The sequence below is a fragment of the Streptomyces sp. NPDC059247 genome, assembly GCF_042754005.1.
GTDB lineage: Bacteria > Actinomycetota > Actinomycetes > Streptomycetales > Streptomycetaceae > Streptomyces.
The window spans coordinates 1-44,067 of sequence record NZ_JBHYZW010000028.1; the positions used below are offsets into that span (position 1 = coordinate 1).

The 44,067-nt window shown below is 73.5% G+C and carries 39 protein-coding genes and 1 pseudogene; 30 read left to right on the forward strand and 10 right to left on the reverse strand.

The genetic code is table 11. The annotated features are described in order from the left end of the window. Window positions 1-166 precede the first annotated feature (166 nt). Window positions 167-1,969 carry a glycoside hydrolase family 15 protein gene (locus ACFXGN_RS30075; RefSeq protein WP_384865159.1) on the reverse strand — a complete coding sequence of 601 codons (1,803 nt, stop codon included), beginning with the start codon at window positions 1,967-1,969 and terminating at the stop codon, window positions 167-169. A gap of 489 nt (window positions 1,970-2,458) precedes the next feature. Between ACFXGN_RS30075 and ACFXGN_RS30080 the strand changes: the two genes are divergently transcribed. The 14 genes and pseudogenes from ACFXGN_RS30080 (at window position 2,459) to ACFXGN_RS30145 (ending at window position 18,189) form a co-directional block, all read left to right on the forward strand. Then, complete coding sequence (locus tag ACFXGN_RS30080) at window positions 2,459-4,117, forward strand: CTP synthase (protein ID WP_384865161.1); 1,659 nt, start codon at window positions 2,459-2,461, stop codon at window positions 4,115-4,117. A gap of 89 nt (window positions 4,118-4,206) precedes the next feature. Beyond that, window positions 4,207-4,833 carry an NUDIX domain-containing protein gene (locus ACFXGN_RS30085; protein ID WP_384865162.1) on the forward strand — a complete coding sequence of 209 codons (627 nt, stop codon included), beginning with the start codon at window positions 4,207-4,209 and terminating at the stop codon, window positions 4,831-4,833. Between the two features lie 577 nt (window positions 4,834-5,410). Further along, a complete protein-coding gene (locus ACFXGN_RS30090) occupies window positions 5,411-7,396 on the forward strand; it encodes a tetratricopeptide repeat protein (protein ID WP_384865164.1) in 1,986 nt (661 codons plus the stop codon). A 146-nt stretch (window positions 7,397-7,542) separates the two neighbouring features. Next, entirely contained in the window at window positions 7,543-8,658 is a 1,116-nt protein-coding gene (gene ald, locus ACFXGN_RS30095) for an alanine dehydrogenase (protein ID WP_384865166.1), read from the forward strand. 449 nt (window positions 8,659-9,107) lie between these two features. Continuing rightward, window positions 9,108-10,133, forward strand: coding sequence for a ParA family protein (locus ACFXGN_RS30100; RefSeq protein WP_351789048.1), 1,026 nt, complete (start codon window positions 9,108-9,110; stop codon window positions 10,131-10,133). Beyond that, window positions 10,118-10,618: a hypothetical protein gene (locus ACFXGN_RS30105; RefSeq protein WP_384865168.1), complete on the forward strand. Its 501-nt coding sequence runs from the start codon at window positions 10,118-10,120 to the stop codon at window positions 10,616-10,618. The genes ACFXGN_RS30100 and ACFXGN_RS30105 overlap by 16 nt, the downstream gene beginning before the upstream one ends. A gap of 14 nt (window positions 10,619-10,632) precedes the next feature. Beyond that, window positions 10,633-11,637 carry a segregation and condensation protein A gene (locus ACFXGN_RS30110; RefSeq protein WP_384865238.1) on the forward strand — a complete coding sequence of 335 codons (1,005 nt, stop codon included), beginning with the start codon at window positions 10,633-10,635 and terminating at the stop codon, window positions 11,635-11,637. Continuing rightward, window positions 11,634-12,236 carry an SMC-Scp complex subunit ScpB gene (gene scpB, locus ACFXGN_RS30115; RefSeq protein WP_384865170.1) on the forward strand — a complete coding sequence of 201 codons (603 nt, stop codon included), beginning with the start codon at window positions 11,634-11,636 and terminating at the stop codon, window positions 12,234-12,236. Before ACFXGN_RS30110 ends, scpB begins: the two co-directional genes overlap by 4 nt. Further along, window positions 12,236-13,645: a pseudouridine synthase gene (locus ACFXGN_RS30120; protein WP_384865172.1), complete on the forward strand. Its 1,410-nt coding sequence runs from the start codon at window positions 12,236-12,238 to the stop codon at window positions 13,643-13,645. Before scpB ends, ACFXGN_RS30120 begins: the two co-directional genes overlap by 1 nt. A gap of 122 nt (window positions 13,646-13,767) precedes the next feature. Beyond that, a complete protein-coding gene (locus tag ACFXGN_RS30125) occupies window positions 13,768-13,977 on the forward strand; it encodes a hypothetical protein (protein ID WP_384865173.1) in 210 nt (69 codons plus the stop codon). 838 nt (window positions 13,978-14,815) lie between these two features. Beyond that, entirely contained in the window at window positions 14,816-15,862 is a 1,047-nt protein-coding gene (locus tag ACFXGN_RS30130) for an AAA family ATPase (RefSeq protein ID WP_384865175.1), read from the forward strand. Then, the gene (locus ACFXGN_RS30135; RefSeq protein WP_384865177.1) at window positions 15,859-16,596 is read left to right on the forward strand and encodes an NUDIX domain-containing protein; all 738 of its coding nucleotides are present in this window, start codon (window positions 15,859-15,861) and stop codon (window positions 16,594-16,596) included. Before ACFXGN_RS30130 ends, ACFXGN_RS30135 begins: the two co-directional genes overlap by 4 nt. Further along, a complete protein-coding gene (locus tag ACFXGN_RS30140) occupies window positions 16,593-17,624 on the forward strand; it encodes an ADP-ribosylglycohydrolase family protein (RefSeq protein ID WP_384865179.1) in 1,032 nt (343 codons plus the stop codon). Before ACFXGN_RS30135 ends, ACFXGN_RS30140 begins: the two co-directional genes overlap by 4 nt. 3 nt (window positions 17,625-17,627) lie before the next feature. Further along, a pseudogene (locus ACFXGN_RS30145) lies at window positions 17,628-18,189 on the forward strand (DNA polymerase beta superfamily protein). Between the two features lie 27 nt (window positions 18,190-18,216). On the opposite strand, the gene ACFXGN_RS30150 reads toward ACFXGN_RS30145, so the two are convergent. From ACFXGN_RS30150 to ACFXGN_RS30160, 3 genes are all read right to left on the reverse strand, one after another. Continuing rightward, on the reverse strand, window positions 18,217-18,894 hold the full coding sequence (locus ACFXGN_RS30150) for a DNA polymerase beta superfamily protein (RefSeq protein ID WP_384865181.1): 678 nt from the start codon (window positions 18,892-18,894) through the stop codon (window positions 18,217-18,219). Between the two features lie 10 nt (window positions 18,895-18,904). Then, window positions 18,905-19,345 carry a Rieske (2Fe-2S) protein gene (locus ACFXGN_RS30155; protein WP_384865183.1) on the reverse strand — a complete coding sequence of 147 codons (441 nt, stop codon included), beginning with the start codon at window positions 19,343-19,345 and terminating at the stop codon, window positions 18,905-18,907. 174 nt (window positions 19,346-19,519) lie between these two features. Beyond that, entirely contained in the window at window positions 19,520-19,855 is a 336-nt protein-coding gene (locus ACFXGN_RS30160) for a DUF952 domain-containing protein (RefSeq protein WP_384865185.1), read from the reverse strand. Window positions 19,856-20,660: 805 nt separating this feature from the next. Between ACFXGN_RS30160 and ACFXGN_RS30165 the strand changes: the two genes are divergently transcribed. From ACFXGN_RS30165 to der, 5 genes are all read left to right on the forward strand, one after another. Then, window positions 20,661-21,056, forward strand: coding sequence for a chorismate mutase (locus ACFXGN_RS30165; protein WP_384865187.1), 396 nt, complete (start codon window positions 20,661-20,663; stop codon window positions 21,054-21,056). Further along, on the forward strand, window positions 21,053-22,141 hold the full coding sequence (locus ACFXGN_RS30170; RefSeq protein WP_384865188.1) for a prephenate dehydrogenase: 1,089 nt from the start codon (window positions 21,053-21,055) through the stop codon (window positions 22,139-22,141). Before ACFXGN_RS30165 ends, ACFXGN_RS30170 begins: the two co-directional genes overlap by 4 nt. 190 nt (window positions 22,142-22,331) lie before the next feature. Further along, window positions 22,332-23,015, forward strand: coding sequence for a (d)CMP kinase (gene cmk, locus ACFXGN_RS30175; RefSeq protein ID WP_384865240.1), 684 nt, complete (start codon window positions 22,332-22,334; stop codon window positions 23,013-23,015). Then, entirely contained in the window at window positions 22,952-23,656 is a 705-nt protein-coding gene (locus tag ACFXGN_RS30180; RefSeq protein WP_384865190.1) for a lysophospholipid acyltransferase family protein, read from the forward strand. The genes cmk and ACFXGN_RS30180 overlap by 64 nt, the downstream gene beginning before the upstream one ends. A 70-nt stretch (window positions 23,657-23,726) precedes the next feature. Then, window positions 23,727-25,175: a ribosome biogenesis GTPase Der gene (der, locus tag ACFXGN_RS30185; protein WP_351788969.1), complete on the forward strand. Its 1,449-nt coding sequence runs from the start codon at window positions 23,727-23,729 to the stop codon at window positions 25,173-25,175. A gap of 75 nt (window positions 25,176-25,250) precedes the next feature. Here the strand turns inward: der and ACFXGN_RS30190 are convergent, their stop codons facing one another. Together ACFXGN_RS30190 and ACFXGN_RS30195 are read right to left on the reverse strand one after the other, a co-directional pair. Then, window positions 25,251-25,520 carry a hypothetical protein gene (locus ACFXGN_RS30190; RefSeq protein WP_384865192.1) on the reverse strand — a complete coding sequence of 90 codons (270 nt, stop codon included), beginning with the start codon at window positions 25,518-25,520 and terminating at the stop codon, window positions 25,251-25,253. 269 nt (window positions 25,521-25,789) lie between these two features. After that, the gene (locus tag ACFXGN_RS30195) at window positions 25,790-26,572 is read right to left on the reverse strand and encodes a hypothetical protein (protein ID WP_384865194.1); all 783 of its coding nucleotides are present in this window, start codon (window positions 26,570-26,572) and stop codon (window positions 25,790-25,792) included. Window positions 26,573-26,787: 215 nt separating this feature from the next. On the opposite strand from ACFXGN_RS30195, the gene ACFXGN_RS30200 reads away from it, so the two are divergent. The 4 genes from ACFXGN_RS30200 to ACFXGN_RS30215 all read left to right on the forward strand — a co-directional run bounded on the left by ACFXGN_RS30200 (window position 26,788) and on the right by ACFXGN_RS30215 (window position 30,521). Continuing rightward, entirely contained in the window at window positions 26,788-27,366 is a 579-nt protein-coding gene (locus ACFXGN_RS30200; RefSeq protein ID WP_384865196.1) for a transglycosylase family protein, read from the forward strand. A gap of 134 nt (window positions 27,367-27,500) precedes the next feature. Beyond that, window positions 27,501-28,775, forward strand: coding sequence for a glycosyltransferase (locus tag ACFXGN_RS30205; RefSeq protein ID WP_384865198.1), 1,275 nt, complete (start codon window positions 27,501-27,503; stop codon window positions 28,773-28,775). 230 nt (window positions 28,776-29,005) lie between these two features. Further along, on the forward strand, window positions 29,006-30,013 hold the full coding sequence (locus ACFXGN_RS30210; protein WP_384865199.1) for a helix-turn-helix transcriptional regulator: 1,008 nt from the start codon (window positions 29,006-29,008) through the stop codon (window positions 30,011-30,013). A 292-nt stretch (window positions 30,014-30,305) separates the two neighbouring features. Next, window positions 30,306-30,521 (forward strand): I78 family peptidase inhibitor, encoded by a 216-nt coding sequence (locus tag ACFXGN_RS30215; protein ID WP_384865201.1) that lies wholly within the window; start codon window positions 30,306-30,308, stop codon window positions 30,519-30,521. A gap of 64 nt (window positions 30,522-30,585) precedes the next feature. Here the strand turns inward: ACFXGN_RS30215 and ACFXGN_RS30220 are convergent, their stop codons facing one another. Beyond that, complete coding sequence (locus ACFXGN_RS30220; protein ID WP_384865203.1) at window positions 30,586-31,458, reverse strand: phosphatase PAP2 family protein; 873 nt, start codon at window positions 31,456-31,458, stop codon at window positions 30,586-30,588. A gap of 404 nt (window positions 31,459-31,862) precedes the next feature. Here ACFXGN_RS30220 and ACFXGN_RS30225 point away from each other — a divergent pair, with 404 nt between their 5' ends. Next, entirely contained in the window at window positions 31,863-33,644 is a 1,782-nt protein-coding gene (locus tag ACFXGN_RS30225; protein ID WP_384865205.1) for an MFS transporter, read from the forward strand. A gap of 36 nt (window positions 33,645-33,680) precedes the next feature. Here the strand turns inward: ACFXGN_RS30225 and ACFXGN_RS30230 are convergent, their stop codons facing one another. Beyond that, window positions 33,681-34,115, reverse strand: coding sequence for a cell division protein SepF (locus ACFXGN_RS30230; protein ID WP_384865207.1), 435 nt, complete (start codon window positions 34,113-34,115; stop codon window positions 33,681-33,683). Between the two features lie 323 nt (window positions 34,116-34,438). Here ACFXGN_RS30230 and ACFXGN_RS30235 point away from each other — a divergent pair, with 323 nt between their 5' ends. Beyond that, entirely contained in the window at window positions 34,439-35,764 is a 1,326-nt protein-coding gene (locus tag ACFXGN_RS30235) for a DUF5685 family protein (RefSeq protein ID WP_384865209.1), read from the forward strand. A gap of 235 nt (window positions 35,765-35,999) precedes the next feature. Here the strand turns inward: ACFXGN_RS30235 and ACFXGN_RS30240 are convergent, their stop codons facing one another. Together ACFXGN_RS30240 and ACFXGN_RS30245 are read right to left on the reverse strand one after the other, a co-directional pair. Further along, window positions 36,000-36,977: an ABC transporter substrate-binding protein gene (locus ACFXGN_RS30240; RefSeq protein WP_384865211.1), complete on the reverse strand. Its 978-nt coding sequence runs from the start codon at window positions 36,975-36,977 to the stop codon at window positions 36,000-36,002. After that, the gene (locus ACFXGN_RS30245) at window positions 36,974-37,471 is read right to left on the reverse strand and encodes a GNAT family N-acetyltransferase (RefSeq protein ID WP_384865213.1); all 498 of its coding nucleotides are present in this window, start codon (window positions 37,469-37,471) and stop codon (window positions 36,974-36,976) included. The genes ACFXGN_RS30240 and ACFXGN_RS30245 overlap by 4 nt, the downstream gene beginning before the upstream one ends. A 497-nt stretch (window positions 37,472-37,968) precedes the next feature. Between ACFXGN_RS30245 and ACFXGN_RS30250 the strand changes: the two genes are divergently transcribed. The 5 genes from ACFXGN_RS30250 (at window position 37,969) to ACFXGN_RS30270 (ending at window position 43,457) form a co-directional block, all read left to right on the forward strand. After that, entirely contained in the window at window positions 37,969-38,835 is an 867-nt protein-coding gene (locus ACFXGN_RS30250; protein ID WP_384865214.1) for an amino acid ABC transporter permease, read from the forward strand. Continuing rightward, window positions 38,832-40,637 carry an FAD/NAD(P)-binding protein gene (locus ACFXGN_RS30255; RefSeq protein ID WP_384865216.1) on the forward strand — a complete coding sequence of 602 codons (1,806 nt, stop codon included), beginning with the start codon at window positions 38,832-38,834 and terminating at the stop codon, window positions 40,635-40,637. Before ACFXGN_RS30250 ends, ACFXGN_RS30255 begins: the two co-directional genes overlap by 4 nt. Before the next feature lie 39 nt (window positions 40,638-40,676). Next, window positions 40,677-41,579, forward strand: a complete 903-nt coding sequence (locus ACFXGN_RS30260) for an amino acid ABC transporter permease (RefSeq protein ID WP_384865217.1) — start codon at window positions 40,677-40,679, stop codon at window positions 41,577-41,579. Beyond that, window positions 41,576-42,415, forward strand: a complete 840-nt coding sequence (locus tag ACFXGN_RS30265) for an amino acid ABC transporter ATP-binding protein (protein ID WP_384865219.1) — start codon at window positions 41,576-41,578, stop codon at window positions 42,413-42,415. The genes ACFXGN_RS30260 and ACFXGN_RS30265 overlap by 4 nt, the downstream gene beginning before the upstream one ends. 67 nt (window positions 42,416-42,482) lie before the next feature. After that, window positions 42,483-43,457 (forward strand): ABC transporter substrate-binding protein, encoded by a 975-nt coding sequence (locus ACFXGN_RS30270; protein WP_384865221.1) that lies wholly within the window; start codon window positions 42,483-42,485, stop codon window positions 43,455-43,457. Window positions 43,458-44,067 lie beyond the last annotated feature (610 nt).

Consider the following 44,067-nt stretch of genomic DNA (forward strand, 5'->3'; position numbering starts at 1 on the left):
CACCTGCGGTACGGACGGTTCGGCGCCGCCAGCTAACACGACCGCAGGGTGCGGGCTCAACGGAATTAGCGGGCATCGAGGTTTCCGGCGCGGCGGATCGCGGATCGCGGATCGCGGACCCGTTCCCGGTCCGCGATCCGGCGCGGCGAACGCGATCCCCCCGGGGTCAGCCGCCGTACGCGCCGCTCGCCGTGAGCCGCAGGGCCGTGTCGATCAGCGGCACATGGCTGAAGGCCTGCGGGAAGTTGCCCACCTGCCGCTGGAGCACGGGGTCCCACTCCTCGGCGAGCAGTCCCAGGTCGTTGCGGAGCGCGAGGAGCCTCTCGAAGAGCGCGCGGGCCTCGTCGACCCGGCCGATCATCGCCAGATCGTCCGCCAGCCAGAACGAGCAGGCCAGGAACGCGCCCTCGTCGCCCTCCAGACCGTCGACCCCCGCCTCCTCGCCGGACGTCGGGTAGCGCAGCACGAAGCCGTCCTCGGTGGACAGCTCCCGCTGGATCGCCTCGATCGTGCCGATGACCCGCTTGTCGTCCGGCGGCAGGAAGCCCATCTGCGGGATCAGCAGCAGCGAGGCGTCCAGCTCCTTGGAGCCGTACGACTGGGTGAAGGTGTTCCGCTCCCGGTCGTAGCCCTTCTCGCAGACGTCCCGGTGGATCTCGTCGCGCAGCTCGCGCCAGCGCTCCAGCGGGCCGTCCGCGTCCCCGGACTCGATGAGCTTGATCGTGCGGTCGACGGCCACCCAGGCCATCACCTTGGAGTGGACGAAGTGGCGGCGCGGGCCGCGCACCTCCCAGATGCCCTCGTCGGGCTGGTTCCAGTGCTTCTCCAGATAGTTGATCAGCCTGATCTGGAGGAGCGAGGCGTAGTCGTTGCGGGAGAGGCCCGTCATGTGCGCGAGGTGGAGGGCCTCGGTGACCTCGCCGTACACGTCGAGCTGGAGCTGGTTCGCGGCGCCGTTGCCGACCCGGACCGGGCCGGAGTTCTCGTACCCCGGCAGCCAGTCCAGCTCCGCCTCGCCGAGCTCCCGCTCGCCCGCGATGCCGTACATGATCTGGAGGTTCTCCGGGTCGCCCGCGACCGCCCGCAGCAGCCAGTCCCGCCAGGCGCGGGCCTCCTCGCGGTAGCCGGTGCGGAGCATGGAGGAGAGGGTGATCGCCGCGTCCCGCAGCCAGGTGTAGCGGTAGTCCCAGTTGCGGACGCCGCCGATCTCCTCGGGCAGCGAGGTCGTCGGCGCCGCCACGATCCCGCCGGTCGGCGCGTACGTCAGCGCCTTCAGGGTGATCAGGGAGCGGACCACCGCCTCCCGGTAGGGGCCGTGGTACGTGCAGTGCTCGACCCAGTCGCGCCAGAAGTCGGCGGTCGCCGTGAGGGCGCCCTCGGGGTCGGGCAGGGCGGGCGGCTCCCGGTGGGAGGGCTGCCAGGACAGCGTGAACGCGATCCGCTCGCCGGGGCCCACGGTGAAGTCGGAGTACGTCGTGAGGTCCTTGCCGTGGGTCTCGGCCTCGGTGTCGAGCCACACCGAGTCCGGCCCGGCGACGGCGACGGTGCGGTCACCGACCTTGTGGACCCAGGGCACGATCCGGCCGTAGCTGAACCGCATCCGCAGCGCGGACCGCATCCGGACCCGGCCCGAGACGCCCTCCACGATCCGGATGAGCTGCGGGGCCCCTTCGCGCGGGGGCATGAAGTCGGTCACCCTGACCGTGCCGCGCGGGGTGTCCCACTCGGACTCCAGGACCAGCGAGTCGCCCACGTAGCGGCGCCGGTCGGCCGGGGCGGGGTCGGCGTCGGGGGACCCGGCGGGTCCCACCCGCCAGAACCCGTGTTCCTCGGTGCCGAGCAGGCCCGCGAAGACCGCGTGCGAGTCGAAGCGGGGGAGGCAGAGCCAGTCGACGCTGCCGTCCCGGCAGACCAGCGCGGCCGTCTGCATGTCTCCGATGAGTGCGTAATCCTCGATGCGCCCGGCCACGTGCTTCACTCCAGTCGAACGGCCATGTCCGCCCCGCGGGGCGCTTGCTTGGAATCGCGCCGGGGGATGTCGGCCGGCGCCGTTTGTCAGCGGTCAAGGGGTCTTCGACGAGCTCTTGGTCCGGGTGACGGGCGGGGTGGTGCCGCTGGCCGGTCGGCTCGGTGGGGAACGTCCGAGCAGAATACGTCGCACCCTAGTGACCTGGTGATCACACCGGTAACGCCGTTGCTCCGTTCGGGTGAACGAATGCGATCCTCCCCTCCGGAGTGGGTCCCGAGCCGCTATCCGTGTCGCCGTCTGTGTGCACCCGACTGCCCCGTGTGGCCGGAAGCGGTCTCCCGATGTCGCTGATACCCTGGTACCCCGTGGACCGGTGGGAAACGGCGAGAGCCGAGGACACCGAAACCGCAGCGACGGCACCCCCCGATTCTTCCGGAGGGCACGCCGGTACGCACCTCCAAACGCGACCACGGGAGCCCCCTCTTGGCGATGCCGCCCAAAACCACGACGACCAAGCACATCTTCGTCACCGGGGGTGTCGCCTCCTCCCTCGGCAAGGGCCTGACCGCCTCCAGCCTGGGTGCGCTCCTCAAGGCCCGCGGCCTGCGGGTCACGATGCAGAAGCTCGACCCGTACCTGAACGTCGACCCCGGCACGATGAACCCCTTCCAGCACGGCGAGGTGTTCGTCACCAACGACGGCGCCGAGACCGACCTGGACATCGGCCACTACGAGCGCTTCCTCGACGTCGACCTCGACGGCTCGGCCAACGTCACCACCGGCCAGGTCTACTCGCAGGTCATCGCCAAGGAGCGGCGCGGCGAGTACCTCGGCGACACCGTGCAGGTCATCCCGCACATCACCAACGAGATCAAGTCCCGCATCCGCCGGATGGCCGCCGACGACGTCGACGTCGTCATCACCGAGGTCGGCGGCACGGTCGGCGACATCGAGTCGCTGCCGTTCCTGGAGACCGTCCGCCAGGTCCGCCACGAGGTCGGCCGGGACAACGTCTTCGTCGTGCACATCTCGCTGCTGCCCTACATCGGCCCCTCCGGCGAGCTGAAGACCAAGCCGACCCAGCACTCCGTCGCCGCGCTGCGCAACATCGGCATCCAGCCCGACGCGATCGTGCTGCGCGCCGACCGCGAGGTCCCGACCGCCATCAAGCGCAAGATCTCGCTGATGTGCGACGTCGACGAAGCCGCGGTGGTCGCCGCGATCGACGCCAAGTCGATCTACGACATTCCGAAGGTGCTGCACTCCGAGGGCCTGGACGCCTATGTCGTCCGCAAGCTCGACCTGCCCTTCCGCGACGTGGACTGGACCGTCTGGGAGGACCTCCTGGACCGCGTCCACAACCCCGACCACGAGGTCACCGTCGCGCTCGTCGGCAAGTACATCGACCTGCCCGACGCCTACCTCTCGGTCACCGAGGCCATGCGGGCCGGCGGCTTCGCCAACAAGGCGCGCGTCAAGGTCAAGTGGGTCACCTCCGACGACTGCAAGACCCTGGCCGACGCCGAGAAGCAGCTCGGCGACGTCGACGCGATCCTCATCCCCGGCGGCTTCGGCGACCGCGGTGTGAGCGGCAAGGTCGGCGCGATCCAGTACGCCCGTGAGAACAAGGTGCCGCTGCTCGGCATCTGCCTGGGCCTCCAGTGCATCGTCATCGAGGCGGCCCGGAACCTGGCGGGCATCCCCGAGGCCAACTCCACCGAGTTCGACCCGGCCACCGCGCACCCCGTCGTCTCGACGATGGAGGAGCAGCTGGCGTACGTCGAGGGCGCGGGCGACCTGGGCGGCACCATGCGCCTCGGTCTGTACCCGGCGAAGCTCGCCGAGGGCTCGATCGTCCGCGAGGTCTACGGCGACCAGCCGTACGTGGACGAGCGCCACCGGCACCGCTACGAGGTGAACAACTCCTACCGCGCGGAGCTGGAGAAGAAGGCCGGTCTGGTCTTCTCCGGCACCTCCCCGGACAACAAGCTCGTCGAGTACGTCGAGTACCCGCGCGAGATCCACCCCTACCTGGTCGCCACCCAGGCGCACCCGGAGCTCCGCTCCCGCCCGACCCGCCCGCACCCGCTCTTCGCGGGCCTGGTCAAGGCGGCCGTCGAGCGCAAGACGGGTCGGCCGGTGAAGTAACCGACCTGTCGGTTCCTGGCGTTACCGTTGCCGGGGTACGGGCCCTTCGAGGGCCCGTACCCCGGTTTTCGTATGTGGGAGGACAGCTCATGCAGGTGAAGGACACCCCGGAGGAGTGGCGGGTCACGGCCACCACGACCCCCTTCACGGGCAAGAAGACCAGTGTCCGCACGGACGACGTCGAGATGCCCGGCGGCACGGTCGCGCGCCGCGACTACCAGGTCCACCCCGGCTCGGTGGCCGTGCTCGCCCTCGACGAGCGGGACCGGGTGCTGGTGCTCCGGCAGTACCGCCACCCCGTGCGGCACAAGCTCTGGGAGATCCCGGCCGGACTCCTCGACGTGCCCGGGGAGAACCCGCTGCGCGCGGCGGAGCGCGAGCTGTACGAGGAGGCGTACGTCAAGGCCGAGGACTGGCGGGTGCTGGCCGACGTCTACACCACGCCGGGCGGCTCCGACGAGGCCGTACGGATCTTCCTCGCCCGGGGCGTCTCGGAGGCGGAGGGGGAGCGCTTCGAGGTCTCCGACGAGGAGGCCGACATGGAACTGGCCCGGGTGCCGCTCACGGACCTCGTCCGGGGCGTCCTCGCCGGTGAGCTGCACAACAACTGCCTGGTCGTGGGCGTCTTGTCCCTGGTCGCCGCCCGGGCGGGCGAGGGCCTGGACGCCCTCCGCCCGGCCGACGCGCCGTGGCCCGCCCGCCCCTTCGAGGCGTAGCGCCCCGGTGGGGCGGGGGCCGGGGGCGGCGGTGTGCGGAACCCGGCGGTGAGCGGCTGACGTCCGGCAGCTGGCACCCTGCGCCCGGCACCTGGCGGTGGGCGAGCCGCGTCGTGGCCTCCGGGACCCGGTGGCCGCCCGGCGCCCGTACCTGATGGTGGGCGGTCGTGCCCCAGCCCCCATTCCCCGGAGCCCGGGGAGCGGGCGGCGATGTGGGTGCCCGCGCCGAAGCCGCCCCGCGCGGGGCGGTCGTGCCCCCGTCCCCGGCGCCCGGTGTCCGACCGTGGACGGCCGGACACCGGCACTCGGCACCTGGCGGTGGACGGCCGCGTCCCGGCGCCAGGTCTCCGGTGCACGGCGGCGGGCGGTAGCCCCCACGCGTGCCCCCCACGCAGGCCCCCCGTGGGTCCCCGGCTCCGGCGAACGGCGGTGTGGTGTGACCATCCGCTGATCCGATCGGGCGATGTGCCCGCCCTGCTCCGCCGGGTCGGTGCCACGCCCTGAACTACGCTCGGAATCGCCCGTGCGGAGTCCCCCGCGGGATCGGCTCGTGCGCAGGTGGACGGGAGCGTGGCCCGTGACGGATCAGGCTGTGGCAGCGGCCGGCAGCCGGCAGTTCTTCGGCCGGCAGCGGGAGTTGAAGGCCCTGCGCGCCGACATCGGGCGGACCGGCCTCGACACCCTCACCGGCCGCAAGGCGCCCCGGGCCCGCGTCCTGCTCATCGCGGGCCGCCCCGGCTCCGGACGCACCGCGCTCGCCGAGGAACTGGTCGCCGGACTCGCGGACCGCTACCCGGACGGGATCTTCCGGGCCCGGCTCACCGAACCCGGCGGCGATCCCGTCCCCACCGCCCGGGTCGCCCGGGAGCTGCTGGCCGCCCTCGCGGTCGCCGAGCCCCCGGGAGCCGCCGAGGACGAACTGACCGAACTCGTCCGCGGCGCCCTCGCCGGACGCCGGGCCGTCCTGGTCCTCGACGACGCCGTCGACGCCGAGCAGGCCGACCCGCTGATCCCCGACAACCCCGACAGCCTGGTGATCGGCGTCGCCCGGGGCCCGCTCACCGGCATCCCCGACGTACGGCCCTGCACCCTCGGCGGGCTCGACCCCAAGTCGGCCATCGAACTGCTCACCGCCTACACCGGCTCCGTACGGGTCACCGTCGATCCGCAGGCCGCGGAGACCCTCGTGGAGGAGTGCGGCGGACTGCCGGCCGCCGTCGTGCTGGCCGGGGGCTGGCTCGCCACCCACCCCAAGATCTCCGTCGCCGACCTCGCCAAGAGGCTCCGGGCCCGCACCGGCGACCCGCTCACCCGGGCCTTCCTCCTCGCCCACGAGGCACTGCCCGGGACCGCCGCCCGGATACTGCGATTCCTGGTCCTCGCCCCGCTCGGCCGCGCCGACGCCCACACCGCCTCCGCCCTGGCCGGCTGCTCGGTCTCGGCCGCCGCGACCACCCTCGCCGACTTCGCGGCCCTGGGCGTGGTCCGGGACGTCGGCGACGGCCAGTACGAGGTGCCGGGCCACCTCGTCCCCCTGCTCCGTGCCCAGCTGGAGGAGCACGACCGGCCCGCCGAGGTGCAGCTCGCGCGGGCCCGGATGCTGGAGCGGACCGTACGGCTCCTCCAGTCGTGCCGTGCGGTCACCGAGCCCGAGGACTCGCCCGCCCGCCGGAAGCTGGCCGGTCTGCCCCGCGCCCTGCGCTTCCCGAACACGACCGAGGCGGCCGTCTGGCTGCGCACCCGGCAGTCCTTCCTGCTCGCCTGCGCCCGGCTCGCCGTCGCCGACGGGGAGCTGGACACCCTGGCGCGCCGACTGGTCGCCTCCCTGGTCAGGGCCCTCGCCGCGCACCGGGGCGCCGAGGCCGCCGCACCCGAGCTGTACGGGCTCCACCGGCTGGTCCTGGACGTGGCCGAGCGGCGCGGACTGCACCGCGAGCGGGCCGCCGCCCTGCTGAACCTGGCCGATCTCGACGCCCGCACCGGCCGCACCCGGGACGCCCTGGCCCGCTACCGGACCGCGCTGGACGCCGGGCGGGCCGCGAACGACCCGTACGCCACCGGCCGCGCGATGGAATCCGTAGGCGGCTCCTACCAGGAGCTGGGCGACTGGCACCGGGCCGCCGACTGGTACGGGCGGGCGCTCGCCCAGCGGCTCGCCCGGGAGGAGCGCGCCGACCAGGCCCGGCTGTACGGGCGCCTCGGCGCCGTGCAGACGTACGCGGGCCGGTACGGCGAGGCCCTGCGCAACTGGCGGGCCGCCGCGGCGGGACACCGGCGGCTCGACGATCTCCCGGGCTACGCGCGGGCGTTGAGCGAGGCGGCCCGGGTCCAGGAGTACGCGGGACGCCCCGAGGAGTCGCTGCGGACCTGCGAGGAGGCGGTGGAGTGGGCGCGGCGCGCGCAGGACGTCCGGCTCCAGGCCGCGCTCCGGCTGAGGCTGGCCGACACCCTCGACCGGCTCGGCGACCCGGCGGCGGCCCGGCTGCACCGGGCCGCGGCGGACAGACTGCTGGAAACGGAATCGTCTGCCTACGAAATCCGTAGTGGGTCCATGAAAGATTAGTACTTTGAAAGGCTAGACAGCGGGAAGTCCTTCATTAGACTGGGTCCGCCGCGTGTGAACGTGGTCTGCCCCGGTGTGCCGTGACGCCTCCGGGTATGTATCGCCATGCCCCAGTTATCCCCCTGATTCAAGGACCGTGATCGACGATGAAGGTCGGCATCCCCCGCGAGGTCAAGAACAACGAGTTCCGCGTGGCCATCACCCCCGCCGGTGTCCACGAGCTCGTCCGCCACGGCCACCAGGTGCTCGTCGAGCAGAACGCCGGAGTCGGCTCCTCGATCACGGACGCGGAGTACGTCGCCGCGGGCGCCGAGATCCTCCCCACCGCCGACGAGGTCTGGGCCGCCGCCGACCTGCTGCTCAAGGTCAAGGAGCCCATCGCCGAGGAGTACCACCGCCTCCGCAAGGACCAGACGCTCTTCACCTATCTGCACCTCGCCGCCTCCCGCGAGTGCACGGACGCGCTCCTCGCCTCCGGCACCACCGCCATCGCGTACGAGACCGTCGAGACCGCCAACCGCGCGCTCCCGCTGCTGGCCCCGATGTCCGAGGTCGCGGGCCGGCTGGCCCCGCAGGTCGGCGCCTACCACCTGATGCGCTCGGCCGGCGGCCGAGGCGTCCTCCCCGGCGGCGTGCCCGGCACCCACGCGGGCAGGGCCGTGGTCATCGGCGGCGGCGTCTCCGGCTGGAACGCCACCCAGATCGCCGTCGGCATGGGCTTCCACGTGACCCTGCTCGACAAGGACATCAACAAGCTCCGCGAGGCCGACAAGATCTTCGGCACCAAGGTGCAGACGATCGTCTCCAACGCCTACGAGCTGGAGAAGGCCGTCGTCGAGGCCGACCTCGTCATCGGCGCCGTCCTCATCCCGGGCGCCAAGGCCCCGAAGCTGGTCACCAACGAGCTCGTCGCCAAGATGAAGCCCGGAAGTGTCCTTGTCGACATCGCGATCGACCAGGGCGGCTGCTTCGAGGACTCGCACCCGACCACCCACGCCGAGCCGACCTTCCAGGTCCACAACTCGGTCTTCTACTGCGTCGCCAACATGCCGGGCGCGGTCCCGAACACCTCCACCTACGCCCTCACCAACGCCACGATGCCCTACATCGTGTCGCTGGCGAACAACGGCTGGGCCGAGGCGCTGCGCCGCGACCCCGCCCTCGGTCTGGGCCTCAACACCCATGACGGCAAGGTGGTTTACAAGGAGGTCGCCGAGGCGCACGGCCTCGACCACGTCGAGCTGAGCAGCCTCCTGGGCTGACCCCGGCGACGCCGCCGTCAACGCGTGCCGTCAATGCCACGCACCCGGCCGGACCTTGTTCGACAAGGTCCGGCCGGTCGTGTCTGCGGACCTGCCGGAACGTTCGGCCGACTCGCCTCGAACGTGACCCTTTAACCGATTCGCGCATCCCCGAAACGTGTGGATGCGTGGCTGCGCACCCTTGACAGAGACGTGTTCGGTTGCCGACACATCGGGCCGGGTCCGGCGGATTGTGTTGCTGCGGAGCGGTGACACGCCATAGAGTCGCCAACCGTCGGCATGGTGCCACGCTGACCTATCGATAAATGTTCCTGGTGACATCCAAGGAGGTAAGACGACTTGTGAATGAGTCGACAATTACTCCCGGGAGCGGTGCGCCAGGTGCTCCGATCGGCTCCGTCGCGGTGCGGACCTTCGCGACGCACCAGCCCATGACGACAGCCCACACGATGAAGACGATGGACGGCCTACACGTGAACGCCACGGCCGGCAACGAGATGGGCCGAGAGTCCACCCACTTCGCCGCCTACGACGAGGTGCCCGAGGGGCACTTCTACGACCCCGACGCCGAGTACGAGCCCGACCCGGAGTACGCGGCCACCCTCGCACCCGACGCTGCCCGCCAGCGCCGCGAGCGGATCGGCCCGACCGGACGGCCCCTGCCGTACTTCCCGATCCCCGGTCCCCTGACCGACCACGGCCCCGCGAAGATCATCGCGATGTGCAACCAGAAGGGCGGCGTCGGCAAGACCACGTCGACCATCAACCTGGGTGCCGCGCTCGCGGAGTACGGCCGCCGGGTGCTGCTCGTCGACTTCGACCCGCAGGGAGCCCTGTCGGTCGGCCTCGGCGTGAACCCGATGGAGCTCGACCTCACCGTCTACAACCTGCTCATGGAGCGGGGCATGTCGGCCGACGAGGTCCTCCTCAAGACCGCCGTGCCCAACATGGACCTGCTGCCGAGCAACATCGACCTCTCGGCCGCCGAAGTCCAACTGGTCAGCGAGGTCGCGCGCGAGTCGACGCTCCAGCGGGCCCTGAAGCCGCTGATGAACGACTACGACTACATCGTGATCGACTGTCAGCCCTCGCTCGGCCTGCTGACCGTGAACGCCCTGACGGCGGCTCACAAGGTCATCGTGCCGCTGGAGTGCGAGTTCTTCGCCCTGCGCGGAGTGGCGCTGCTGACCGAGACCATCGAGAAGGTCCAGGAGCGGCTCAACCCCGAACTGGAGCTGGACGGCATCCTCGCCACGATGTACGACTCCCGCACGGTGCACAGCCGCGAGGTCCTCGCGCGCGTCGTCGAAGCCTTCGACGAGCACGTCTACCACACGGTCATCGGGCGGACCGTGCGCTTCCCCGAGACCACCGTCGCGGGCGAGCCCATCACCACCTACGCCTCCAACTCCGTGGGTGCCGCCGCCTACCGCCAGCTCGCCAGGGAGGTGCTCGCCCGGTGTCACGCCGAGTGAGTCTGCCCGGGGCCGACGAACTCTTCCGTACGACCGGGGGAACGGCGCTCCAGGCGTCCGCACCCCGCCGGACCGTCCCGGCTCCCTCGGGCCCGGGCGACCCGGCGGCGGCCGAGGGCTCCTCGGAGCACACGGCCGCGGACTCCGAGTCCGGCGAGCCGCGCGCCCGGACGGCGGAGCCGGAGGCCACCGGCCCCAGGACCGCGCCCACCGCCCCGGTGCCCGCACCGGCGGCGCGGCGGCGCGGCGGCCGGGCCCCGAACCGGCGGCCCAGCGGCCGTGAGCGCCATGACGAGAAGATCACGGTCTACGTCTCCGCCGAGGAGCTGATGGACCTGGAGCACGCCCGGCTGGTGCTCCGCGGTGAGCACGGTCTCGCCGTGGACCGGGGCCGGATCGTCCGGGAGGCCGTCGCGGTCGTCCTGGCGGACCTGGAGTCCCGGGGCGACGCGAGCATCCTGGTGCGCCGCCTGCGCGGTCGCTGACGGTAGCCTGCGGGCTGCCGCGCTCCCCGCTCCCCTGGACCTCCATGCACCGCGCCCCTGACGAAACGTCCCGCCCACCGGGCCGCCCCCCGGTGGGGCCGGGAGAGACCGTTCCACCGCCTCCCGGCAACCCCGCGCGGCCGGTGGCCCCCACCGCCGTCCCCGCCCCGGCGGGGCCCGCCGGGGCGCAGAGGGCCGCCGGGACCGGGGAGGACGACGCCGGGCGGTTCACCGTCCGGCTCACCAACTTCGAGGGGCCCTTCGACCTGCTCCTCCAGCTCATCGCCCGGCACAAGCTCGACGTCACCGAGATCGCCCTCTCCCGGGTCACCGACGACTTCATGGCCCATCTGCGGGCCCTCGGACCGGACGGCGACCTCGACCGGACCACCGAGTTCCTGGTCGTCGCCGCCACCCTCCTCGACCTCAAGGCCGCCCGGCTGCTGCCCGCCGCCGAGGTGGAGGACGAGGCCGACCTCGCCCTCCTGGAAGCCCGCGACCTGCTCTTCGCCCGGCTCCTCCAGTACCGCGCGTACAAGCAGGTCGCGGCGATCCTGGCGGACCGCTGGGAGACCGAGGGCCGCCGCCACCCCCGTACCGCAGGACTCGAACCGCACCACGCGGCGCTGCTCCCCGAGGTCGTCCTCTCCCTCGGCGCGGAAGGGCTCGCCCGCCTCGCCGCCGAGGCCATGCGCCCACGGCCCGAGCCCCGGGTGGACATCGGCCACGTCCACGCCCCGCTGGTCAGCGTCCGCGAGCAGGCCGCCGTGGTGGTCGCCCTGCTGCGGGAGCGCGGTGCCGCGCTCTTCCGGGAGCTGATCGAGGACGTCGGCGACGACACCCTGACCGTCGTGGCCCGCTTCCTCGCCCTCCTGGAGCTCTACCGGGACAAGGCCGTGGCCCTCGACCAGGAGACCGCCCTGGGGGACCTCACGGTCTCCTGGACCGGCGGCGACGCCGAGGCCCGCGTCACGGACGAATTCGACCACCCGACCCCCGTCCCGGAGGAACCGGCATGAGCGACCTCAAGCCCGCCCTCGAAGCCGTCCTCATGGTCGTCGACGAGCCCGTCGCCGAGGAGCACCTCGCCAAGGTCCTGGAGCGGGCCCCCGACGAGGTGGCGGACGCCCTGTGCGAGCTGGCCGACGAGTACACCGCGCAGGGCCGGGGCTTCGAGCTGCGGCGGGTGGCGGGCGGCTGGCGCTTCTACACCCGCCCCGAGCACGCGGCGGCGGTCGAGGCCTTCGTCCTGGAGGGGCGGCAGGCCCGGCTCACCCGCCCGGCCCTGGAGACGCTCGCGGTCGTCGCGTACCGCCAGCCGGTCGGCCGTTCCCGGGTCTCCGCGGTGCGCGGGGTCAACTGCGACGGCGTGATGCGCACCCTCCTCCAGCGGGGTCTGGTGGAGGAGGCGGGCGCGGAACCCGAAACAGGTGCGATCCTGTACAGGACGACGAACTACTTCCTGGAGCGGATGGGCCTGCGCGGCCTGGACGAGCTCCCCGAGCTGGCGCCCTTCCTCCCCGACGCGGAGGCGGTGGAGCCGGACTCGCTGGAAGGGGTCCCGTCGTTCGATCCGGACCTGCCGGATCGTGAGGACGACGACAAGACGGAAGTTTGATGCGAAGCAGCAGCGGCAGGAACAGCAGCGGAAACAACGGCGGGAGCCGTGGTGGCAACAGCGGCGGCCGCGGCGGCAGCAGCGGCGGCTCCGGCCGGGGCGGCTCCGGCGGGGGCGGCGGCTACCGGGGCTCCGGCGGCGGCGGTGGTGGCGGCGGCCGGGGCGGTTCCGGCTCCGGCGGCGGTGGCTACCAGGGCGGCTCCGGCGGGGGCTCCGGCTCCCGTGGCGGCTACCAGGGCGGCTCCGGTGGCGGCGGTGGCTCCCGTGGGGGCTCCGGCGGCGGCTCCGGTTCTCGTGGCGGTTACCAGGGTGGTTCCGGCGGGGGCTCCGGCTCCCGTGGCGGCTACCAGGGCGGCTCCGGCTCCGGCGGTGGCTACCAGGGCGGCGGCCGGGACGACCAGAAGCGCCCGAGCAACCCGCGCCGACCCCGCCCCGAGGAGCGCTCCTACGAGGTGAGCGCCCCCTCCGAGCCCCCGAAGAAGGGCCGGGGCACGGCGGCCCGCGGCGGCGCCAAGGGCGGCCCCAAGGCACCCCAGGGCGGCACCCCGCCCCGTCGTGGCCCGCACGGGCAGCGGCAGGCCCCGGCGCGCTCGCGCGAGCTGGAGGCCAAGATCGAGCAGCGCAACCGGGAACGGTACGAGGGGCGCCCCGAGGTCCGTACCCCGAAGACCTTCCCCGGCGCCGAGCAGGAGGGCGAGCGCCTGCAGAAGATCCTCGCCCGCGCCGGCATGGGCTCGCGACGCGCCTGCGAGGAGCTGATCGAGCAGGCCCGTGTCGAGGTCAACGGCGAGATCGTCCTGGAGCAGGGCAAGCGCGTCGACCCGGCGAAGGACGAGATCAAGGTGGACGGCCTGACCGTCGCCACCCAGTCGCACCTGTTCTTCGCCCTGAACAAGCCCGCCGGTGTCGTCTCCACCATGGAGGACCCGGACGGCCGTCAGTCCCTCGGCGACTACGTCAACAACCGTGAGACCCGGCTCTTCCACGTCGGCCGTCTCGACACGGAGACCGAGGGCATCATCCTGCTCACCAACCACGGCGAGCTGGCCCACCGCCTCACGCACCCGAAGTACGGCGTGAAGAAGACCTACCTGGCCGCCATCACCGGCCCGCTGCCCCGCGAGGTCGGCAAGCGGCTCAAGGACGGCATCCAGCTGGAGGACGGCTACGCGCGCGCCGACCACTTCCGCGTGGTCGAGCAGACCGGCAAGAACTACCTGGTCGAGGTCACGCTGCACGAGGGCCGCAAGCACATCGTGCGCCGGATGCTGGCCGAGGCCGGTTTCCCGGTCGAGAAGCTGGTCCGTACGGCCTTCGGCCCGATCTCCCTGGGCGACCAGAAGTCGGGCTGGCTGCGCCGCCTCACCAACACGGAGGTCGGCATGTTGATGAAGGAAGTCGGTATGTAGCACCCGTTCCCGTCGTACGGACGATCCGTACGACGGGAACGACGGGGAAGCCCGTGACCGCCTGGCGGTCACGGGCTTCCCCCGTGTACGGGCCCGTGCCCCCCCGCCTTCCGCGCGGGGCCGTGGCTCGGTGGTCGCGGCGGTACGCGACGACGGCGGCGAACGCCTCCTTCGACTCCCGCGGCGGCCCCGGGGCGGGTGACGCCCGCGCGGTCCTCGGGGGCCTTGACGATGCCGTGGTCGGCGAACACGAAGGCGTCCTCGCCGTCGAGGGCCTCCGGGAGCCGACGGACGCGGGCCGTCCGCCCCGCCCCGCCTCGTCGCGGGCGTGAGCCCCGTTCAACCGCACAGCCACAGCCACAGCCACCGTTACCGCGGACAGTCACCGCCTCGCCGAGGGACGCGTTCGCCCGTTCACTGAGCCCGGCGATCCGGTCCACCACCCCCGTCGGGCCGCAGCACCTCCGCCACCCGCTCGCTCGCCCCGCTCGTCCCCGGTGCCACCGGGCAGGAACCCCTCGCTCATGAGGCTCGTCCCGGCTCCGGTGACGAGGGCGACCCCGCCGCCCCGCCGGAGCCGTTCGGTCCGCCCCGCGCAGCCCTCGGACAGCGTCGGCGGCTTCCCGGCGTCGGCTGATCCGGGGGACATGTGTGTCCGGTCTTGTGGCCGCGCTCCGTCCGCCTTTATAGTCAGCATGACTCTTAAGGAGGGGGTGTGGGGCTCGTGAGCACGACGGAATCCCGGACCCCGTTCCTCCACCGGACCGGGTCCCGCGTCGGCACCCGCCCCCGGACCGTCTTCACCGCCCCCGCCCCGCGCGGCCGGTGGACCTGGACCCACGGGGGTGGACCAGGCTCCGACCCCCTTCCGGGGCGCCGCACCACGCGCCTCGGAAGGGCACGGCCGTGCGCGGCGGGGCCGGTGAGGACACCGGGAGCCGCCCGCGCGCTCGAAGACGTACGGACCCCGGGAGGCGTACGGGCCTCCGGAGACGCGAGGGCCTTCGGAGGCCCGGGGGCTTCCGGAGTCGTACGCGCGCTCGAAGGCCCCCGCGCCTCCGGAGCCGTACGCGCCCCCGGCCCCCGGCGGACCGGGTCCGCCCCCGTCCCGCCGTCCGGCCGGGCCGCCGCCCGCCCCCGCCGCCCGGCCGTCCCCGCGAGGGCCGACGCGTGAAGCGTTACGGGCACGGGCTGGTCGTCGGCAGGTTCCATCCGCCGCACGCCGGTCACCACCACCTCGTCGCCACCGCGCGCGAGCGCTGCGAACGGCTCACCGTCCTCGTCCGCTCCTCCGCCGCCGACTCCCTGCCCCTCGACGAGCGCGTCGCCTGGATGCGCGAGACGCACCCCGACGCCCTCGTCGTCGGCACCCCCGTCGACGGCGCCGACACCCCGGCCGCCCGCACGGCCGTCCTCCGGGCCGCCGTGCCCGAACGCGTCGACGCCGTCTTCACCTCCGCGACCCACCCGGAGGAGCCGGGCCGGGGTCTCGGCGCCGCCACCGTCCGCGTCGACTCCGGACACCTCGGCGTCCCGGCCTCCGCAGCCGTCCGCGCCGACCCCGCGGGCTGCTGGGACCACCTCGCGCCGCCCGTGCGCGCCGCCCTCACCCGGCGGATCGTCGTCCTGGGCGCCGAGTCCACCGGCGCCACCACCATGACCCTCGCCCTCACCGGCCACTACCGGCGGCGCGGCGGGGTCTGGGCCCGCACCCGGTACGTGGCCGGGCACGAGCACGACACCCCCGGACCCCCCGGCGCCCGCCACCACGACCGCCCCCCGCGCTCCGTCGACTTCCCCGTCCTCGCCCAGTGCCGGGCCGAGCGGGAGGAGGAGGCCGCCCGCGACGGCGCGCCCGTCCTCTTCTGCGACACCGACACCGACGCCTTCGCCACCACCATCTGGCACGAGCGCCACACGGGCACCACCAGCCCCGCCGTCGGCGAGATCGCCGCCCGGGGCCGCCAGCACCTCTGGCTGCTCACCGACCACCGGGGCGTCCCGTACGAGCCCACCGGGGACACGGCCCGCCGGGACGGCGACCGGCTGCGGCCCTGGATGACCGCCCGCTTCCTCACCCAGCTCACCCGCACCGGCCGCCGTACGGCCGTCCTCACCGGCCCCCACGAGGAGCGGCTCGCGGCGGCCGTCGCCGCCGTCGACGCCCTCCTCGCCGAGGGCTGGGGCCTCACCGAACCGCCGGAGGAACCCCGATGAACGGCCACCGGACACCCCAGGGGTACGACCCCCGCGCCTTCGAGCCCTTCGCCGTCACCGTGGACCTCGCCGTCCTCACCGTCCGCGAGGAACGCCTCCACGTCCTCCTCGTCGAGCGCGGCCGACAGCCGTACGCCGGAGCCTGGGCGCTGCCCGGCGGCTTCGTCCTGCCCCGCGAGTCCGCCGAGCTGGCCGCCCGCCGCGAACTCGCCGAGGAGACCGGGCTCTCCGACACCACCGTCGCCGGACTCCACCTCGAACAGCTCCGCACCTATAGCGCACCGGAGCGAGACCCGAGGATGCGGGTCGTCTCCGTCGCCTTCACCGCACTCGTCCCCGACCCGCCCGAACCGCGCGGCGGGGGCGACGCGGCCCAGGCGCGCTGGATGCCGTACGACACGGTCCGGGGGCTGGCCTTCGACCACGACCGCATCCTCGCCGACGCCCACGAGCGGGTCGGCGCCCGACTGGAGTACACCTGTCTCGCGACCGCCTTCTGCCCGCCCGAGTTCACCCTCGGCGAGCTGCGGCAGATCTACGAGACGGTCTGGGGCGTCCCGCTCGACCGCCCCAACTTCCGGCGCAAGGTCCTTGCCACGCCCGGTTTCGTCCGGGCCGTCGAAGGACCTCCGCGCCTCACCGGCGGACGGGGGAAACCGGCCGCTCTCTACCGGGCGGGCGGGGCCACCGCCCTCCACCCGCCACTGCTGCGACCGGAAGGACCGACCCCATGAACCCCACCCACCCCGCGACCAAACGCGCCGCCACCGGCGCCCTGATCGGCCTCGCGCTGGGCGACGCGCTCGGCTTCCCGACCGAGTTCGACGACGTGCCCGCGATCCTCGCCAAGACCGGACCCTGGCGGGAGATGGCCCTGCCCGTCAGCAACGGCACGGCGTACATCACCGACGACACCCAGATGACCCTCGCCCTCGCGAAGGCCGTCCGCACCGCCATGGACCTCGGCGTACTGGCCCCGGCGAGCCTGACCCGGCCCCTGCGGGAGGAGTTCGTCGCCTGGTACCACTCGCCGGAGAACAACCGCGCCCCCGGCGCCACCTGCCTCCGGGGCTGTGAACTCCTCGACGGCGACCGGCCCTGGCAGGACGCCAGCCAGATCGGCTCCAAGGGCTGCGGCGCCAACATGCGGGTCGCGCCCGTCGGGCTCGTCCCCGGGCTCAGCGACGAGCAGCGGGCCGGGGCCGCGCAGCTCCAGTCGGCACTGACCCACGGTCACCCCACCGCGCTCGCCGCCTCCGACCTCACCGCCCGCGCCGTCCACCTCCTCGCCCGGGGAGCCGACCCGGCGGGACTGGTCGGACAGCTCCGCTCGTACGCGTACGAGAACCGCTCCCGCTACCACGAGCACTGGCTCGGCGACCTGTGGACCCGCTCCCACGACGCCTCCGCCGAGTCCTTCGTCCGGCGCGGCTGGGACGAGTGCCTGGCCGTCCTGGAACGCCTGGACGCCGTCCAGCGCACGGCGGACCCGGAGCTCGACCCCTGTACGTACACCGGTGACGGCTGGATCGCCGAGGAGGCCCTCGCCACCGGCCTCCTCTGCTTCCTCCTCTTCCCCGGCGAACCCCTCACCGCCCTCCGCCGGGCCGCCTGCACCCGGGGCGACTCCGACTCGATCGCCGCCCTCGCGGGGGCCTTCGCCGGGGCCCACCTCGGTGGCGACGCCTGGCCGAAGGAGTGGGAGGAGCACATCGAGCACCGGAGCGACCTGCTGAGCTTCGGAGCGCTCTGGGACGCCTGATCCATGACGCTCACCCTGGACACCGCGGGCGCCGCGGGCACGGCCCTCGACACCGACCTCGCCGCCGTCGTGGCCGAACAGCCCGATCCGCTGCTCTTCGCGACCGTCTCCGGCGCCCATCTGTACGGCTTCCCGTCCCACGACTCGGACGTGGACCTGCGGGGCGTCCACCTGCTCCCGGTGGACGCCCTCGTCGGGCTCCGCGAACCCGAGGAGACCCGGGGCCGGATGTGGGACAGGGACGGCGTCGAGATGGACCTGGTCACCCACGACCTGCGGAAGTTCGTCCGGCTGATGCTCCGCCGCAACGGCTACGTCCTGGAGCAGCTCACCTCATCTGCCGACCCTCTTCGAGGAGGTCCCCGAGGCGCCCGCCCGGCTGCCCGGTCTCGTCGCCGCGAAGGCGGCGGCGGAACACGGGCCCGCCGAGGTGGACGTCGAGGAGGTCAGGGCCGAGACGGAGACCCTGCACGCCGTCCTCGACGCGGCCAGGGACGCGTCCGCCCTGGGCGAGGCACCGGACGCCCACGACCTCGTCGTACGGGCCCGCTTCGAGGCCTCCTGAGGCGCGCCCGCAGCGGCTCCGGGCCCCTCAGACCGAGGCGCGGCGGGCGCGGACCAGGAAGTCCTCGACCCTCGCGCGGTCCGGGGCGGCCGGGAGCGGGGTGGTGTCACGGGCGCGGTCGGCCTCCTCGCCGAGCCGGTTCATCCGGGCCTCGACCTCGGGCCAGGGCACCTCGCCGCGCTTGACCGCGAGCAGCGCCTCGCGGTCCTCGCCGACGTCGATCCGCAGCTCGCCGGTCCGCAGCAGGTCCCGGCAGCTCGCCAGGAGCCGCAGCAGGTGCATGGCGTGCTTCCAGCGCGGACGGCCGTACTGGCGCACGTCCGCCTCCAGCTTGCGGCGCTGGCCCCGCGCGTACCGGACGAAGGTGGTGTGGGCCTCCCGGGAGAGGAAGGCGCCGCGCAGCGAGAGCAGCTCCCGCCCGAGGGCGTCGGCGTGCTCGACGACGGGGGAGTGGAGGCACTCCAGGACGTTCGGGTTGTTGCGCAGGGCCAGCTCGCAGAACCGTTCCAGCTCCCAGCTGAACTGCTCCTCGGCGGGCCCCTCCACATGCGCCGGGGGCTTGTCGAAGCGCCAGAACAGCGGTGCCGGGGCGAGGTAGACGCCCCGGCGGTCCGTGTCGCTGTCCTCGGTCGCGAGACCGAACGCGCGGGAACCCATGACACAGGAGTAGATCGTGTGGTCGCGCACCAGTTCGTCCGGGGTCATGCGGCTCAGGCTACGCGAGCGTGATCTCCTCCCCGGAGACGGTGATCCGCTCCGCCGGGAGCGGCCGGGGCGCAGGCCCTCCCGCCACCGAACCGTCCGCGATCCGGTACCGGGAACCGTGGCAGGGGCAGTCGATCGTGCCGTCGGCGACCTTGTTCACGAGGCAGCCCTGATGGGTGCAGACCGCGGAGAACGCCTTGAACTCCCCGGCCTTCGGCTGGGTGACGACCACCTTCCGGTCGGCGAAGACCATGCCGCCGCCGACCGGGATCTCGGCGGTCCTGGCCAGGACGGCGCCCCCGGGAGCCTCCGACGCGCCGCCCGTCGCGGCCGGGGCGCTCGCCTCCGGGGTCCCGGTGTCCGTACCGCCCCCGCCGTTCGCACCGCAGCCCGTCGTCAGCGCGGCGGCGGTGAGCAGGACGGTACGGCGGCCGGTGGCGTGTGAAGTCATACGGCCAGCTTGGCGCCGGACCGGCGGCGGACCGGGCGACACGCCCCGGGGCGCGCCCGGAAGACCCCGCCCGGTCCCGTGTCCGGCCTTGTGTCCGGCCCTGTGCCCGTGTCCGGCCCTGTGCCCGTGCCCCGTCGGCTCGTGCTCGGCCCGGCTCAGTCCAGAGGGGACGGCCTACGCCCGGGGGACCAGCTCCCGGGCGCGGCCGTCCGCGTCCCGTCGTACCTCCAGGACCGAGGTGACCGCCGTCCGCTCCACTGGCCCGTACACGTGCGGGAACAGCGTCCCGCCCGATCCCTCCCGGCGGACCTCGGCGGTCAGCAGTTCCTCGTCGATCACCAGGACGAGCAGCGGCCCCGGCACTTCCCGGTAGTGGGCGTCCACGACCGCGAGGGCCGCCGGTCCGTCCTCCGAGCAGTGGACGAAGCCCTCGGCGGCGAGGGACGCGGGGGCGTAGGGGCCCTCGGGGGCGGCCGACCAGTCGGCCAGGGGTACGACGTGCAGGAGCATGTCGACAGTTCTACCGCGCGGTAGAGCCGCCGGGCGCACCGCCATCCGGTGGCGGAGCGCGCCTGTCCGGACGACATTGGGCGTGTTCCGCGCCAAGCGCGCGTATCGGATGTCCGCGCCGATGGAGCCGACAGAGCCGATGAAAAATTATGAATGCTGACGAATGCCGATGAAAGGGCATGGTCATGGCGGGTGACGGCCTCGGCGGTCTCCCTGGGAGCGTTCTCGGCGGCTCCGGGAGCGACGGCGGGCAGAGCGGTGGAGCGGGTGCCGTGCTCGGCTCCCTGACCGGCGCCCCCACCGGAGCCGGTGGTACGGGAACGGGCGCCGAGGCGGGCAAGGGCGCCGCCCGCCCCCCTGGGTGGCCCGCTCGGCGCCCCGCCCAAGCCCCCTCAGCTGCCCCGGCCCCTCGGAGCCCCGCTCGCTCCCTTCGGTGGGTCCCGACCCGCTCCGCCCGCTCCGGACCCACCGACCCGGACCGGCCCGCTCCCGGGCCAGCAGCGGTGAGGCGGCCCGTCAGCGGCGCCCGGATCGCCGAGGCGCGCCCGACGACACCCTGCGCCAGGTCCACCCGGGACGCCGGGGTCGGCTCGGAGGAGGCAGAGGGCCGGAGCGCGGGCTCGCCGCAGGCCGTCGGGCCCTCACCGGCTCGCTGCCCGAGGGCTCCCCGGGGGGTGCCGTCCGGCGGCAGCGGCGGGTTCCGGTCCGCCCGTCCGCCACGTCTCGCGGGGCGGGCGCCGCGCGACCCCGGACCGGGCCCTGACTAGGCTGAACGGAGCACTGACGCAGACGAGGGAGTCACGACGTGGCGGTACGAGCGGTCCGAGGAACCGTCCGGCGGGACCGGGACGGTGCCGTACACCCGTGTGAGCAGGGCGGGGAGCCGCTCGTCGGCCTCCACGGACACGACACGCCCGTCACCGGCGGCCCCCTCGGCGCCCGGTCCACCGCCGTTCCCGGAGGCCCCGGCGGCGGTCCAGCCGCCGCACGGACGGCAGCGGCACGGACGACCGCCGCCCGTACGGCAGGCGCGCGGACCTCGGACACCCCCCTGGTCCACGCCTCCGCCCTCCACGCCGAACGCCCGGCGCCCCCGCCCGCCCGCCCCCTCGCCCGCGTCGGGGCCGACCTCCCGAAGCCCCGGACCGCGCCCGCCCGCCCCGGCGCCGCGCCCGCCCTGCGCAAGGACATCACCCCGTGAGAACAGCGCTCGTCATCGGCACCGGACTGATCGGCACCTCCGCCGCCCTCGCCCTCGCGGGCCGGGGCGTCACCGTCCACCTCCGCGACCACGACCCGTCCCGTGCCCGTACGGCCGCCGCCCTCGGCGCGGGCACCGACGCGCCCCCCGAGGGCCCGGTGGACCTCGTCGTCGTCGCCGTGCCCCCCGCGCACGTCGCCGCCACCCTCGCCGAGGCCATGACCGCCGGGCTCGCCCGCGGCTACCTCGACGTCGCCAGCGTCAAGGGCGGCCCCCAGCGGGAGCTCGCGGCCCGGGGCCTCGACCTCACCTCGTACATCGGCACCCACCCCATGGCGGGCAAGGAGCGCTCCGGGCCCCTCGCGGGCACCGCCGACCTCTTCGAGGGCCGCCCCTGGGTCCTCACCCCCACCCGGGACACCGACACCGAGGTCCTCAACCTGGCCCTGGAACTCGTCGCCCTCTGCAGGGCCGTCCCCGTCGTCATGGACGCCGACGCCCACGACCGGGCGGTCGCCCTCGTCTCGCACACCCCGCAGCTGGTCTCCTCGATGGTCGCCGCGCGCCTGGAGGAGGCCGAGGAGTCGGCCGTACGGCTCTGCGGACAGGGCATCAGGGACGTCACCCGGATCGCCGCCTCCGACCCGCGCATGTGGATCGACGTCCTCTCCGCCAACCCGGGCCCGGTCGCCGACGTCCTCTCCGGCGTCGCCGCCGACCTCGACGAGACCGTCCGCGCCCTGCGCTCCCTCCAGTCCGGCGACGAGGACCGGCGCAGGGAAGGCGCCTCGGGCGTCGAGGACGTCCTGCGCCGGGGCAACGCCGGACGCGCCCGCGTCCCCGGCAAGCACGGCGCCGCCCCCACCGTCTACGAGACCGTCGTCGTCCTCATCAGCGACCAGCCGGGCGAGCTGGCCCGGATCTTCGCCGACGCGGGGCGCGCCGGGGTCAACGTCGAGGACGTCCGCATCGAGCACGCGACCGGGCAGCAGGCGGGCCTCGTCCAGCTCATGGTGGAGCCCTCGGAGGCCCCGGTCCTCGGCAAGGCGCTCCAGGAGCGCGGCTGGGCCCTGCGGACGGGCTGAGAGCACGGTCCGGCGGGGCCAGGACCCACCGGCCCCGCCGTCGGGACGGCGGGGCCGTCGGAGGGCCTCGGCCCGGCCGGACACGGCCTGGGCCGAACGGGTGCGTGGGACTCGGTAACCTTGTGGAGGCCCCCGCGACTCCGCCGGGCCCCGCCGCTCACCCCAGGAAGGTGTTCCCACCGTGGAATCCGTGATCGTCGCCATCGACGGGCCCTCCGGCACGGGCAAGTCCAGCACCTCGAAGGCGGTCGCCGTCGAGCTGGGGCTGAGCTACCTCGACACCGGCGCCCAGTACCGGGCGATCACCTGGTGGATGATCAGCAACGGTGTGGACGTCCACGACGCCGACGCCGTGGCCAACGCCGCCGCCAAGCCCGTCATCGTCTCCGGTACGGACCCGGCCCGGCCCACCATCACCGTGGACGGTGCCGACGCCGCCGGTCCCATCCGGACCGAGGAGGTCACCTCCAAGGTCAGCGCCGTGAGCGCTGTCCCCGAGGTGCGGACCCTCATCACCGAGCTGCAGCGCTCCATCGCGAAGAGCGCCGCGCACGGCATCGTCGTCGAGGGCCGGGACATCGGCACCACCGTCCTGCCCGACGCCGACCTGAAGATCTTCCTCACCGCCTCGCCCGAGGCCCGCGCCGCCCGCCGCTCCGGCGAGCTGAAGGGCGCCGACGTCAGCGCCACCAGGGAAGCCCTGGTCAAGCGGGACGCGGCCGACTCCAGCCGGAAGACCTCCCCGCTCGCCAAGGCCGACGACGCCGTCGAGGTCGACACCACCGAGCTCACCCTCGACCAGGTCATCGAGTGCGTCGTCACCCTGGTGGAGGAGCGGCGCGCGGGCGTGCGGAACGGGGCGACCGCCCGGTGACCCCGCCCTCGGAGAAGGGCGCCGTCGTCGGCCGTCGCATCGGCATCGGGCTGATGTACGGCTTCTGGAGACCGCGCGTCCTCGGCGCCTGGCGGGTACCGGCCTCCGGCCCCGTCATCCTCGCCGTCAACCACGCGCACAACATCGACGGCCCCATGCTCATGGGCACCTCGCCCCGGCCCGTGCACTTCCTCATCAAGAAGGAGGCGTTCGTCGGCCCGCTCGGCGGCTTCCTGAAGGGCATCGGGCAGGTCGAGGTGGACCGCGGAAGCACCGACCGCACCGCGATAGCGGGCGCCCTGGGCGTCCTGGAGCAGGGCGGCGTCCTCGGAATCTTCCCCGAGGGCACCCGGGGCGAGGGCGACTTCGCCTCGCTCCGCTCGGGACTGGCGTACTTCGCCGTCCGTGGCGGGGCGCCGATCGTCCCGGTCGCGGTGCTCGGCAGCACCGACCGCAGAGGACGGCTGGTCAAGGGCCTGCCTCCGCTGCGCGGCCGTGTCGACGTCGTCTTCGGCGACGCCTTCGAAGCGGGCGACGGCTCCGGCCGCCGCACCCGCAAGGCGCTGGACGAGGCCACCGTACGCATCCAGGGGAAGCTCACCGGCCACCTGGAAAACGCCAGGCGCCTCACCGGGCGCTGAGCGAGACTCTCAGTAGTGGGCCCCGCGGCCCGGGGACCCACCGACCACGAATGATCAAGGAACGGACTTCATGAACGACCAGCACGACCACGGGGCACTTGGCGACGCCGAGTACGCGGAGTTCATGGAGCTCGCCTCCGAAGAGGGCTTCGACATCGACGAGGTCGAGGGCGCGATCGAGGAGGCCGGTCACGGCCCGCTCCCCGTCCTCGCCGTCGTCGGCCGGCCGAACGTCGGCAAGTCGACCCTGGTGAACCGCATCATCGGCCGCCGCGAGGCCGTCGTCGAGGACAAGCCGGGCGTCACCCGCGACCGCGTCACCTACGAGGCCGAATGGGCCGGACGCCGCTTCAAGATCGTCGACACCGGCGGCTGGGAGCAGGACGTCCTCGGCATCGACGCCTCCGTCGCCGCCCAGGCGGAGTACGCCATCGAGGCCGCCGACGCCTGTCTCTTCGTCGTGGACGCCACCGTCGGCGCCACCGACACCGACGAGGCCGTCGTCAGGCTGCTCCGCCGCGCCGGGAAGCCGGTCGTCCTCGCCGCCAACAAGGTCGACGGACAGTCCGGCGAGGCCGATGCCACCATGCTGTGGTCCCTGGGCCTCGGCGAGCCGTTCCCCGTCTCCTCGCTGCACGGCCGCGGCACCGGCGACCTCCTCGACGAGGTCCTCAAGAAGCTGCCCGAGGCCCCCGAGCAGCGCTTCGGCGACGCGGTCGGCGGCCCCCGCCGCATCGCTCTCATCGGCCGCCCCAACGTCGGCAAGTCCTCGCTCCTCAACAAGGTGGCGAACGAGGACCGGGTCGTCGTCAACGAGCTGGCGGGCACCACCCGCGACCCGGTCGACGAGCTGATCGAGCTCGGCGGCGTGACGTGGAAGTTCGTCGACACCGCGGGCATCCGCAAGAAGGTCCACCTCCAGGAGGGCGCGGACTACTACGCCTCCCTGCGTACGGCCGCCGCCATCGAGAAGGCGGAGGTGGCCGTCATCCTCATCGACACCACCGACAACATCTCGGTGCAGGACCAGCGCATCATCACGACGGCGGTCGAGTCGGGCCGTGCCATCGTCATCGCCTACAACAAGTGGGACGAGCTGGACGAGGAGCGCCGCTACTACCTCGAGCGCGAGATCGAGACCGAGATGCAGCAGGTCTCCTGGGCCCCCCGGGTCAACGTCTCCGCCAAGACCGGCCGTCACATGGAGAAGCTGGTCCCGGCCATCGAGACCGCGCTGGCGGGCTGGGAGACCCGTGTCCCCACCGGTCGGCTCAACGCCTTCCTCGGTGAGATCGTCGCGGCCCACCCGCACCCGGTCCGCGGGGGCAAGCAGCCCCGCATCCTCTTCGGTACGCAGGCGGGCACCAAGCCGCCCCGCTTCGTGCTCTTCGCCTCCGGCTTCCTGGAGGCGGGCTACCGCCGCTTCATCGAGCGCCGTCTCCGCGAGGAGTTCGGTTTCGAGGGCACCCCGATCCACATCTCGGTGCGGGTGCGCGAGAAGCGCAGCCGCAAGAAGTAGCCGCCGGGGAACCGGACACGGCAGAGGGCCGGGGCGTACGACACGCCCCGGCCCTCTGCCGTCCCCCCGGTGCCCTCAGTAACCCCGGCGGGGCCCCGGTGGCAGCGCCGCCTGCGCGGGGGGCTGCGCGGACCACGCCGGAGGATGCGCCGTGTACCGGTGGTACGGCTGCCCGGTCCCGTACAGGCCCGTGCTCACCTGCGTACCGAAGGCCCGGAATCTCAGCTCCTCCTCGTTGCTGCGATCACCCGGCAGGGTGCGGAACGACCTGCGGTACTCCGCGTACAGGGCGTCGTAGATCGGCGTGGGCGAGCCGCCGGGGGAGTCGTCCCGCGCGGGGCGCATCGCGGGGATCGGATTCGGGTACGGGGGGCGGAACGGGTCGTATGAGTGCACGTAGGTGCCAACGACCCCGCCGCCCGTCGGATGCGGGCGGCTCTCCGAAAGGGGCGCACGCCGGGGGCGCGGAACGGCCGGGGTCCCGCCCCCCACCGGGCCTCCCCGTCGCCCGCCCGCCGCGCCGCCCGCGCCTTCGCCCGCCGGTCCCGAGGGCCCGGGACCGAAGGGCGGCCCGGAACCTCCCGTCCGTCCTATGGCGGGGCGGCCGTCCTCCATCAGGTACCGGCCAGCGGCATCGCGGCGGCGACCAGCCGCCCGTTCGCCGCCGCCTTCTCCAGGGCGTCGCGCAGCAGGTCCTCGCGCGGCTGCTGGCCGATCGAACCGACCGGGGCGGCGAAGACGAGCACCGTGTGCGACTTGTTGGCCGCCGCGCGCCAGCCCTCGGTGACCTGGAGGGGCTGGTGCGCCTGCCACCAGGCGGCCTGCCCCGCGCCGCCGGGACCGGGCTGGAGCACGGAGTGCAACTGGCCCATGGCGACCAGGACGGACCAGCCGGGCAGCACCCCGGGCTTCTCGTTGAGGTCCCCGACGGGATGGAAGCCCTGCTCGGCCAGGAGCGGGAGGAACTCGTCGGTCAGACCGTCCGTACCGGGACGGGCGACCGGCGCGGTCGGCTCCACGACCAGCGCCGGGTGCAGCTCGCCCTCGATCAGGACGAGACCGCTGGTCACCCCGAGCACCGCCTGCTCGGGGTGGGCGGCGGACAGCGCGTCGGCGGTGTCCGCCGCCGTGATGGAGGCCACGGCGCCCTGGAGCTGCTCCTCGGCGACCCGGACGACCTGCGACGGGATGCAGCTGGCGTGGGCGAAGGCGAGGACCGCGGTCTCGTCGCCGACGAACAGCACCGTGCTGGTGCGCTCCTGGTCGGAGTCGCCCGGCGTGCGGCAGGAGGTGCAGTCGTAGCTGCCCGGGGTGTTGTCACCGGCGAGCAGCCGGTCCGCTTCTTCGTCGCCGATCTCGGCGCGTACGTCCTCGCTGACGTCGAGCATGCGCGGCACGGGGGACTCCCTGGACTAGACACGGGAGACGCCGGGCCGATCCCGGGCGTCTCATGCCGAGTTCAACGGGTCAGGCTCGGCGGGGGTCACGCGCGGAAGCCGGGGAACTTGCCCGGGGCGCGTGCGCCGGGGCGGGTGACTCCGACCGGGTGGGGTGCGCGCGGTGTTCCGCGCGGCACGGACCGGAGCCGCCCGGGGCTGCCTAGCCTGCCCCGATGTCGAAGATCCGATGGTGTACAGCCGGTTCCCTCGTGGTGTCGTCCGTGGCCGCGCTGCTGACCCTGGCCCCCGCTCCGGCCCGCGCCGGGGCCCCCTCCGCCGCGCCTCGGCACGTCTTCGACGGGCCCCGCGCCGCCGCCGCGCCCTCCTACCCCTGCGCCGCCGACCAATGGCCCTGGGGGTGCGTCGCCGAGTGCGAGTCCAACGGAGACTGGGACGCCAACACCGGCAACGGCTTCTACGGCGGACTCCAGTTCTGGCACCCGACGTGGGTCGAGCACGGCGGCCAGACGTACGCCCGGCGCGCCGACCTGGCGACCCGCCCGCAGCAGATCGCCGTCGCGGAGGAGGTGCTCCGCACCCAGGGCTGGGGCGCGTGGCCCGCCTGCGCGAAGCGGTACGGCCTGAGCGGGCGGGTCCACACCGTGCAGAGCGGCGACACCCTCAGCTCGATCGCCCGCCGCTTCGGCGTCGAGGGCGGCTGGCAGGCCCTCTACACGGCGAACCGGGAGCTGATCGGCGCCGATCCGGACCGGCTCGTCATCGGCACCATGCTGCGGATCGCACCCCTCTGAGACGGCGCCGGACCGTCTCCGGCACCCGCCCGGGCCCGCGCGGAGCGGCTCCGGCCACCGCCCCGGGCGGCCGTCCGCCACCGGCAAGTACAGTCGGGCGACCGATCAACTGACCGGGGGGAACCGGCAGCGCGATGCGAATCTCCTTTCTGCTCCACAACGGCTACCACTACGGCGGCACCATCCGGACGACCTTCACCCTCGCCGAGCAACTGGCGGGGCGTCACGAGGTCGAGATCGTCTCGGTGTTCCGCCACCGCGACCGTCCGCTCCTCGGGCTCCCCGCGGGGGTGACCCTGCGTCACCTCGTCGACGTCCGCAAGGACAGCCCGGGGTACGACGGCGACCACCCCGACTTCCACCGTCCCGCCGAGGTCTTCCCGCGCGGCGACGGACGCTGGAAGCAGTACAGCGCGCTCACCGACGCCCGGATCGGGGAGCACCTGCGCGGGGTCGAGGCCGACGTCCTCGTCGCCACCCGCCCCGGGCTCAACGTCCACCTCACCCGGCAGGCCCGGCGCGGTCCCGTCCTCGTCGGCCAGGAACACCTGATCCTCGACGGGCACAGCCACCGGCTGCGCCGGGACATCCGCCACGAGTACCGGCTCCTCGACGCCGTCACGACCGTCACCGAGGCGGACGCCCGCGCGTACCGGCGGCTCGGGCTGCCCGGCGTACGGATCGAGTCCGTGCCCAACAGCGTGCCCGCGCCCTCGGCGGGGCCCGCCGACCCGGCGTCGAGGACCGTCGTCGCCGCCGGACGGCTGACCCGCGTCAAGCGGTACGACCTGCTGATCGACGCCTTCGCCGAAGTGGCCGCCGACCACCCCGACTGGAAGCTGCGGATCTACGGTTCCGGGGACGCCGTGCAGGACCTGAAGGGGCCGCTGACCCGGCAGATCGAGAGCCGGGGCCTCGGCGGGCAGGTCTTCCTCATGGGTTCGGTGACCCCGCTCGAACCGGAGCTGGCCAAGGGCTCGATCGCCGCGGTGACCTCGCAGCGCGAGTCCTTCGGCATGACCATCGTCGAGGCGATGCGCTGCGGACTGCCGGTGGTCTCCACGGACTGCCCGCACGGGCCGCGCGAGATCGTGGAGGACGGGGTGGACGGCTTCCTGGTGCCGGTGGACGACACGGCCGCCTTCGCGCGGGCGCTGCGCGGGCTCGTCGAGGACGGGGAGCTGCGCGCCAGGACCGCGCGCGCGGCACTCGCCGCGTCCGAGCGGTTCGACCCGGCCAGGATCGCCGCCCGGCACGAGGCCCTGTGGACGGAACTGGTCGAGCGGGGCGCGAGGGCCCGCACCCACACACCGGCGAGGGCGGCGGCCCACCGGCTGACCGGCCGGGCCGTCGACGCCGTCTACACCCTGAAGGCGAAGGCCGGCCGCCAGGTCCGCCGCTTCCGCTGACCGGACAGGGCCCCGGTCGGCGTGCGCCGGGACCACCGGCCGGATCGGAGCCGGGCACGTCCCGTCCGTACCCCGGGCGCGCGTGCGCCGGGGGCGCCCCAGGCAGGGCGCGGACGGTGCCCGCCCGGCGGGACCTCGCCGCCCGGCCGCCCGCCGCCCCGGCGGCATCGCGGCATCCCCGGGTTCCTCGCGGACCGGACCTGTCCGCGAGGGCTGGGAGACTCGGTGCCATGTTGGAGACCTCGGCACGCCTCTTGCGTCTGCTCTCGCTGCTCCAGGCCCACCGGGAGTGGTCCGGGGCCGCGCTGTCCGAACGGCTCGGGGTCACGCCCCGGACCGTCCGGCGGGACGTCGACCGGCTGCGCGCCCTCGGATACCCGGTCAACGCCAGCCCCGGCACCGGTGGCGGCTACCAGCTCGGCGCCGGGGCCGAACTGCCGCCGCTGCTCCTCGACGACGAGGAGGCGGTGGCCGTGGCGGTGGGTCTGCGCGCCGCCGCGGGGCAGGGCGTCGAGGGCATCGGCGAGAGCTCCGTACGGGCCCTGGCCAAGCTGGAGCAGGTTCTGCCGGGGCGGCTGCGGCGCCGGGTGAGCGCCCTCAACGCCTTCACCGTGCCCATGCTGCGCACCCCGCGCGAGCGGATCGACCCGGCGGTGCTCACCGGACTCGCCCACGCCTGCCGGGACGCGGAGCTGCTGCGCTTCGAGTACCGCGACCACGGCGGGACGGTCACCCGCCGGACCGCCGAGCCGCACCGCCTGGTGTGCAGCGAACGCCGCTGGTACCTGGTGGCCTGGGACGTGGACAGGGAGGGCTGGCGGACCTTCCGGGCCGACCGGATCGTGCCCACCCCGCCGCACGGTCCCCGTTTCCCGCCGCGCGAGCCGCCCGCCGATGACCTGGCCGCCTATGTGGCGAAGGGCGTGTCCACCGGCGTGTACCCGACCACGGCGACCGTCCGGCTGCGCGTGCCGCTCGCGGTGGCCGCCGAGGCGGTCGGCGCGGCCGACGGGGTCCTCACGGCGGAGGGCGAGGACAGCTGTCTGCTGCGGACCGGCGCCCACAGCCTGGACGTGATGGTGATCCACGTGTCGATGATCGGCTTCGACTTCGAGGTGATCGATCCGCCGGAACTGGCCGACCGGGTACGGGCGCTCAGGGATCTGCTGTCCCGCGCCCTCGACCGGTCCGGCGGTGCCTTCGACCGGTCCGGCGAAGGGCCCGCGGGGGACGCGTGAGCCGCCTTCGTCCGCGCGCGGTGAACTCCCGTCCTTCGTAAGCATTCTGTAAGGGAAGCGTGAGCGGCTCGCGGGGGACGTCGTCGGGCAATTCCGCGGGGAGCTCGGCGGGGACGGGGAATTGCGCGCGTTCCGGCCCGCTTTCCGTGATCTTCGTACGCACCGGCGGACCGTGCGCGGAATTGCCGGAGAAGCGGCCGAAAACCGCCCTTCCCGGTGACCGGCGGTGAACCAAACATATGTCGAGAACTTGTGACACAAGCGTGACCGCTGAAGGACTAACGTGAGGGTCATGGCACCCACACCGCACACTCCCCGTCCGTCCGGCGACGCCCCCGAGTCCTATGTGGGCCTCGGTGCCGACCGAGCCGAGCGGCTCGCCAGGTCCCGGGGGTGGACCACGGTCAGGTCCCTGCCCCCCGGCTCGATCGTCACCATGGAGTACCTCAAGGGACGCCTCAACTTCGAGGTCGAGGGCGGCACCGTCACCCGCTGCTGGGCGGGCTGACCGGCGGGCACGGAGAAGGGCCCCGGCCGATGACGGCCGGGGCCCTTCCTGGTACGGGGGCGGATCAGCCCCGGGTCGCCGGGGTGCGGCGCCCGCCGGCCACTCCCACCGGCTCCTCCGCGCCCTGCTGACGCGGCGGGAAGAACCCCGGACGCGGGCCGCCGGAGGCCACCGGCAGCGAGGGGACGAGACGGCGGCGGTCCCGCAGCCGCTCCCCGATCCGGTCGCGCACGGCCAGGATCCGCGACTCCGCCACCGCGATGACCGGCTCGCACCAGGGCAGTGCGAGGAGGACGAGGAGCCCGGCGGCCCAGCCGAGCAGGACGTCGCTCAGCCAGTGGGTGCCCAGGTAGACGGTGGTCAGGCCGACGCCGAGCGCGACCACGGCGGAGAGCGCCGACAGATAGCGCCTGGCCCGGGGCGTGGTGGCCAGATAGGCGAGGATGCCCCAGGTCACGACCGCGTTGGCGGTGTGACCCGAGGGGAATATGTCGCCGCCGGCGAAGAGTTCGGCCGAGCCGATCTGCGTCGCGTAGTGGGGGCCGAGACGGCCGAGTCCGAGTTTGACCGCGCCCACCGAGACGTTGAGCAGCAGCAGGGCGGCGCCGAGGCAGAGCAGCGGGCGCAGCCTGTGCTGGCGCCAGGAGCGCCAGCCGAGCCAGGCGGCCACCATGACGGCCGTGGGGCCGCGCTGGCCGAGGACGACGAAGTAGTCGAGGAAGCCGTGCAGCTCGGGCCACTGCTGGTAGGGCCGGAAGAGCATGATCTTCCAGTCCAGGGTCACCAGCCAGGTCGACAGCAGGACTGCCACGACGATGGCGAGATAGAACGCCGACGTCCCGCCGAAGAGGGCGAGACGCGTGCGGGTCATCCCCGGGACCTCTATCTTCGGCGGTTCCGGCTCCCGGTCCAGCCGGGCAAAGATGTCGGTACGCACCCAATCGACGTTACAGGGAGTGAGAAGCAGACCCGGTCGATCCGCTCCCTTCGTGATGTTGATGTGATGTGGAACAGGTCTCATCGGGCGGCCTATTCCAGGCGTCCGTCAGGAAATCGGATGACCTTCCGCCCTAATTCCGGAGGGGTGAATCCGGAAGGGTGTTTGAGCGTACGGAATTCGTTTCAAACGTCTGTCCGTACGGAATTCCATGCGACGCGCGGACGGCCCGAGTGGCGTACGCCACACCACGAGCTCCGCCGGGGTGAGAGCTGCGCCACGCGCTCGAGGCTTGAACTCGCGTACGCTGACGGCTCGCTCGCCCGTCGATGCCGGACCGCCCCGGGGCCATACGCCCTGGTCAGGACCCGCCGAGCGCGAGAGTTCCACTGGGAGGTACGTACATGTCGCGGACGCACACGGCCCCAGCACGACCGCGTGCCGCCGACGGCGGTGCCAACCGCTGGGTCGTCCTCGTCGTCCTCTGCGTCAGCCTCCTCCTGGTCGCCCTCGACGCGACCATCCTCCATGTCGCCGTCCCCTCGCTCACCGAGGACCTGCGGCCCAGCTCCACCGCGCTGCTCTGGATCGTCGACGCCTACCCCCTGATCTGCGCCTCCCTCCTCATCCTCTTCGGCACCCTCGGGGACCGGGTCGGACGGCGCAGGGTCCTCCTGCTCGGCTACGGGCTGTTCGGCATCGCCTCGGCGGTCGCCGCGCTCGCGACCACCCCCGAGGTGCTGATCGCGGCCCGCGCGCTGCTCGGCGTCGGCGGCGCCATGATCATGCCCGCCACGCTCTCGATCCTCCGCGCGGTCTTCCCCGACCGCCGGGAGCGCGCCACCGCCATCGGCGTCTGGACCGCCGTCGCCGCCATAGGGGCCGCCGCCGGGCCCGTCCTCGGCGGCTTCCTCGTCGAGCACTACTGGTGGGGCTCCGTCTTCCTCATCAACATCCCGCTGATGGCCCTCATCCTGCCGCTCGGCCGCCGCCTCCTGCCCGAGTCCCGGGGCTCCGCCGACGGCCCCTGGGACGTCCTCGGTGCCCTCATGGCCGCCGCGGGCGTCCTCGGCTGCGTCCTCGGGGTGAAGCGCGCGGGCGCGGGCGACCCCGTCCTGGCCCTGCCGACCGCCGGTCCGCTGCTGATCGGCGCCGCCCTCCTGATCCTCTTCGCCCGGCGGCAGAAGCGGCGCCCGCACCCGCTCATCGACATGCGGCTCTTCTCCCGGACGGCCTTCACCACCTCGGTCGGCTGCATCGTGCTCGCCATGCTGGCCCTGGTCGGCCTGGAACTCATCGCCGTCCAGTACCTCCAGCTGGTCCTCGGCCTCAGCCCCCTGGAGACCGGGCTGCGGCTGCTCCCGCTGACCTTCGCCGCCATGGCCGCCGGTGCCACCGGCTCGTACACCCTGCGCAGGATCGGGCCCCGGCGGATGGTCGGCTGGGGCTTCGTCCTGACCGCCGTCGCCGTGCTGCTGCTCACCCTGATGGGACAGCACGACCGGCCGCTGCTGCTCACCACCGGTTTCGTGCTGCTCGGCTTCGGCCTGCAGACCACGCTCTTCTCGGCGTACGAGTCGATGCTCAGCGAGGCGCCGCAGCGGAGCGCGGGCGGGGCGGCGGCGATCGGCGAGACCTCGTACCAGCTCGGCGCGGGCATGGGCATCGCGCTGCTCGGCAGTGTGATGAACGCGGCGTACGCCCCCGGGCTCGCCACGGTCCCCGGGGTCCCGGCGGAGGCGAGCAGGGCGGCGGCGAACTCGCTCGGCGAGGCCTACCAGGTCGCCGGACAGCTCGGCGGCGCGGCGGGCGGGGCCCTGCACCAGGCGGCCCGGCACGCCTTCGTGAACGGGCTGCACGTCACGCTCTTCGTGAGCGCGGGGCTGCTGCTCCTGGGCGCGCTGATGGCCCTGCGGCTGCCCCTGGCGATGGAGTGTCCGGCCGATCCCGATCCCGATCCCGCCGGGGCGGAGCCGACGCGGGCGCCGGACTCCGGGACGGACGCGACGGCCGGAGCCGACGCGAAGGACGGGAAGACCGTGCCGGACGGGAAGACCGTGCCGGACGGGAAGACCGTGCCGGGTGGGACGGCCGTGACGGGCGCGGTGGACGGTGTCGCCGGGCCGCGGGTGCCCGCGACCCGGGAAGCGATCGAGCCCGCCGGCTCGGGGCGTCCGGGGCACTGACCCCGGAGGGGTGCCCGGCCGGTCCGGCGGACCCGTTCAGCTCTGGTTGAAGAAGCCGTCCTCGCGGCGGCGGCCCGCGTCACCGGTGATGATCCGGGTGTCGGCCGGGGTCAGCAGGAAGACCCGCGTCGCCACCCGCTCGATCGAACCGCGCAGGCCGAAGGCGAGACCGGCGGCGAAGTCGACCACGCGCTTGGCGTCGTTGCCCTCCATCGCGGTCAGGTTCACGATCACCGGGACACCGTCCCGGAAGAGCTCGCCGATGCCCCGGGCGTCCCGGAAGCCGTCCGGGGAGACGGTGGCGATCCGGCGGCCCCGGTCCTCGGCGGTGTCCGTGGCCACCCGGACCCGGGGGTCCGTCACCCAGGCCTCGCCGCTCTCGGCACCGTCGGCGTACTCGTCGTCGTAGTAACGCTCGTCGTTGTCCTCGACGAGTCCCAGCCAGGCACTCGCCTTGCGCACCGATCCCATGGAGGCCTCCTTTCAGCGCGGTCACTTGTGGTTCCGCAATCCCTATCGTCGACCATGATGCGGATCGCGCGCCAAGTGGATAGTCGGCGCGCAGGGGATTCGTGACGGTACTGGTGCAGAACGTGAGCGACATTTGCTGGCGAATCGTCAGGAAACATAAGGTATACGGCCGCTGAGGGAGGGCCATGCAGATGAAAATATGAAAGTCGGTCCGGAAGGGTGACGATGGGCGCGTACGGGTGAACGCGCCGCTCGCCCACGATGCCGCGAGGCCGCTCACCGGCCACTCGGAATCGGCCAGACCATGACTCACGGGGGAGTCCTTGTTCGGAATCGTCAGACCCTGCACGCACCGTCTCACCGACGGCCTCAAGACGGAGTGGATGGCCCACCTCTGCGGCCTCTGCCTCGCCCTGCGCGCCGATCACGGGCAGTTCGCCCGGATCGTCACCAACTACGACGGGCTCATCGTCTCGGTCCTGACGGAGGCTCAGACCGGTGCGACGGCCACCGGACGCCGCACCGCCGGGCCCTGTCCGCTGCGCGGGATGCGCACCGCGCCCGTCGCCCGGGGCGAGGGCGCCCGGCTCGCCGCCGCCGTCTCCCTCGTCCTCGCCTCCGCGAAGGTGCGGGACCACGTCGCCGACCGCGACGGCCTGTTGGCCCGCCGCCCGGTCGCCGCCGCCGCACGCCGGGTCGCCCGCTCCTGGGACCGGGCGGGCGCGCGGACCGGCCGGACCCTCGGCTTCGACACCGCCGTCCTCGTCGACGCCGTCGACCGGCAGACCGGCATCGAGACCCTCGCCGGACCCGGCACCCCGCTCCTCGCCGTCACCGAACCCACCGAGACCGCCACCGCCGCCGCCTTCGCGCACACCGCCGTCCTCGCCGGACGGCCGGGGAACGCCGGACCGCTCGCCGAGGCGGGACGGCTCTTCGGCCGCCTCGCCCACCTCCTGGACGCCGTCGAGGACCAGAGCGCCGACGCGGCGCGCGGCGCCTGGAACCCGCTCACCGCGACCGGCACCTCCCGGGCGGAGGCCCGCAGGCTCGCCGACGACGCCCTGCACGGCGTCCGGCTCGCCCTGAGGGACGCCGAGTTCACCGACGGCAAGCTGGTCCACGTCCTGCTCGCCCATGAACTGCGCACCTCCGTCGACCGCGCCTTCGGCACCACGAGCTGCTCCCACACCGCCCAGGGAGCGGGCCGGGGGCACGCGTACGGCCAGGGGTCCGGTCACGACGCCCGGGAACCGGTCGCGGGCGGCCCGTACGCCTCCCCGGGGGCGGGCGGCCCCGTCCCGGGCAACCCGTACGCGCCCCAGGGCCCCGGCGGCCCCGGCGGGCCCTGGGTGCCCGGTCCCGGCGGACCCGGTGGCCCCGGCGGACCGCTGCCGCCCGGACCGCCGGACCGGCGCGGGCTCATGGCCGGGTGCGCCCTCTGGATCGGTATGGCCTGCACCTGCCAGATGTGCTGCGGGACCTTCGAGGACCCCTGGAGCAGACAGCGGCGCGAGGGGCTCTGCGAGCAGTACGCCCCCAGCGACTGCTGCGATTGCTGTGACTGCTGCGGCAACTGCTCCTCGTGCTGCGAGGGCGACGGCTGCTGCGGTGACTGCGGCGGCTGCGACTGCGGCTGCAACTGCTGACGGGCGCCGGTACCGGGCGGGTCCCGGACCGGGCTGGGCCCCGAGCAGGGCGGGTCCCGGGCCGGACGGGCCCCGGACCGCGTGGGTCCCGAGCAGGGCAGGCCCCGGACCGCATGGGTCCCGGGCCGGACGGGCGCAGGACGGGCTGGGTCCCCGGGCCGGGCGGGCGCAGGACGGTCGGGATCCCGGGCCGGGCGGGTCCACCGCCGGGCGGTCCCCGGGCCGGGCGCTCCGGCTACTTCGTCGGCGCCGGGATCTCCGGCGGGGAGATCCGCGAGGTCTCGATGCCCGACCCCGTCACCCCCCACTTCCTCAGGATCCGGTCGTACGTGCCGTCCGCCTTCAGGCCGTTGACCGCGGCCTGGAAGGCGGGCGCGAGCGCCGTGCCCTTCTTGAAGGCGAAACCGACGTCGAGCCGCCGGTACTCGTTGAGGAACTTCACGTTCCGCTGCTGTGTCACCGCGTACCGCACGCCGTTGATCGTGTTCATCACCACATCGCTGCGGCCCTGCTGGAGCGACATCCAGATCGCCCCCGTCTCGCTGTAGACGTTCACCTCGTACGCCGGCTTCCCGGCCCGCGCGCACCGGTCCTTGTTCTGCTCCAGGGTCCGTTCGAAGGTGGTGCCCGCGTTCACGGCCACCTTCAGACCGCACAGCTGCGTCAGGTCCGTGACCGCCTTCAGGGAGCTGTCCGCCCGGCTCGCGAAGCCCTGGCCGTCGTTGATGTACGTCACGAAGTCGATGGCCTTGCGCCGCTCCTCCGTCACCCCGAAGTTCCCGGTCCCCACGTCGTACTTGCCGCTGCCCAGCGCGGGCAGGATCGCCTCGAAGCCGACCACCTCGCGCTTCACCTCGAGGCCGAGCGCCTTGCCCACGGCCGCCGCGAAGTCGGCGTCCACCCCGACCACGGTCCTCCCGTCGGGCAGATACGCCGAGCTGGGCGGAGTCGCCACCGAGGAGGCCAGCGTGAAGCTGCCCCGCCCGCGCACGTCGGCGGGGAGCAGCCGCACCGCCGCCTCGTTCCTCCGCACCCCCGCCACGACGTCCTCGGTCGGCAGCGTGCCCTTCCCCGCGGCCGGAGCGCCCGCCGCCCCGGCGGGGGCCGTCGCGGGCTGACCGCCGGCGCAGGCCGTGAGGCCGAGCGCCGCCGCGGTGATCAGACCGAACGCGAGGGCGGTGCGGGCGGTGCCGGAACTCGTACGCGTACTCATGGCTTCGGGTTCTCCAGGAATTTCTCGAACGGCAGCGGGCCGATCGACTCGGGATCGGCGGACACGTCGAAGAGCGGGCGGTAGCCGCTCGCCAGATAGAGGCCCTTGGCCTCCGGCTGACGTGGTCCGGTCGTCAGATAGAGACGGGAGTAGCCGCGGTCGGCGGCGTCCCGTTCGAGCGCGGCCAGGACCTGGCGGGCGAGACCGCGCCTGCGGTGCGCCGAATGGGTCCAGATCCGCTTCAGCTCGGCGGTCCGGTCGTCGTAACGGCGGTACGCGCCGCCCGCCACGGGCCCGCCCCGCTCCAGGAGGAGCAGGAAGGCGCCGTGCGGAGGGGCGAACTCCGCCGCCGGATAACGGCTCAGATCGTGCGCGGAGCCGTACCGGGACAGGTACTCGTGCGCCAGTTCGTCGAGGAGCGGGCGCGCCAACGGGTCGTCGGCCGTGGTCCTGCGCACGGACAGCGCGGACTCACGGTGGGGTGTGAGAGGCATGGGTCTCTTTCGGGTGAAGAGAGCCGGAAAAGGTGGGGCGAGGGGAGTCTGAGCTCAGTGCCGCGCAGGTGAAGGAGCCGCGAGAGGCGTCACGAAAGACGTCGCGGAGAAGGAGGAACAGCAGGGCAGGACAGCGGGACGGCTCAACAGGAAGAGGACCACACGCGACCGAAGTCGATGTGGGAGCGCGTGACGAGCTGCTGCGAATGCATGGGCCCAGTGGAACAGGCATCCGTTTCCCCGTCAACCGGCACGAGACGAACAGCTCATATTCCGGACGGACTTGACAAGCCTCCGCTCGACGGCCGTAGCCTCACAGGGCGGACATCGGGCTGAGGGGCCCGGCTCCGCGCTCATCGCTCGCCGTGCGTGTGAAGGCGCACTCCCGGACCGGCGCCGCCGTGCGCCGCCGTCCGGACTCCCGGACGAACGCCACCGTGCGTTCCCGTTCGCACTCCCGTGTTCGATCCGCCCCCTGGCATCCACGGAGCCTTCGCATGTCGACACCCCTCGCCACGCTCACCGACCCCGGCAGGACGGCCGGGGAACCACCCCCCGACGAACCGGCCCCGCGGATCGTCCCCGCCCGCCGCGCCGGGCAGTGGACCGCCGCCGGCGCCGTCCTCGTCCTCCTCGCCCTCGGACTCGTCTCCGTCATCGGCAACAGGGCCTTCCAGTGGGACGTCGTCGCCGACTACTTCACCTCGGCGTCCGTCCTGCGCGGACTCGGCCTCACCCTGTGGCTGACCGCCCTCGTGATGGCCCTCGGCTTCGCCCTCGGCACCCTGCTCGCCGTCCTCAGGCTCTCCGCCAACCCCGTCCTGCGCGCGGTCAGTTGGGGATACGTCTGGTTCTTCCGGTCCACCCCGATCCTGGTCCAGCTCCTCTTCTGGTTCAACATCGGGGCGCTCTACCCGCAGATCCTCGGCGTCAGCACGGTCAACCTGCTCGGCCCGGTCTCCGTCGCCGTCATCGGCCTCACCCTGCACGAGGCCGCCTACGCCGCCGAGGTCGTGCGCGGCGGCATCCTCTCCGTCGACCGGGGCCAGATCGAGGCCGCCCAGTCCCTCGGCCTCGGCCGGTGGCGCAGGCTCGGCCGGATCGTGCTCCCGCAGGCCATGCCCGCCATCGTCCCGCCCGCCGGGAACATGCTGATCGGCACCCTCAAGGGCACCTCGATCGTCTCCGTCATCGCCGTACAGGACCTGCTGTACTCCACCCAGCTGATCTACCACCGCACGTACGAGGTCGTCCCGCTGCTCCTCGTCGCCACCCTCTGGTACGTCGCCGTCACCTCCGTCCTCGGCATCGGACAGCACTACGTCGAGAAGCGCTACGCCCGCGGTACGGCGGGTGCCCGATGAGCCCCCGCCCCTCGATCGTGATCGTGGGCGCCGGGCCGCGCGGCACCGGCTTCCTCGAACGGCTCGCCGCCAACCTGCCCGAGCTGTACGGCGACACCCCCCTCGACGTGCACCTCGTCGACCCGCACCCGCCGGGCCCCGGCCGCATCTGGCGCACCGCGCAGTCCCCGCTGCTCTGGATGAACTCCCAGGCCGAGGACGTCACGATGTTCACCGACGAGACCGTCGCCCTGGAAGGACCGGTCCGCCCCGGACCCACCCTCGCCGAATGGGCCGGCATCGACGGCCGCCACTTCGCCAGCCGCCCCCAGCAGGGCGCCTATCTGCGCTGGGTGTACGAGCGGGCCCGCGCCGCCCTGCCCGCCTCCGTCACCGTCCACGAGCACCGCACCACCGCCCTGCGCGTCGGCGGCCCCCGCGACGGCCGCCAGCGGGTCTGGCTCGACGGGCACGCCGCCCCCCTCCCCGCCGACCTCGTCGTCCTCACCGTCGGCCACCTCGACGCCCGGCCCGACGCCGAACAGCGCGCCCTGAGCGACTTCGCCGCCCGGCATCAACTCCTGCACCTGCCGCCGGACTTCACCGCCGACGCCGACCTCGCCGCCCTGCCCGCGGGCGAACCCGTCCTCGTCCGGGGCTTCGGCCTCGCCTTCGTCGACCTGATGGTGCTGCTCACCGAGGGCCGCGGCGGACGCTACGAGGGCGAGGGCGAGACGCTCGTCTACGTGCCCTCCGGCAAGGAACCCGTCCTGTACGTCGGCTCCCGGCGCGGAGTCCCGTACCACTCCAAGATCGGCTACCGCCTCGACGGCGAACGGCCCCCGCTGCCCCGCTTCTTCGGGCCCGAACAGACCGACGCCCTGCTCCGGCGCGGCGGCCCGGTCGACTTCCGGCGCGACGTGTGGCCGCTCATCGCCAAGGAACTCGGCTGGGCCCACTACCACCGGCTCTTCTCCACCCACCCCGAGCGGACCGCGCTCGCCTGGAGCGACTTCGAACCGGCCTACGCCGAAGCCCCGCCGCTCGGCGCCGAGGTCACCGCGCTCGTCGCCGCCGCCGTCCCCGACCCCGCCGACCGGCTGGACCCGGACACCCTCGACCACCCCCTCGACGGTCTGCGCTACGACTCCGCCGAAGCCCTCCAGAACGGTCTGCGCGCCTACATCACCGAGGACGTCACCCGGCGCCACGACCCCGCCCACAGCGCCGACGCCGCCGTCTTCGCCGGGCTCCTCTCGGTCTACGGACAGCTCCTGCGGCTCGGCAAGCAACTGGACCCCGGCCCCTGGTGGCACGGCTTCTTCAGCTACTTCGCCTCCGGCCCGCCCGGCCCCCGGCTCCACCAGCTCCTCGCGCTCTCCCGCGCCGGACTCGTCCGCTTCCTCGGCCCGGGCGTCACCGTCGAGGCCGACGAGGAACGCGGTCTCTTCCGCGCCGCGTCCCGCGCCCTGCCGGGCGAGTGGACCGAAGCCCGCGCCCTCGTCGAGGCCCGGATACCCGACCCCACCCTCGAACACACCGGCAGCCCGCTGCTCCGGGGCCTGTACGAGGAAGGGGTACGGGCCACCGGAGCGGGCCTCCTCGTCGTCGACCCCGTCGACGGCCGCCTCCTGGAACGCGACGGCCGCCCCCACCCACGCCGCTTCGCCCTCGGCCCGCACACCACCGCCCGCACCGGCAGCGCCTTCAGCCGCCCCCGTACCGGCGGGGTCGCCTTCGGGCAGAACGACGTCACCGCACGGGCCGCCCTGACCCTCCTGCGCGACCGGGAACGCCGGCTCCCCGTCCCGCTGAGCGCCTGATCCCGCGCCGCCCGCACCCCATCCCTCCGAGGAACCGCCATGTCTCTCACCAGCGATCCGCCCGCCACCGACCTCCGTACGGAGGGCCCGTCGGCACCCTCCGGGCCCTCCGCGACCGGGGAACTCGTCGTCGTGCCCGTCCGCCACCCCTGGCGCTGGGTGGCCGTGACCGTCACCGCCGTCCTGCTCGTCCAGTTCGTCCACGGGCTCGTCACCAACCCCGGCTGGGAATGGAACGTCTTCGCCGCGTTCTTCACCACCGAGACCGTCCTGCGGGCCGTCTGGGTCACCCTCCAGCTCACCTTCTACGGCACCGCCCTCGGCTTCGCCCTCGGCATCGTGCTCGCCTTCATGCGCCTGTCGGCCAGCCCGTTCCTGCGGACCGTCGCCTTCGGCTACATCTGGGCCTTCCGCTCGATCCCGCTCATCGTCCAGCTGCTCTTCTGGTTCAACCTGGCCTACCTCTACAAGGAGCTGAGCATCGGCGTCCCCTTCGGGCCGAGCTTCCTCTCCTTCGACACCATGGGCCTGGTCGGCGAGATGAGCGCCGCCGTCCTCGGACTCGCCCTGCACCAGGCGGCGTACGCGGCGGAGATCGTCCGCGGCGGAGTCCTCGCCGTCGAGGAGGGCCAGCTCCAGGCGGCGGCCTCGCTCGGCATCCCCAGGCTCCGGCAACTGCGCCGGATCGTGCTCCCGCAGGCCATGCGCTCGATCCTGCCCAACGCCGCCAACGAGATCATCTCGCTCTTCAAGGGCACCTCGATCGTCTCCGTCATGGCGATCGGCGAACTCTTCTACCAGGTCCAGGTCGTCTACGGCCGCAACGGCCGGGTCGTCCCGCTGCTGATGGTCGCCACCGCCTGGTACGTCCTGCTCACCACCGCGCTCTCCGTCGTCCAGCACTACGTCGAACGCCACTACGCGAAGGGGAGCACCCGATGAGCTCCGTCACCGCCGACGCCACCACGACCGGGGAACCGGCGACCGGGACCGCCCCCGGCACCACCGCTCCCGGCACCACCGCCAAGGTCGAGATCCGCTCCGTCCACAAGCGCTTCGGCGCCCTCCACGTCCTGCGGGGCATCGACCTCGACGTCCGCGCGGGCGAGGTCACCGTCGTCCTCGGCCCCTCCGGCTCCGGCAAGTCCACCCTGCTGCGGACCATCAACCACCTGGAGAAGGTCGACAGCGGCACCGTCAGCGTCGACGGCGTCCTCGTCGGCTACCGCCGCTCCGGGAACAAGCTGTACGAGCTGCGGGAACGGGACATCCTCAAGCAGCGCACCCGCATCGGCTTCGTCTTCCAGAACTTCCACCTCTTCCCGCACCTCACCGTCCTGGAGAACATCGTCGAGGCGCCCGTCTCGGCCCTCGGACGCCCCCGCAAGGACGCCGAGGCGGCGGCCCTCGCCCTGCTCGAACGCGTCGGGCTCGCCGACAAGGCGCAGGCGTACCCCAAGCAGCTCTCCGGCGGACAGCAGCAGCGGGTCGCCATCGCCCGCGCCCTCGCCCTCGAACCCGGACTGCTCCTCTTCGACGAGCCGACCTCCGCGCTCGACCCCGAACTGGTCGGCGAGGTGCTCGACGTCATCAAGGACCTCGCCGCCTCCGGCACCACGATGATCGTCGTCACCCATGAGATCGGCTTCGCCCGCGAGGTCGCCGACACGGTGGTCTTCATGGACGAGGGCCGGATCGTCGAACAGGGCCCGCCCGCCGAGGTCCTGGAGAGCCCGCGCCACGAGCGCACCCGCGCCTTCCTCTCCAAGGTCCTCTGACCTCCTCCCCTCATCTCCTCTCCTCCGCTTTCCGCGTTTCCCTTTTCCCAGTAACAGGAGCACTGCCGTGAAGACCCGTCGCACCGTTCTCACCGCCCTCGCCTCGCTCACCGCCCTCGGGGTCCTCACCGCCTGCGGCTCGGGAGACGCCGCCATCGAGACCGTCAAGCCCGAGGGCCACAAGGGCGGGGGCATCAACCTGGGCCCGGACCAGAAGCGCGTCCACACCGCCAAGGTGGAGGCCCTCGCCGCCAAGCTCCCGAAGTCCGTCCGCGAGAGAGGCACCCTGATCCTCGGCGTCTCCGCCAAGAGCAACCCGCCGCTCGCCTTCCGCGCCACCGACGACACGACGCTGATCGGCGTCGAGCTCGACCTCGCCACCCTGATCGCCGACGCCCTCGGTCTGAAGCCCGAGTTCAACGCGGTGTCGTGGGAGAACCTCTTCGTCGGCCTCGACAGCGGCAAGTACGACGGCGTCCTCTCCAACGTCACCGTCACCGAGGAGCGCAAGGACAAGTACGACTTCGCCACCTACCGTCTGGACGACCTCGCCTTCGAGGCCAAGAAGGGGTCCGGCTGGAAGGTGAAGGGGCCGGAGGACGTCTCCGGCAAGCGGATCGCGGTCGGCACCGGCACCAACCAGGAGAAGATCCTCGTCGACTGGTCGCAGCAGAACGAGAAGGCCGGACGCAAGGGCGTCGACATCAAGTACTACGACAACACCACCGACTACTACCTCGCCCTCCAGTCCGGCCGCATCGACGGCTACCTCGGCCCCAACCCCACCGTGGCCTACCACGTGGCCACCGCCGGACAGACCGAGGCCGTCGGCAAGTTCTCCGGCGCGGGCGCCGGACTCCAGGGCAAGATCGCGGCCACCACGAAGAAGGACAGCGGACTCGTCGCCGCCTACGCCGCCGCGATCGACCACCTCATCGAGAACGGCACCTACGCCCAGGTCCTCAAGCGCTGGGGCCTGGACAGCGAGGCCGTGGCGAAGTCGGAGATCAACCCCCCGGGCCTGCCCCGCACCAAGAACTGACCCGCGCCGGGGGCCCCGGGGACGGGGCGGACACCGTGCGGGCCGGGCCTCGCGCTGAGGGCGGCCCGTGCCGACCGTGCCCAGGTCGGCCCTGGCCCGTGCAGCCTGTGGTCCGTGCCGACCGTGCCTCGCTCTGACAGTGGGCCGGGTCGGCCGTGGCCCGTGCTGACGGTGGCCCGTGCCTCGCGCTGCCCGTGCCCGGGTCGGCCGTGGCCTGGGCGGCCCGTGCCCGGGTCGGCCGTGCCCCGTGCTGATCGTGGCCGGGGCGGCGGGGCCACCCGGCCCGCCCGTCCTTGGGCCCCGGGGCCCCGCCCCCGGCTCCGTCCCCGGACTGCCCCCCCCGGGCCCCGTCCCCGGGCCTGGGGGGCAGTCCTCAGGCCTCAAGCCCCGGGCTCAGGCCTGGGATCCCGGATCCCGAGGACAGGGCCCGGGACCCGGGCCTCGGGCTCAGGGCCCCGCCCTCGGGCCTCGGATCCCGGTCCTGGGTCTTGGGTCTTGGGTCTTGGACCCCCGGGACCCCCGGGACCCCCGGGACCCCCGGGACCCCCGGGACCCCCGGGACCCCCGGGACCCCCGGGACCCCCGGGACCCCCGGGACCCCCGGGACCCG

Bases quoted from the DNA above. Each gene is read 5' to 3' on its own strand.
- ACFXGN_RS30080 (WP_384865161.1), top strand. From the start codon at position 2,459: ATGCCGCCCAAAACCACGACGACCAAGCACATCTTCGTCACCGGGGGT.
- ACFXGN_RS30085 (WP_384865162.1), top strand. From the start codon at position 4,207: ATGCAGGTGAAGGACACCCCGGAGGAGTGGCGGGTCACGGCCACCACG.
- ald (WP_384865166.1), top strand. From the start codon at position 7,543: ATGAAGGTCGGCATCCCCCGCGAGGTCAAGAACAACGAGTTCCGCGTG.
- ACFXGN_RS30100 (WP_351789048.1), top strand. From the start codon at position 9,108: ATGAAGACGATGGACGGCCTACACGTGAACGCCACGGCCGGCAACGAG.
- scpB (WP_384865170.1), top strand. From the start codon at position 11,634: ATGAGCGACCTCAAGCCCGCCCTCGAAGCCGTCCTCATGGTCGTCGAC.
- ACFXGN_RS30120 (WP_384865172.1), top strand. From the start codon at position 12,236: ATGCGAAGCAGCAGCGGCAGGAACAGCAGCGGAAACAACGGCGGGAGC.
- ACFXGN_RS30135 (WP_384865177.1), top strand. From the start codon at position 15,859: ATGAACGGCCACCGGACACCCCAGGGGTACGACCCCCGCGCCTTCGAG.
- ACFXGN_RS30140 (WP_384865179.1), top strand. From the start codon at position 16,593: ATGAACCCCACCCACCCCGCGACCAAACGCGCCGCCACCGGCGCCCTG.
- ACFXGN_RS30150 (WP_384865181.1), bottom strand. From the start codon at position 18,894: ATGACCCCGGACGAACTGGTGCGCGACCACACGATCTACTCCTGTGTC.
- ACFXGN_RS30155 (WP_384865183.1), bottom strand. From the start codon at position 19,345: ATGACTTCACACGCCACCGGCCGCCGTACCGTCCTGCTCACCGCCGCC.
- ACFXGN_RS30160 (WP_384865185.1), bottom strand. From the start codon at position 19,855: ATGCTCCTGCACGTCGTACCCCTGGCCGACTGGTCGGCCGCCCCCGAG.
- der (WP_351788969.1), top strand. From the start codon at position 23,727: ATGAACGACCAGCACGACCACGGGGCACTTGGCGACGCCGAGTACGCG.
- ACFXGN_RS30190 (WP_384865192.1), bottom strand. From the start codon at position 25,520: ATGCGCCCCGCGCGGGACGACTCCCCCGGCGGCTCGCCCACGCCGATC.
- ACFXGN_RS30200 (WP_384865196.1), top strand. From the start codon at position 26,788: ATGTCGAAGATCCGATGGTGTACAGCCGGTTCCCTCGTGGTGTCGTCC.
- ACFXGN_RS30205 (WP_384865198.1), top strand. From the start codon at position 27,501: ATGCGAATCTCCTTTCTGCTCCACAACGGCTACCACTACGGCGGCACC.
- ACFXGN_RS30210 (WP_384865199.1), top strand. From the start codon at position 29,006: ATGTTGGAGACCTCGGCACGCCTCTTGCGTCTGCTCTCGCTGCTCCAG.
- ACFXGN_RS30215 (WP_384865201.1), top strand. From the start codon at position 30,306: ATGGCACCCACACCGCACACTCCCCGTCCGTCCGGCGACGCCCCCGAG.
- ACFXGN_RS30225 (WP_384865205.1), top strand. From the start codon at position 31,863: ATGTCGCGGACGCACACGGCCCCAGCACGACCGCGTGCCGCCGACGGC.
- ACFXGN_RS30230 (WP_384865207.1), bottom strand. From the start codon at position 34,115: ATGGGATCGGTGCGCAAGGCGAGTGCCTGGCTGGGACTCGTCGAGGAC.
- ACFXGN_RS30240 (WP_384865211.1), bottom strand. From the start codon at position 36,977: ATGAGTACGCGTACGAGTTCCGGCACCGCCCGCACCGCCCTCGCGTTC.
- ACFXGN_RS30245 (WP_384865213.1), bottom strand. From the start codon at position 37,471: ATGCCTCTCACACCCCACCGTGAGTCCGCGCTGTCCGTGCGCAGGACC.
- ACFXGN_RS30250 (WP_384865214.1), top strand. From the start codon at position 37,969: ATGTCGACACCCCTCGCCACGCTCACCGACCCCGGCAGGACGGCCGGG.
- ACFXGN_RS30255 (WP_384865216.1), top strand. From the start codon at position 38,832: ATGAGCCCCCGCCCCTCGATCGTGATCGTGGGCGCCGGGCCGCGCGGC.
- ACFXGN_RS30260 (WP_384865217.1), top strand. From the start codon at position 40,677: ATGTCTCTCACCAGCGATCCGCCCGCCACCGACCTCCGTACGGAGGGC.
- ACFXGN_RS30265 (WP_384865219.1), top strand. From the start codon at position 41,576: ATGAGCTCCGTCACCGCCGACGCCACCACGACCGGGGAACCGGCGACC.